Genomic DNA, 57,671 nt, shown 5'->3' on the forward strand with positions numbered 1-57,671 from the left:
TCACGATCAGCCAGAATCCATGTTCACGCCTGGCCAGAATTCGTGTTCACGCTTTGCCAGAATGAGCGTTCACGATTAGCCAGAATATGCAAGCCCTGCTATTACTCGTCATTCCGCCTTGCCCAGCTGTCCAAAATGACTTGCTCGATCTCATATTTAGAAGGCGGAATTGGTATAAATCCACAGGCCACCATAGATGTAGGCCGACATAGACTGTTTTTCACTCCAGGAGTCGAGAATGAGCACTCTTAACTGTTTTAAGGCCTACGATATCCGTGGCCGTATGCCTGATGAATTGAATGAAGATATTGCCTGGCGGATTGGCCGGGCAACAGCGGAATATCTCAAGCCCAAAACGATGGTTGTGGGTGGCGATATTCGCCTGTCTACCCCGGAGTTAAAAGTAGCCCTGAGCGACGGTTTACGGGCAGGCGGAGCCGAGGTGATTGATATCGGCTTGTGCGGTACTGAAGAGGTTTACTTTGCCACATCAAACTTGAAGGCTGATGGCGGCATTATGGTGACTGCAAGCCATAATCCGAAAGATTATAACGGCATGAAACTGGTGCGGGAAGAGAGTAAGCCGATTTCGGGGGATACCGGGTTGCGGGAGATTCAGCGGCTGGCTGAAGAAGCGTTTATGGAATCGAACAGACTCGGTTCCCCGGACATCCCATTTGCCTCTTATCGGAAGATCAGCAACCTTGTCCCTTATGTGAATCATATTCTGGGGTATATCAAACCTGGTGAATTAAAGCCACTGAAACTGGTGGTAAATGCCGGTAATGGGGCTGCCGGGCATGTGATTGATGCCATTGAGGAACGGTTTAAGGAAGCCGGTGTACTGGTGGAGTTTGTGAAGGTTCACCATGAACCGGATGGTAACTTTCCCCATGGAATTCCCAACCCACTATTACACGACTGTCGACAGTCAACGGTGGATGCGGTACTTGAGCATCATGCAGATATGGGCATTGCCTGGGATGGTGATTTTGACCGCTGCTTCCTGTTTGATGAGAAAGGTCAGTTCATTGAGGGTTATTATATTGTTGGGCTCTTGGGCGAGGCGTTCCTGGCTCACTATCCTGGTGCGAAAGTTATCCATGACCCTCGATTGACCTGGAATACTATTGACCAGGTTTCGACTGCCGGTGGTGTGCCGGTGCTCTGTAAAACCGGCCATGCTTTTATCAAGGAGCGCATGCGTAAAGAGGATGCGGTGTATGGTGGTGAGATGAGTGCCCATCACTATTTCCGTGACTTTGCCTATTGCGATTCAGGGATGATTCCGTGGCTACTGGTGGCGGAGTTAATGTCCCATAAGGGCAAGAAGCTTTCTGAGTTGGTGGCCGAACGGCTTGCCCTGTTTCCATCCTCTGGAGAGATCAACAGCAAATTGGCTAACCCACAGGTGGCTATTGATAGGATTCTTTCGATTTATCAACAGGATGCGTTAGCTGTGGATCATACCGATGGTATCTCACTGGATATGGGGCAATGGCGTTTTAACCTGCGACTTTCCAATACCGAGCCGGTGATTCGGTTGAATGTGGAAAGCCGGGGGGATGTGGCGTTGATGAAAGATAAAACGGCTGAGTTGTTGAGTTTGATTCGGCAATGATTTGGAACCACAAATGCCCATGGCACGTGAAAATATTTTGCGCCATCCTCAGGTATGAAAAATCGTTAAGCAGAATATTTTTTACGGCAAAGGACAAGAGCACTGAGGAAAAGGTGTTTCTTTCTCTGTGTTCTTTGTGCCCTCTGTGGTTCAAAAAGGACTCAAGATTTGGTACGGATTTTAGCGATTGGCTGGCTGGTCTTTCTGGTGATGCTTTCGGTCAGTAAAAGCCTCGGCTATGGCCACTGGGCCTGGGGCAGTATTGAGCATTTTCTGGGTGGCAATCTGCAAATGCATTTTGTCATGGCCTTTATTCTTTCTGTACTGGCTCATTTGGCTTGCCCAAGGTCCTGGCACTGGGGCAGGTTGTTATTGCTGTTGATTATTGGCTGCGCTCTTGATGAAAGTTTGCAGGTGGTGTTTCCACTTCGGAATTATAACCCGCTGGATTTTCTCGTAACCTGTACCGGTTTGTTGCTGGCTGCTTTGCCGTTTATGGTTTCTCACTGGCGGATGATTAAAAGTTCTTGAACCACACAGCTCCACAGGGGCGATGATTGCTCCTGAAGAATCGACACTCCCTCTCCTCCATACATGGCAGTCGTAAAAGGAAGGGAAAGAGAAAAAACTTAGCTTTGCCTTTGTTCTTCTTGTTTTTTGTGTCTCCAAAACAAAATGGATTTTATGTAGATGCCTACCTCATTGTTGTCGGGCCGATCACGGCTGCCTCTTATTGTTCTGGTTTTTATCGATGTAACCATCGCCTTTGCCTGTGCTGAGCTGTCGGAATGGGTGCGGTTTGGGGATCACGCCACTCATTATCACAATGTGATGTATATGCAGGCATTGCTGGTGGTAGTGCTCTCGTTCCTGTGCGAAGTGTATGCACCCTGGCGGGGTCGCCGAATCAGTGAGCGACTGACCAAGGTGTTTATTGCCTGGTCTCTGTCGTTTATGGTGATGATTGTCTTTATGGTGATGACTAAAACTACTGAGAAATACTCCCGCCTCTGGCTCGGAACCTGGATTGGCATGGCGATCCCCATGGCACTGGGTATCCGGTATGGCCTTTACCAGCTGTTAAGGTCCTTCCGCAGCCATGGACGCAATACCCGCCATGTACTGGTGATTGGTGATGGCCGTAATTTTGAGGCCATGCGGGCATACTTCTCCCAGGACAATGCCTATGGTTACCGCCTGCAGCATGTGATTGAGCACCATAACAATGAGCAGGCGCTGGCAGAACTGGAACAGTTCCTTGCCAGCAATCAGGCCTTTGATGAATGTTGGCTCTGCATTCCTTTTACCAAGAGCCCTATTCTTCAGCCCGTGATGTTTACCCTGCGCCATAGTACCACCAATATCCGCTATATGCCGGGGCTGCAGGATCTGCCACTCATGAACCACAACATTACCAAAATCGGGGATTTTCTTGTCCTGGATATCAGCTGTTCACCTATGGATAGCATCAACACTATTACTAAGCGAGTGTTTGATCTTGTGATTGGCAGCCTGATTCTGCTGTTGATTTCGCCGGTGATGATTGCTGTTGCCATTGCCGTGAAACTCTCGTCTCCGGGGCCGGTGTTTTTTAAGCAATACCGCCACGGCACCTCAGGCAAGCAGGTGAAGGTGTATAAGTTCAGGAGTATGAAGGTGCATCAGGAAGGTGAAGGTAAGGTGACCCAGGCCACTAAAGGTGACCAGCGGGTGACAAAGGTGGGTGCTTTTATTCGCCGTACCAGTCTGGATGAGCTACCCCAGTTTATTAATGTACTGCAGGGACGGATGTCCATTGTTGGCCCAAGGCCCCACGCGTTGGCTCATAACGAGTATTACAAGGATCTGGTAGAGTCTTATATGAAGCGCCATAAGGTAAAGCCGGGGATTACCGGGCTGGCTCAGGTACGGGGCTTTCGTGGTGAGACCGATACGCTGGATAAGATGCAGCGCCGGGTGGAGTGTGACTTGGAATACATTAATAACTGGTCTCTGTGGCTGGATATCAGGATCGTTATCAGTACGGTTTTTAAAGGTTTTATGAACCCTAATGCTTATTAAAAGATTTTTTTGAACCCCAAGAACATGCCTCTTGCTGGATACAAAGTTGTGGTCTGAAATAGCTGACCCGTCTGTTAAGCGAACCACAGCGTTTGTGGAGGCGTTGCCTGAAATAGAATCTGCGCTCCATTGGTTAACTACTTAGTTGATGGTTAGGAAGTTTAGTAGTGGTTGGCAAGGTGTGAGGTTTGAGAGAAGAGTTAACAGTAAGTAGAGCGAAAGAGCCAATAATACAAGAGTATTTATCATGGCTCTTACTTAGTGGTTCAACGCTTTTTCATGGTTTAAGCATAAAATAACAATGACGTATAGGCAGTGTTTGTTCTGGCCTTTGCTGGGCATCGTTTTCTGGTTGCCCCTGCCGATGGGCAGTAATCCACCATGGGCGCGGGCGATTCTGATATTGCTGATTGCTTTACTCAGTCTATTCTGGGTATTGGGCTATGCCCTTAACCGGCTGGAAACCACAGCGTCTTTCCGTCAGGTAAAATGGTTGCATGCCGGTTTTACTGGCGTTATTGGCTGGTTGTTTGTCCAACAGTTGCCCATGTCGGCTGCGTGGGTCCAGCTGCTTTCTCCTTTCTCATGGAACCTTCATTCCTCTGCTGCAGAGACGCTGGGGCTGGTAACACCCCAGTGGATGACGCTGTCGATCTCTCCTCACGATACGATGGTCAGTGCTCTGTTGACCATGGCCTACTACCTGTTTTTTTGTCTCTGTCTGCTGCTGGTGGACCGGCCTGATAAATTACGCTGGTTTGCCTGGGCCTTTGTGGTCTCCGGAATTTTTCAGGCTGTGTTTGGTTCGCTGAGTACGCTGTCAGGGGCAGAAGTGCTGCTGTTCGGTGAGAAGCCATCTTACTTTGGTGTTGCTACCGGCACTTATGTTAACAGGAACAGTTTTGCCGGGTGTATGGAGATGACGCTGGCCTTTGGTATGGGATTACTGATTGCCCAGTTGAACGATAGAAAAGCGGGCAGCTGGCAGGAGTGGCTTCGCGAGACTCTGCACATGCTGATGAGTAACAAGGTCATACTACGTACCGGGTTGGCCATTATGGTGATTGGCCTGGTGCTTTCCCGTTCCCGCATGGGAAATACTGCTTTTTTTTCCAGTTTGCTGGTGACCGGACTTCTGTTCGTTATCTGTCGTAAACAGCTCAGCCGTGGGATGATCGTTCTTTTTGTCAGCCTGCTGTTGATTGATACGGCTATTCTCAGCCAGTGGTTTGGCCTTGAAAAGGTGATGGAGCGTATTGAGCAAACCTCTCTGGAGCGGGAGACCCGTCCCAATGTGTCTGAGGTTACTTTGGGAGCAATCAGTGATTATTCACTGACAGGCTCTGGTGCAGGTAGCTTTTATACAGCACTGCCTGCTTATCACGATGGTAGCTGGAAAGGCTTTTATGATCTCGCCCATAATGATTTTCTGCAGTTTCCCCTGGAGTTTGGCGTTCCGGTATTTCTGATATTAGCGTTGATGGTGGTCTGGTCATCCTGGCAGGCGGTTCAGGCGATGAAGCTGCGTCGCAGCCGACTGATGATTGGTATGGGGTTCTCGTCGTTTATGGGGATGTTGGCGATTGTAATCCATTCATCCGTGGACTTTAATCTCCAGATTCCGGCCAATGCGGCATATTTTGTGGCCCTGATGGCGCTGGCTGTTCTTGCCAGAAACCTGCCCTCCGGCATTCGCAGGTCGGCTGGCATCAAGGGTAACGGCTGACCTGCTGGCAGTTGTTTTTCAGAAGAAATTCCCTCGATGTATCGATGATTGCCAGGTTCTTCAGGGTGTTGGTACCGAGCAGAATCTGATTTTTAAACCGTGAACGGGAGGTCAGGCTAAAGTCGGTTCGGGTGTCGACCGGGCCAAGACGTATGTTTGCTTCAATTACCGGACGTTTTTGTGGGGTGCCATGATGGGTCTGCACTCGGGCGAAACGCTTAAGTGGCTTGGCCATTTTTATCAGTTTACGTTTGTCCCTGGTGATAGGGACTTTAAAGTGAACCCAGAGGGAGCCGTTTGTGTGCCTCCTGATTTTGATGTCTCTGGCATCCATGGAAGAGAGGGTTGAGCCGGAGTCAATCAATGCATTGATCTGAGTGGGAAATTCATCGATCTGATCAACCCTTTCCTGCAGACCAAAGAGGTAACGGTCACCGGTTTGACACTCATGTTGATTTTTTGGGGGGGCAGCGGTTACCGGTGGTGTATCGGGTATGATTACAATTGCCAGAATTGTAAAAAAGGCCAAGCCTGAAAATCGGGCGGAAAACAACATTACTTCCTCCATGAAGGTACTGCACAACTGAATCCTTCTCTTTATATTTGTAGCTGTTGACGATAGATTGAGCCTTTTTAATGAGCACGGTTGACGGTTTAACGACAGGTTATCTTCTGGCCTCGGGGAGGCTCCTGTGGATTGCCAATATTCTGTTATTTGAGGATGTAGACTCTTGAAAAAGTGGGTGCCAGGGTGGGAAATTCCCCTGATTATGGTGATTCTGGCCGCTGAAGTTCTGCTGATTAATACCCTTTCCGGGCCAGATAATGTGCCATTGAGCCTGAGTATTGTGGATGCTGTGAGCAGTATTGCCTTTGTGTTTACCTATTTTCATGCTCCTGTGCCTGTTGCGTTGTTTCTGACCGGAGCTATGTTGCTTGTTCCAGCGTACTTGCTGACCTTGCTGATTCGTCGATTGATGTTTCGGCGCTGACTATTCGGTCTGCCTGTTACTTAATGATTGATCTAATTAAATGATTGATATCCATAACCATATAATTCCCGGTATTGATGATGGGGCTGAAAGTCTGGAGCAGGCACTGGCCATGCTGGCACTGGCCCAGGCGGATGGCATCCGGAAGCTGGTGTGCACACCCCATATGCACCCTGGCCGGTTTGATAATGATTTGGGTTCCATTGGTCCGATATTCGAAGGCCTTAAAAAGCACGCCAGGGCAGCGGGGTTTTCGATTCAGCTGGCGATGGCAGCAGAGGTGCGTTTCAGCGATGAAATGATGTTTCAGTTACGCAGGAATGAAATCCCGATGATTGGTCAATGGGATGGTTTCCAGTGTCTGTTACTGGAAATGCCCCATCAACGAATTCCCGTGGGGATGGAGCAGATGCTGGACTGGCTTTATAAAAGGGAGATAAGGGCAGTGATTGCCCACCCTGAGCGAAATAAAGAACTGATGTCGTACCCTGAGCGTGTATTGCCGTTTGTCGAGCGTGGAGCATTGTTGCAGTTGACAGCGGGTTCGGTCGCCTCTCTGTTTGGTGAGAGGGCAGAAGCTACTGCCCGCTGGTTTGTGGATCGTGGGCTGGTGCAGTTTGTGGCTTCGGATGCTCATCACCCGGTTCGGCGACCACCAGCCATGGCGCTTGCGGCTGAGACATTAAATCATTGGGTTGGCAGTGATCAGTGTTCATTGCTGACAATGGGTAATCCCAAGAAGTTAACGCATTGTCTTTTTGGTGGAGCCTCATGAAAAGTTCGTTATCCCGGCCTCGTGGTGTATTGATGCTGCCGATTGCACTGGGATTGTGTCTGGTGATTTATCAGGCCTTGACCTTGTTGCGCTCCGAGGTCGGGCGTTACCAGACGGAACTCTTTCTGGATCATTGGCAGCAGGAGACCGAAGCCAGTAACAGTTTTGTGGTGGAAGCTTCTGAATTGGACATTGCGATCAATGGTGTGGAAAGCGCCATACGGCAAATGCCGGATAATCCGGCACTGTATGTTTTGAAGGCACGAGTGCTTGAACGGGGCAGGCTTTCCGGTATCGATATAGAGAATAATTCGGAGCTGGAAATCTGGCAGAAAGCCATTGCTTTAAGACCTGCATGGCCATACAGCTGGAGTGACTATGCCCATGCCCGCTCACAATATTCACTGATTGATTCTGAATTTGAAGCGGCATTACTTCGAGCCAGCCAGCTTGGCCCATGGGAGTCACGTGTTCTGGAAAACGGCGCGTTATTCAGTTTTCACTACCGGGGCTGGTTGAGTGATCAGCTGCAGGCAGAGCTGGATAACAGTTATCAGAAACTGGTAAAAATTTATCCACACACTGCCCAGCGTATAGTCAGGCAATATCAATAAAACCTTTTTCAATACAAAGGCACAGAGACACAAAGTGATTAGAAGTTTTCTTTGTGTCTCTGTGCCTTTGTTGTTTTAACAGTTTCACGGAAACTTCGGACTCTGATAGATCGTGCCAGGCACCCTTCGACTCCGCTCAGGGTGAGCGGAGATTGTACACGTCAAACTCATTGAAACCATGTACTAATTCAACCGTACCGTTTTGTTTTCACTGAAGGTCAGCTGATAGCTCACTGCCTGTTCACCCGGGTCGACAATTTCCAGTCCCAAGCGGATAGGTTGTGCTTTAGGCATTTCGTCTGAGCCGGCCAGCTCGCCACCGAGGTATTCCGATGGGGTAAAGGTGCGGTTAGCCACCAGTCGGCCGTTGATATCGGTAAAGGTCAGCTTTAAGTCTGGAAACGGTTGTGGGTGCCTGGCTTCATTAATGATGACAGCATCTACCTGCAGGGCGTTGTCTTGATCAGGATGGCTGCGTACCACAAGATCAACGCTTTTAATGGCATTGAGGTTGACCATAGGGGGAAGTGTGCAGGAAAGCAGATTGCAGGTCATGGCATAAGCCGGTCGCAGGGCAGGGTTCAGTGACAGTGTACTGCGGTTGAACCAGGCAAATTGCAGTGTCAGCAACACCAGCAGGCTGCAGGCCGCAACACCCCAGTAGGTTCTTTTCCTGCGGAGCTGTTGTTCGTTAATGGTTTCTTCGGTTTCTCGCTGGTCCAGTTCGTGAATCAGGGTTTCGATGCTTTGCTGGTGGTAGCCATCATATTGGATGGGCGCAGTGGCAACCTTTGCCTTTATGGAAGGGTCAAGGTCTTTGCTTCTGGACGTTTCCGGTTGTGTTGAATCCGGTTTTTTAACCGGTTTTTGCTGTTGGACGACCAGTGTTTCCCGCAGCTTTTTTCTGGTTTGAGTGGGTGTCTGGGGTTCTTCCCGGTGGACAGAGGGGGATATTTCAACGTTTTCAGTGGGGGTGTTGAATGCCGCCTTTTCTTGTTCTTTCAGGCGCGGTAGCTGGTCTATGGCATTAAAAACCTGAAGGCATGAACCGCAACGCACCGAACCCCAGGCAGCCTTAAGCTGGGCATGGGTAATGCGGAATATGGTCTGGCAGTGGGGGCAAGTGACACTTGACGGCGTCATGTTGACTGTTTACCTGATCTTGAAGCAGCATTTTTTATTAGACCAGAGCCCCCGTACTGAATCCAGTCTAATTGATAATGCAGGTACTTTTGTTTCTATTGAAACCCGGGGAGTAACAAGTTCTGTCATACCTGCATCACATCAATGCCAGCTTATGAACGTCGCTTACCAGAAAGCATGGCCCAGCCATCAAAGGTGACTGCTGTATCCATGGCAAACCACTGTTCATAGGTTTGAATTATTTCATCCGCCTGCTCAGCCAGAATACCGGACAGAGCAATGGAACCGCCTTCCCTGGTCAGACTGGCCAGTTTGGGAGCCAGTTGAGTCAAAGGGCCAGCAAGAATGTTGGCCAGTACTATATCAGCCTGATCCGCTGGTTCATCATCGGGCAGAAAAACTTCCAGTTTATCCACCGGAATGTTATTCCGTTTAGCATTCTCGATAGTGGCTTCCAGTGCCTGCGGATCCAGGTCAACACCGACTGCGGATTGTGCACCCAGAAGGAGTGCTGCAATAGCAAGGATGCCAGAACCACAACCATAGTCGATAACTGTTTTGCCAGTCAGGTTATTCTGCTGATCCAGCCAACGCAGGCAGAGTGCTGTGGTGGGGTGCGTCCCGGTGCCGAAGGCCAGGCCCGGGTCCAGCATCAGGTTAACAGCCTCAGGATCGGGAACGTCTTTCCAGCTGGGGCAAACCCACAGGCGGTCACCAAACTGCATGGGGTGGAAGTGGGTCATCCACTCCCGTTCCCAGTCTTTATCTTCCACCAGTTCGACCTTGTGATCAGGGAAAGGGTTCAGTCCGGCATGTTCTTTGAGAAAGGGTATGACATCATCGGTGCGGGTCTGGGCATCAAACAAGCCAACAACAACGGTGTTATTCCACAGCGGTGTGGTACCCAGCTCTGGTTCATAGACCGGTTGATCTTTTGCATCCTGCAGGGTGACCGCACAGGCACCGGCTTCCAGAAGCAGGTCTTCCAGAATTTCAGCATGGTCAGAAGTTGTGTCCAGTCTGACTTGAATCCAAGACATTGTGTTACCCAGAATGAAAAGCAATAAGAATTCCCACCTGTTCTTCAGGAAAGAAATTCATGGAACATAGGCGACTTATTGTAGCTGAGCACTGGTATTTCATAAACATTTGCTGGCTGATCGCCCAATAAAAAGAAAGGCCATCTCCTTTGGGAGACGGCCTTGCCAAAGAGTAAAAAAACGGGAAATCACTCAGCCAGTTTCTTTTCCAGATAGTGAATACTGACACCACCTTCCTTGAAGTGAGTATCAGTCACCAACGCCTGATGAAGAGGAATATTGGTTTTAATCCCTTCAATAACGGTTTCATCGAGTGCGTTCTTCATCCGGATAAGGGCCGTTTCACGATCCGGACCATAACTGATGATCTTGGCGATCAGGGAATCATAGTAAGGAGGAACGCTGTAACCGTTGTACAGATGGCTGTCCACGCGAACACCATTGCCGCCCGGTGCATGGAACTGCAAAACCTTGCCTGGTGATGGCATAAAGGTTTTTGGGTCTTCGGCGTTGATTCGACATTCGAAGGCGTGGCCTTTGAGTTCGATATCGTCCTGACCAACGCTCAGAGGCAGGCCGCTGGCAATTCTCAGCTGCTCTTTGACAATATCAATGCCGCTGATTAGTTCGGTCACCGGGTGCTCAACCTGAACCCGGGTGTTCATTTCGATGAAATAGAACTCACCGTTTTCATACAGGAATTCAAAGGTTCCAGCACCTTTGTAGCCCAGCTCAATACAGGCACGGGTACAGGCGCTGGCCACTTCCTGGCGCTTCTCTTCCGGAATGCCGGGCGCAGGCGCTTCTTCAATAACCTTCTGATGACGACGTTGCAAAGAGCAGTCGCGGTCACCCAGATGGATGGCGTTACCCTGGCCATCGGCCAGCACCTGGAACTCCACATGACGTGGGTTTTGCAGGAATTTCTCCAGGTAAACCGTATCATTGTTGAATGCCGCACCGGCTTCTGATTTGGTCAGGGCGACGGAGCTGATCAGGTCTTCTTCGTTGTAGACCACGCGCATGCCGCGGCCACCGCCACCGCCGGCAGCCTTGATGATCACCGGATAACCAATATCCCGGGCAATAGCCATGGTGCGGCTGTGATCGTCAGTGAGAGAGCCATTAGAGCCAGGAACCGTGGGAACACCGGCTTTCTGCATGGCTTCGATTGCTGAGACTTTGTCCCCCATCAGGCGGATAACGTCGGCGGAAGGCCCGATAAAGGTAAAGCCACTGCGTTCTACCTGTTCAGCAAAATCTGCATTTTCGGACAGGAAGCCGTAACCCGGGTGAATTGCGGTGGCGTGAGTCACCTCGGCGGCACTGATGATGGCAGGAATATTGAGATAGCTGTCTGCCGGGTTGTTTGGACCGATACAGACGGACTCATCCGCCAGGTGCAGATGCATAAGGTCAGCATCGGCCTTGGAGTGAACCGCAACGGTCTTGATGCCCAGCTCTTTGCAGGCCCTTAATATTCTGAGAGCAATTTCGCCCCGGTTGGCTATTACGACTTTATCGAGCATAACGCGATTCTCAGGCGATTATCAGACAATAGTGAACAGGGGCTGGTCGAACTCAACAGGCTGACCATTCTCGACCAGAACGGCATCAATAGTGCCGGATTTGTCCGCCTTGATCTGGTTCATCATCTTCATGGCTTCAACAATGCAGAGTACATCACCTTCCTTAACCTGCTGGCCGACTTTGGCGAAGTCAGGCGCATCCGGTGACGGAGCACCGTAGAAAGTACCAACCATGGGAGACTTGACCTGATGGCCCGAAACGACAGGCTCAGCAATAACAGGTGCAGCTGCTTCAGTGGCAGCGGGGGCAGCAGCAGGAGCCGTGGCTGTTGCAGCAGCCGGGTAGGCAATGGGGGCGGCGGCTACAGGTGCATTTTTCGAGTAACGGCTGATACGAACGGACTCTTCACCCTCATGGATTTCGAGCTCATCAATACCTGATTCTTCCAGCAGCTCAATGAGCTTTTTTACTTTTCTGATATCCATTGTCAGTCTCAAATGCTTGTACTGGCAGCACTGGCTGGCCAGTCTGGTTGATTTTGCGAAAAATCGAACACTCTACTTGGCGAGTGCAGGATCCCCGGTGGTCAGTTTTTGCCTGACAGTGCCACTGTTTAAAAGGGGGTAAGGCAGTTGCACTGTGATTAACGTAAATCAGAACGTTGTCCTGTGTTGGTGCCGCGTTCTGAAAAAATGGTTCGCGTTCTTATGGCTCCGGCTGTCTGGCAAGTCTGTCAACTGCGGCAGACAGTGCCATTTCGTAGCCTTTAGGTCCCAGTCCGGCAATAACCCCTTCAGCAACGTCACTGAAATAGGAGTGATGACGGAAAGGCTCCCTGCAATGAATGTTCGAAAGGTGTACTTCAATAAATGGAATAGCAACCCCAAGCAGTGCGTCCCGCAGTGCCACACTGGTGTGAGTGAAAGCGGCCGGGTTGATGATGATAAAGCGGACGCCATCCTTGCCTGACTGATGAATACGATCTATCAGTAGATGTTCCGCATTGCTTTGAAAGCTTTCCAGCTTGAGGCCTGCATCAGTAGCCAGCTGGACAAGGTTCTGGCAGATCTGTTCAAGCGTGGTTGCACCGTAAACACCGGGCTCTCGAGTGCCAAGCAGATTCAGGTTTGGACCATTGAGCACAAGAATGTCGGCCATGTTTATCCTCTTAAGACCCCAATGGTCACCGTTGCGACCCTGACCAATGAGAAAGCTTCAGTAGTCAGCCTACTTTGGTTAACCTGGCTACGCAGTTGACCTTTGAAATACATCGCAATCGTTATTGATCTGGCATTTTGCCCCATTGTCAAGAGTGCGTCCAGTTTGTGCGTGTTACAGGAGGTTAACGACAGTTACGAAGCATTTCATGCCCGTTTCAGACAAGTTCAGACATCTGTAGTTGTTCCGGAGGCTATCAGCAGTTTTGTCAGCTTTTGATGCAGCTGCAAGGCGGTGATTTCACCCTGGGATTTTAGTGCAGGCAACTCACTCCCACTGGCATCAAAAAACAGCATGGCGGGAGGTCCGAACAGTTGATGCTGGTTGAGGAACTGCTGGTGTTCCAGCGTATTATCGGTGATATCCAGCTTGATCAGGGCTATTCTGGCCAACTGATCAGTGACCAGCGGGTCTGGGAACACGGTCCGCTCAATGATTTTGCAGGATATGCACCAGTCAGCATAGAAATCCACCAGGGCTGGCTGGTTGTTCAGGGCTGCGTCTGCCAGCAGGTTATTCAGTTCATTCACTGTTGTTACGGTCTTGAAGCGGGAACTCTCTGTCTGTTCAGTGGTGCTTTCTATTGCAGTGCTGCTTTTACCCAATAACGGATTCAATGGGTCACTATTGCCCATGGCGGCACCAATAATCAGGCAGGTTCCATAGATCAGACAGAGTATGCCGACGGTCTGTCGGAACATCTGGTGCGCTTCTTTCAGATTGGTGTGAAGAGCGCCCAGGAATACGGCGCTGCCAATTAGCAAAGCACCCCACAGGAAGAGCGTGACTGATGGAGCGATAACCCGTCCCAGCATCCAGATGGCGACGCCCAGAAGTAATACGCCAAAGAATGAGCGAACACCGTTCATCCAGGCCCCGGACCTTGGCAGCAAGTGCCTTCCGCCTAACGCCAGGACAAATAAGGGAATGCCCATGCCCAGACCCAGGGCAAACAGTGTCAGCCCACCAAACAGGGCATCACCGGTTGAGCTGATATAGATCAGTGCACCGGCCAGGGGTGCCGAGACACACGGGGAAACCACCAGCGCAGACAATAACCCCATCACGGCAGCCCCCGACAAGCTGCCTGAATTTTGCTGGCTGCCACTGAGTTTGTCCCGAACCCGGGCGGGCAGCTGTAACTCGTAAAGGCCAAACATACTCAGGGCCAGCAGCGCAAAGAGTATTGCCACAGGGATCAGCAGCCATGGGGATTGGAGTTTTGCCTGAAGGTTCAGACTGGCACCAAACAGCCCCATTAATGTACCGGCAATGGCAAAGATGGCTGACATGGTGAGTATATAGGTCATCGTCAGGGCAATGGTCCGGGTTTTGGTCTGTGCCCTGGTTCCCAGTATCAGGCTGGACAGTATCGGGAACATGGGCAGGACACAGGGCGTCAGGCTAAGGCCAATACCCGCGAGAACAAAAAGGAGTAGCGCAATCGGCAGACTGTTCTGTTCCAGCTGCTGCTGGAAGGCGTTCCCGGAGTCTGATACCGCCATAAGGGTAACACTGGCTGAAACGGGCGAATCATTGACTTGGGTAATCACCAATGGAATAACAACTTTATGGGGTGGATAACACAGTCCAGCCCTGGCACAGCCCTGGAAGCCGATTTCCAGTTCCGGCAGGTTGCCTGAATGGTTGGCAGGAACTTTGATAACCAGGTTTTCACTGAATACTTCCAGTTCTTTGTTGTAATAAGGGTCAAAAATCGCTTCACCGGCAGGATAGTCAGCTGCACCCAGTGTTGAGATATCGGTTACCGGCGTAAAGGTGAAACGGTGCTTATAAAGGTAGTGCTCTGGTTTTACAGCAACATTAATGATCGCCGAACCCTGCTCAATTTGCCCGGTGAATTGAAAGGCTTCTTCGACTGGAAGAAAACCCTGGTTTTTTCTGGGTTCTGCCCCGAATAACTGGCTCAGATTGGCCTGAGCAGATATTGAGATTACCAGACTCAGGAAAAGGGGCCAGAGCAGGCGGAGTTGGCATTTTGGCATATAAGCAGCTGTTTATAATGGTGAATACTATGTATTGTGCAGTGATATATCAGAGATGCAAGTAGAGAGGGGCTTACAGAGAAAAGAAAACAGCAGAAATGAGTGGAAAAGCTCAGGTCGAAACCTGAGCCATAAGGAAAGTCAGCCTTTATAGTTGGCGGCAGACTTTTTGATGACTTCCAGGGCCGCTTCGGAACCTTCCCAGCCATCAATCTTGACCCACTTGCCAGGCTCAAGATCTTTATAGTTTTCAAAGAAGTGTTCAATCTGCTGGAGCAGCAGGGCTGGCAGATCTGTGTATTCTTTTACGTCTTTGTAGAGCGTGGAGAGTTTGTCGTGAGGAACGGCAATCAGCTTCTCGTCACGGCCACTTTCGTCAGACATGTTCAGCATGCCGACAGGACGGCAGCGAATAACTGAGCCCGGGATAACCGGGTAGGGTGTCACCACCAGAACGTCCAGAGGGTCGCCATCGTCAGCCAGGGTCTGGTTGATGTAACCGTAGTTGGCTGGGTAGAACATTGGGGTTGCCATAAAGCGGTCAACCAGAATGGCATCCATATCCTTGTCAACTTCGTACTTAATTGGCGAAGCATTGGCAGGGATTTCGATAATGACGTAGATGTCTTCTGGCAGACTTTTGCCAGCAGGAACAGATGAATAGCTCATTGACAGTCAATCTCTGTGTGAGGTCAGTTTGAAATTGCCGCGTATTATATAGAGTTTGTTACGCTCTTTTCCACTTGTAAGGGGTATCCCGCCCGGGAACCCGGGAGTGCATCTGGGCCTGGCTTGCTGGCATTGCATATTTCCGGCTGCTTATGCTCAGCTATCTGCTTGATTGAGAGCTAAAATTAATTCATTGTCAGTCGCTGGCGTGAGCTGGATTCATAAGCCAAAGGAGGTGATTGTGAGATCGATCACTGTTGAAGATTGCATGACCCCCAAAGTTGTTACCGTTTCTCCGGATATTCAAGTTGCTGAAGCCATCCGTATTCTGCTGCAACACAATATTACGGCAGCACCGGTAGTCGACAATGAAGGTACGCTTATCGGGATTCTTTCAGAATCAGACTGCCTCGAAGGGACATTGAATGGCAGCTATTTTTCCCAGGATGCGGGATTGGTGCGTGATTATATGACCATTCAAGTGGTCACCGCTGCCCCACAAGAAGATATTATCACTGTGTATCAGCGATTTATGACCGATAAGGCTTACCGTGTTCCAGTTGTTGAAGATGGAAACCTGGTGGGCATACTCAGTCCCAAAGATTTGATGTCTGCAGTTCTCGAATTTTATGAACGCCCGGTCGATTCTGCATAATTGACTTGCCAACCCGGACGATTCATTGATTATCTTGATTCATTCCATGAAATACCTGCTTTCAGGGTTATTACTTTAATTTATATTTTTAATTAATAAATTTTTTTAATTCCCTTTGTTTATTAATTTTGCTTTTCATTCATCAGCTAGACTTTTTCTTTATAGATTGGATATTTTTGAAAAGGAATTTGCATGGGCAGCACAATTTCTCCTCCTACGGGCCGTCATCCGTCATCACCAATTGATGGTTCGTCCTCAGAGTCTGAGTCAGGAAAAGAGGGGACTATGGTTACTCCTTATGGCTCTCGTAAAGTGACGGCCTCCAAAGTGGGCAAAGGAGATCCTTCTGTTCGAGGTGAAAAAGCGCATGATTCTGTAGTTCACCCTCCGGGGGAGAGAACGGTTAAACCTCAACAGGACTCATTGCCATCTTTAAATCCAGTTCCTGATGATGCTGAAGATGGTCCGGGGCCAAACCTTGATTCTACTGAAGCGAGATTATCGGCACCTGATTTGCCTGAAAGAGCATCTGCTGATAATACACTGCCCAATAATGAAGGGTCACGTTCATTTCCATCGACTCATGATTCCCGTGTTGAAAAGGGTTTGTATTGTGATCCATTAGAACCTGAACACCATGAAACAATCTTATCACCGGTTGACGAAGATGAAATTATGTCGGTAACCACTGAGCTTGCAGAAGAGCCTCGTAATGTCAGGACACATGAAATGTTGCCCAGGCATGATTCCAGCAGGTTGTTTGGGCCTGAATTTGGCACAGCAGTGGGACAGATTGTCAGAGAAAACAGAAATCCTGAGCATTCTGAAAGTAAGCTTCCGGCTCGTATTAAACCGCTTGCGGCTCATAGTAAAACGTCATCGATGGATGATGAATCGGACGTTGCCAGCGTTTCGATCGAAGGCGGTGGTCTTGATGATGATCCAACCGTTAGGAGTGGTGGTTCAGTCACTATTGAAGGAGGGGGGGATAAAACCAGCAAAAAGCTATTTCAGCGAGTATTGGGTGCAATTAACAAATTGTTGAATGTGGTCAAAAATAACCCGCTATGGGCTGGATTTGTGATTTGCAGCGCCATTTTTCTTATCACTCTCATGGTAGGACAACCTTATGCAGCGATGTTTTTTGCAATTTGTGCCCTGGCTTTTCTGGGCGTGGCTTTGGGGGTAACAGCGTATAATCTTAGTAAACCGCAGAATCCATCACAGAGTAATAGTGGTCAGAACCAGAATCCACAAAATCCACAGAGTCCACAAAATCCACAGAGTCAACAGAGTCAACAGAGTTCACAGAATTCTCCGGAAGACAGAACACAGACTGACCCAGAGACATCAACCACCAGAACTGAATCTGGCTCAAGCCCACACCCAGGTCCCGGTGGCAGGGATGACAGGCAGACGATAACAGAATCACGGCGACCCCCTGTCAGTAATGGCAGAAGTGAGCCACCTGTCACAGGAGGCAGGGCCTCCAATGCGGCAACGCAAACGGTGGAGGGAGAAAATACCAACGATCTTGCAACAAATCTTGAAAAATTCACACAATTGATCAACGAAAACTTCAGTCCATTCTCAAGTAAGGTTCATGCTCCAGAACAATGGAAGAAGAACTCTCAGGAACCGGACAGAAAAGTTGATAGAGAAACCTTAGAAAAGGTATCGACTGCTGCAGTAGGCCTTATCGACCAGTTTCGCCATATTAAGGACCATAGAGACAGCAAAGGTTCTGATATTTTTCAATATGCCAGGCTGTCTGAGGTTGAAAAGCAAACGAATCAGCTGATGGATTTAATAGAGCCTACAGATGCGTTTATTGAACAATTGACGAATACAGTTTATATGCAATTCGCTGACCCAAAGCTTTCCCCTGATCCAAATGCTTCACCACTGAGCATTGGTGATACGCGCAGACGACTGGAAAATTTTGCTAATAAAGATATGAAGGGAGTTGAGTTTTTTGATCTGTTGGTTGAGTTTGTCCGGGCGGCAAAAGCTTATAGAAAAGGTAGAATGATGTTTGGAGATAAAGCCGGTCCTGATGCTGAATCAGTCCCTTTATCTGTAAAAACTCCGATGTCCGCTCCAAAAGATGATTTGGATGATGAGTTACCAGAATAAGCGGATAAACGGCATTATTAAGTAGTAAAAAACCGAGCTAAAAGTCATTGTCGTAATTTTATATATAAATGATTTTCTGAATTTCTTTTTATAAAAAGAAATCGACCAATGTGTAATTGGCAAGAACGTTGTTTCATAACCTAAAGTTAAAGAAGCGACTTAACGGATATTCAAAATGACAGGGAGTCACTCATGAGTACCTCCATTGGCGGTGTGGATTCTTCCAGTAGCGAATCTGGAGAAAACCCCAAAACCGTTACCTTGAATGATGGCAGGATTAATTCACTCCGGGCTGCCGGCTATACCGATGCCCAGATTGAAGCCTTGTTATCAATGGCTGACCCGGATGATCAGGGTAACTCGCTAACCCCCACCCACTTCTACTCGGTTAATAAGCAGACACTGAACTCGCTTAGATATACGGGACAGCTTGATGAAGCGTCACAGAAGCTGGTTTATTTACAGGCACCTGTCGCCATGGTTCAGGAGGTCAGTAATCCGGCGAACTGGAATGGTGATAATTATATAGGTCCCGGAGCGTCACAAATCAATGCATATCTGATGGGCGAACCAGTGGATTTCACCAAGCCCAGCCTGGACGCATTGATTATGGGCGTGCTGACGGCCCGGGCAGATATTCTCCAGACACAACTGGAAGACCAGATAGAGTCCATCAATCAGAAAAATGATTTGCTGGAAGAGGCCAATATGTATTTGGCCAAAGCCAAGGAGAAAAAGGCAGCGGCTGGCACGTCAGGCTCTTCCATGATGTCAAAGGATATGATTGATTTCTGGAAACAAATGGGCGCTCAGACTGACCGAAGCGGTAATGACGATAGTCATAATGCTGCTGAGTGGGATGCCAATATTGAGCATTTGAAATCAAAAATTGAGTCGCTGACCAGTCAATCACAATTGCAAACCACCAAGCTTCAACAGACTATCAATAAATACAACCAGACGTTTGAAATGCTTTCTAATTTTATCAACAAGTACTTTCAGTCCATAAGTACTATTATTCAAAATATGCGTTAACTCATGGAGGAGTCACACGTGAATAGTGAAGATCTGAATTATGAAGGTGCAGAACTTGAAGACAAGCTCATGAATTTCTTCGGTGAGGGGGGAACCTTCAAAGATTTGAAAAACTTGAGTGATGATGCCATGGAAGCAATATACTCAGTTGCCTACAATCTTTATCAGGGTGGAAAGTACGAAGAAGCAACGAAAGTTTTTCAATTCTTGTGTTTTTACGACCATTTCAATCGTAAATACTTTCTTGGATTAGGTGCCTGTCAACAAATGCAGAAACAATACGACAGCGCCATCGAGATCTTCTCATTTGCTACTCTTCTGGATTCTGATGATCCCCGACCAATGATGTATATCGGCGATTGTCATTTAGCGAAAGGCGACAGGGAAAAGGCTCAGATTTCTTATGAGACTTCCATTGATTGGGCCGGTGATAGCCCGGAATATGCCAAGGATCTGGAACGTGCCAAAAATATGCTGGAAAATCTAAAATAGCCAGGGAGTAAGCAGAATGGATGGTATCCAACAGGGGTATTCGGCGGGGCAGATACCACAACAGGCGGGTATAGACCCATCACTCCGGCAACAACAGACCGATCAGGTTGCGCAAAAAGAAACAGTCAGTCGTGGTTATTCGGAGCAAAACACGGTATCGACGAATCAGGTTCAGGAGAATATTTCTCCTCCCCTTAAGCCGCCGCACAGTCTGGATGTTCCAGCGAAAGGCTCAGATACTCCTTCTGGAAAAGTCCTCAAGGAGATCTCTGTTTTTTCCGAAATCCAGAAGCTGAGTAAAACGAACCCTGAAGCGGTAAAGCTTGGTCTGGCTTCTGAGGCAGTGATCGAACAAGGTGGTCAGGATTATTTGGCTCTGGTCACTGGTGATCTGAAAGCCTTCGCCGAGGGGCCTGGCGGGCGGCCGAATCCACTGGCGGGTCATATCAGTTCTATGCAGAGCAACAAGGACCACCTGTTGTCCATGGGTTACAGTAATGAGCTGGTTGATGGAATGTTGAAATTGGCTGACCCGAAAGATCCGGATAACTCCCTGAGGACCATGCATTCATTCTCTGCCCAGGTGGGTGGCAAACTTGCCGGTGATGACTCGCTTGGACAGCTGGGTGATCTTTTTGCCGATACTTTCAACAAAGTTGCCAACCTGAAAGGGGGACCCACAGACCTTCAAAAAGAATTGCAAGCTGAACTGAAGGCCTTTACTTCAACATTCCTGGATTCAAATAAAACGCTGGATGTGGATACTGCAACTCAAATGCTGATGCAAATTCAGACCAAGTTGCAGGACAGTCGTCTGGTATTCAACCAGGAAAATATCAAAATTAATGAGCAACAGCGACAGCAGGTTTCGGAAAAACGGTTGGCAAAGATTGCCGAATCGATTGAAAAAGCGGAAGAAGCCAAAGAATCAGGAAAGATCGCTAAAATATTCGGTTATATAGCCGTCGCTCTCATGGCTGTTGTTATGGTTGTTATGTTTGCTACGGGTGTTGGTTCGCCATTAGCCATGGGGCTCATGGCCGCATGTCTGGCTCTGACCGTGATGATGACTGTTTCTTCCGAGACCGGCGACTGGATGAACAAGGGAGTTGCCTCGATCTTCGAGGCATTTGGTGCGAATGAAGACCAGGCCATGATTGGCGCGATGGTGTTCTGGTCGTCCTTGATTCTGGTAATGAGTCTTGGTGGTGCGTTTGCCGGAGGGGGGGCCAGTGCTGCGGCTACAGCGGCGAACGCAACTTCTCAGGGTACTGCTGCGGCGGCGGGTGGTGCATCCAGTGCCGCGACAGTCACAGCCTCGGCAACAACGACGGCGGCAACAGCGACAGCCAAGACAGCCAAGATGGCAGCGATTACCACCCGCTGTACCCAGGCCGCCAGACTTACTGGTGGGGCTGCCATGATTGCTGATGGTTCGGTCAATGTTCACATTACCAACCTGAATTATGACGCAGATATGTTAAGAGCCGAGGCGAAAGAGCTGTATGCCTGGATGCTGGCCAATCAGCATGCCATCGATAATCTGACTGAGGATATCCAAAAGGTTATCGAAGATATGCAGCAGGTATGGCAAGTCATGACCAGCATGATGAAAGACAACCACGATACGATGACCAAGCTCAATAGCTCTCTCAAAGGATAATTAATAAAAGTTGCTTTACCCTTAACACTGATACATGGAGGTAACTCATGGCCGAGGGAATTTCTAGTGCAGACCGGGCGGCACACAGTGCAAATATGCAGATGCTCCTTGAAAAACCAGCAACAGCTGACGCAAAGAAAGCGGCAATCAAAAAAGGCGATATTGACTTTCAGCAAGAGAGCGTCCGTCTCGCCTCAACCAAACACGCTAAATCCGAGGTTTTGAACGACCTTAACAAAGCAGGTCAACAGGCCAAGCCGACACTGGCCTCGCCCGATGATCTGTCACCGAACCAAATGACCAATGCCAGTAAAACCCTGGCTACTTTGTCCAAGTCAACCGACGAGGCCATGGAGTCAACCAAACAGCTGTTCACTAATATCCAGAATGGTACGGTGACCAAAGGAGAAACCGCAAAGCTGAAATCACAGGCCGCGCTTCTTGATGATGCTTCTTCGCACATGCAGTTGCTCTCCGGCAAAGGAGTGGAAACCTCTGCAGGAAAGCGGCAGGTACTGGCCGGTATGGGCAGCTTTCAGAAGACTCAGCTGGATAACCTGGAAAAGCTGTCAACCTCTAAAGATATCCAGACGTTTCTTGCCGATCAGCATGGAGGAGCAAAAGGTCTGGACCAGAAAACGGCCATTCTGAGATCTCTGGGCTTTACTGACAGCCAGATCAAAACGATGATCTCTCTTGCGCCGCCGGATACTGACGGCAGTCGTCTGGATATGATGCGCTCAGCAGGCTCTGATACCAAGGCCGTTCTGCAGGCGCTGGGGTTTGGTGCCGATACGGCCAAAGGGCTGGCAGCACTATTGAACGGCAAACTTGGCCAGTTTGGCAGTGCAGAGCAAAAGCAGCTGCTGGCCAAAATGGGCTTTGGCCAGGAGGAAATACAGGTCATTCTGCAAGCCAGCAATCCTATTTCATTAAAGAACCAGTCCGCCCTTATGCGTAATGCTCCCCAGGGACTTTCACAATTTCTAATGAACAGCAGCAAGGGAATGAACCTGCTTGCTGCTGGTGAAGCCTTTGCGGATATGAAAGTGCTTGAGCAGTTGGTGGATATCTTTGCCGTGATGGAGCTTCTGTTCAAGATGAGTGCCAATCAGCGTGCTGCCTCAAGGGAGTCTCGTTCCATTGAGCAGCAGGCGGCAAAATCTGAGATTCTCAACCAGGCAGAAGAAATGAAGAATGCAGCCCTGATGACTGCCATTGGTGGCTGGGTCAGTGCTGGTACCAAGATCATTTCCGGTGGTATCCAGGTTGGTATGTCAGCTAAAGCCGGTGGACTGGACCAGGGGAATATGCAACGGCAGGTAGCAATTGGTAATGGTCTTTCCCAGATGACCGCTGCAAGCGGTGATATGATCAAGGCTGGTACAGACTACCAGGCAGGCATGCATCAGGCCCAGGGCAAATTACACGAGGCAAACCAGAGAATGCATGATTCTGCTGCACAGTCTGATAGCGAGTTTATGAACCTCCATCAGGATATGGTGAAAACGGTGATCAGCAAGATGGATGAGATCATCCGCTCATGGTTTGAAACACTCAAATCGACAACAAGAGCCTGATCACAGGTCAATCTGAGCTTGATGACATAATCAAAGGACGTGGTTTATAAGATGTAGCCAACCCTGCGGGTTGGCTTTTTCTTGCACAGAGGGAACGCATGGGTAATCCACTTGGAGGAATACAAGCCTCAGCAGCGGTGCAGCAGATGCAGGCTCCCGGTGCGGCTGGTGAGAGCGCAGCTGGCAAGGCTGGGAAACTGTCAACCGGGCAGGGGGTAGAAGCCTCCAATCAGAAACCATCGATGCTTTCCACTGCCGATGCTGCGGAAGAACTTACCAGTTTGTTGGCTAAGTTCAAGAATCCAAAAGACATTGAAGCCGATAAGGGTAAATCGGCAAGTGCACGGCAGCTTGAATTAATTGAAAAAATCAAGAATGTTGAAGAAGTTCCTGAAACACAGGATTTCAAAAGACGCTTTCCTAAAGAATCAAAAGAGGATTACCGACAAGAAGACTATCTGAAAGGGGCCAAAGAGGAGTTCAAGGACCCTTACCACCAGTATCTTGCGCTTTATGAGATCGCTGTTGATTTTAAAGCCGATCCTGACGCCCTGCCTAAAGATGAAATTTTTAAAGCCATTGAAGCGCTTGAAAATGAGCATCCTCAATATATTGAGATTGGCAGAGAGATCTCAAACGCTGCTGGTAAACTGGCCGAGGACTACCATCCCGGTAAAACCCCGGATGAAGTTCGTTCGCAGCTATACGGTCATGTCAAGGATCATAAATCCCTCGGCGCAGCATTTAAAGACCTGACTAATAACCAGGGCGGGGTGGATGCAGATCCGGACAATAATCAGGTGGCGGCTGGTTTTGAGAACTCAGTTGATAGAAGGCTCAGGTTTTTGAGTGGTGAGTTGAATTCCATGACCTCCAAAACGGAAGACACCCACCTGCGCTCAGTGATTAATGATATGACGACCTTGAAAAGGCTGGTGGGTATCCATGATTGCTGTATGGAAACACAAGGGGAGATGAGAAGGCCACCGGTTAGTATTGGGCAATTTGATGGTCAGAAATATATGACCAATGTTCTGGATTTATTGGATCAACAGTTTGTTTCAGGAAGTGACTTTACCAATTTAATTAAGCAAATGGGGTTGAGTGAGCAGCCCGTTGAAGTCAGAACGGCCTTCATGAATAAGACCGCGACCTTGATTCGTGAGATTCCGGAAGAAATTTTTGCCAATGAACAAATTAAAGAAAGCCTGAGTCAAGCAATCCTGGAAGTACAGGATAATCTGGTTTTGGAAGAAGAAGGTTCGGTGAAGACGGATGAAAATTACGGCAAGGGTGGAGAAACCGAAGTCTCGGAGGATGCGTTAAAAGGTTTTCTTGGTTCAAACAGTATTATTGATGATTTGGGTCGTGAATTCAAAGGGGCTCAGGAACCAGATAATCCGTTTATGGCATCCACTGGTGTTCCCACTCTTGGAGCTGGAACGACGCAGCCTGAGCCTGCGGCACAGGGTGAAATGTCAACGACAGCAACTAATGCCACCGTTGATCCGGCAACAGCCACCTCCCCTGAGGTGACTGCCAAAGGAGGTGCCAATGGGGCAACCGAGGTGACGGCAAAGGGCAGCTTTGATGGGCTTTCCGATCAAGAGCTCATACAGAAACAGGATGAGTTACTGGATAAGGCCCGGGATTTGCATCAACGCAAGGATACCAACTTTGTTTTTGACTGCTCATTAACTGCATTGCAACATGCAGAAGAGAATGGTGTTGATATTATTGATGCGCTGAAAGATGTCGCCAGCCAACGGGGTAAAGCCTTTGCCAAAGATCTTAAAGTAGCTATTACACCCGAAGGGGAGGGCAGAGAACTGCAGCTTATCCCGCCAGATACCAAAGCGCTGGGAGAGTGGGTGAAAACTCATCCTGGTCAAAGTGTGAATGATCTGGTTCGTACGGCAATGGAAGTATTGAAAGAGGATCGTGGTCCGGATTTAGATCTTGAGCAGTTAGAAAACAATCTTGCCAGCCTTAAATCAACCATTGCTGAAATAGATTCGAAAATAAAGAAAAGGCCATCTAAATCCTTTCGAGACAGTGTGTCTCCTCACCTCAAAGAAGGTCCCTTCAGTGCTCGTTTGAAGTCGTTCTTTAAGCATCCGTTTGACCCTGTTAGTGAGCCAAAAACACGTCCGCTGGGTACTGATATCTTTGACCGGATGGAATACTCCCACACGTTCAGCATCAGGGCTGAGGAGAAGAGCCTGTCTGTTGAGTCAACCTGGGATGAGTCTGATGGTCAGGATGCCGCGGAGGGTATGCAGGTCCAGGCAACCCTGGATGCAACGGGAAATCAGGAGGTAGATGATGGAATGACGGTTGAAGCAACATTTGAGACTGACAATGCTTCAGTTCCGTCAATTCCTGCCAGGGGAACCGCAGCGTTTATTGCCGCTAAGGTTCAAGGGCAAGTGGAAGGGGAGTTATATGGTGATATTGGTGATGTCCTTAAAGATATCCAGTCAATGGCAGGGGACAAGGCTCAGTTAGAACAGTTACTTGGTTATATGGATCAAGCAAAAGAATCACAAATTGAAATACCTCTACTGGGTGGTAATGAAACCAGGATCGAGACGTACATCCAGTCACTGGTTGATCTTCAGGGGGCTCCGCGGATGAATCCGGGAGGATATGAGCCACCAGCGGGTGAAGTGAAAAGTTAAGGAGGACGAATGGATTGGCGTAATAGCGTAGTCTCTGAATTTGCTGAGGCCATGGGTATCAAGGGGTTCGATTTCGGTGATACCGGCGTAGCATGCTTTGAAATTGAGGGTGCCGGATCCTTTTATATGGAACAAAAGGAAGAGGGTGTTTTGATGTATCTGGCCCGGGAGATTGACCCCTTTAACAGCCTGCCCGTTTTAGAAAGTGCACTGGCAGAGTGCCATTACAAAAAGAGCTTTCCTTATCCCTTACAGGTAGGCCTTCAAGAAAATCAACTGGTTATCTGTTTGTTTGTGGATGATTCTGATTTCAACCGCCCCAGTGTGGAGCGCGCTATGCAGTTTTTGATGAACAAGGCAGATGAGCTAAAATTGTAAGATAAAAATATTAAAAAGGTGTTTTAAAACAGATAAGAGGATTTGAAGTACCTCAACCAATCAATAATGAATAGAGGTTACTATCATGGCGGACAATATTATCAAGACGGGTAATCTGGCAGATAAAGCGCTGGAAAAAACGCAGGAAGGCTTTGCCAATCCGAATCAACCAGAAGATGGGGCGGCAGGCCGTTTCGCCCAGCTGGTTTCGCCAGATGGAGCCTCGCAGGCGGCGAACGTTAAACCTATTGACGTGGCAGCTAATCCGGATGCCCCGGCCCTGACGCTGGGAGATAAGGTGCTTCAGGGAATGCAGGGTCTCAGGAATCATGTGGAAGGCAGGGCTGACCTGGTCAAGCAGCACCTGGCACCCGGTGAGGCGATGGGGATGAAGGATATGTTCAAAACTCAAATGGCTATGACCAATCTGATGATTACTGAAGACTATATTGGGAAGATTGTCAGTAAAAGTACTCAGACATTCGATACGCTGTTACGTAACCAGTAATTTTTTCTTTTCTGTAAGCTGAAGGAAAATAAGGTGATTTTTCTTCAGCTATCGTCATTGCCCCTCTCTTTTAAAACTATACTCGGTAAATCATAATTTTTCTTCGCAACTGGCCGTTAAATGTATGAGTAATTATATTTTAACGTGCATAAGGTTGGCTCGTCATGAAACAGGGGTTTGTCCAGAGCTTTAAGGTTACATTACTGTGTCTCATCGGTGTTTTATTGCTGGGGTGTAAGGTCGAGCTTTATTCAGGGCTTGATGAAAAAGAAGGTAATGAAATGCTTGCCATCCTTCTTGATAATGACATTCCCACTGAGAAGCTGGTGGATAAAGACAAAATTGTCACCATCATGGTGGAAAGCGGTAATGTTGCAAGATCTATCAAGATTTTGAGCAGTCTTGGTTTTCCGAAAGAAAAATACTCGTCGATCGGTGATATTTTTCCTAAAGATGGTTTGATTTCTTCCCCGACAGAAGAGCGGGCCCGTTATACCTATTCCATGTCACAGGAGCTTTCGTCAACATTGTCGATGATTGATGGTGTCGTGACTGCTCGTGTTCATGTGGTATTGCCTCAGGAGCAGGATAGCCTGACGGATGTCAACTACCCCTCATCAGCTTCAGTGTTTATCAAGTATACCCCTGAGCTGGAACTGGCGGGTCTGGTGCCGAAAGTAAAAACTCTGGTGGCAAACAGTATTGAGGGGCTTTCCCTGGAGAAGATCGCTGTTTCCCTGTTCCCGGCAACCCGCCTGAACTCTGGCAATTTTGACAGCCCATCAACAGAGACTGTGCTGTTTGTCGATGTTACTCCCGGTTCTGCAGGGGTTATTCGCATTGTTGTCTATGCTTTGATTCTCTTGCTGTTATTGGCCCTGGGAGCCGGTGGCTATTTCTTCTGGATGATGGAACAGAAGAAAAAGTCGAAGAAAAAAAAGGGTGATCGCAAATAGCGGATGATTTGCTCAAGACCACAATTATTTGTGGGACAGTGCATGTGCCGTTAAATGGTGACTCATTGGAGTGTATGGGGTTGGAGTGAAATGACCAATGAACAGTAACAATGTTTTTCAGGAACATAATGGAACAAGCCTGTTCAATCATATGGTTGAGTTTAACTTCTTTCCTGTTCGTTATGTGCATGCTAGCTGGCTTAAATCGGATAAACATTTCAAGTTACTGAAATCGCTTCAGACCAGTGTGCCTGCACAATTTAGTCTGTCAAACTACCTGCTGAGCAAGTTTGGCATCGCCAAGCAGTTTGATTATGACTTTGATCGCCCGGATAAAAGGATAGTATTTGCCAGTGCCGAAGAAATTGAACAGTTGGCTTTGTACATCGGGCTGATTCTCAACGAAGCCACTGTCCGGTCAGTGATTCGTCGTGATGAGCGTAAGGCGCTGGAGAAATGCCTGGGCGAAGAGGCCTACCGCTTTACCGTGAAAAAAGCGCAGTTTATCAGCCGTGCTTCAGAAAAAAATGGTCCCGGTGTACTCATTGACTGGAAACACCTGGATCGATTTAAAGCATTTCTGGAACTCAATGGCCGACAGGTTATTGCCACAGCGTTTTCTGATTTGCCCGGAGCCTTTCGGCAACGGTTGATATTAAAAATGCCCAGCAGCTGGAAGAAGACCTTGAGTTCACCAGGTGCCGGGGGACTGGACAAAGCCCAGTGTGTGAAGTTACTGGTAAAAACTCATAAAGAGGTGAATCGACAGTGGCGGCACCTGTTATCCTGAATAATGTCCAGCTGGAGCTGGATCCAACCTGCAAAGTGCTCAAGGCAGACGACTATGTTGTTTATCTTGAAGCCCAGGAAATTATTAAGGCAGCCCGGGAGCAGGCTGCCGGTATTACTGAGGAAGCCCGCCAGGCCTATGAGCAGGAAAAAAAACGCGGGTATCAGGAAGGTTTGGCGGAAAGTAAGGCTGAACAGACAGATCACATGTTGAAAGTGGTCAGCAGGACGATCAATTATCTTTCAGATATTGAAAATACCCTTGCGAATATCCTGCTTTCCGGGGTGAAAAAAATCATCGGTGAATTCGATCAGGAAGAGTTGGCCATAAGCCTGGTTAAAAATGCCCTGCAACATGTCAGAAATGAGAAACATGTCACCATCCGTGTGCCATCTGCTCAGTACAGTGCTGTTCAGGCGCGCCTGAATACCATTCTGGCGGAGTATAAAGGTGTTGGTTTTATTGATCTTGTAGCTGATCCCCGGCTCTCATCCGGTGATTGTATTATGGAGAGTGAAATCGGCGTTGTTGATGCCAGTGTTGATGTTCAGTTACGGGCATTACAGAAGCGGTTTGACAGTCTCCAATCATTAGCTGCGCGCAGTCGTGAGGCCGACATGGCTGACAAGGCTGAATAGCGAGTGCTCTGCAGATTGTCAGAGTACCCTGGCAGCTGTTGTTGGAAGAAGCCGCTGAGATAAGCAGTATATACCTCCGTTTGAGGCTTACCTTGTCCGGCAGGACATAATCAGGCAGGTATCTCCATTAAATTCCCCTATCTTTATCACTGAAATTTATATTCAGTAAAGGTACTTGCTTATGTCTGAATCCAGTCGTTCCACCGTAATTGGCAGTGCGTTAATTTTGTCAGGAACGGCCATCGGTGCGGGCATGCTTGCTTTGCCGCTGGTATCAGCCAGTACCGGGTTGATGCCGGTTATGATTATTTTTGCAGTGACGGCATTCTTCGCGGTTATCTCTGCCCTTTATGCCTTTGAGGCCAATGTTGCCATCAAGCCTGGCTGTAATTTGTATACCATGGCCAGCAGAACATTAGGGCGGATGGGGAAGGTGCTCTCTGCCATTGCCCCTCTCGGGCTTTTTTACGCATTGATGTCCGCCTACTTTGCCGGGGGCGGATCGTTACTGGCGCAGTACGCTCAAGCAGTGGTTCCCGGAGCTTCCGCTCAACTGTGCGTGATATTCTTTGCCCTGATTGCCGGAGCCTTTGTTTATTACAGCACCCGGGCAGTGGATCTTGTTAACCGTATCTTTTTCACCCTGATGATCGTTACTTTTATTCTTGCCCTGATGTCACTGGCACCTTCGGTGCGTTATGAGAGCATGATACATACGGCGAGGGTAGAGTATCTATCGGTTCTGGCGGCACTGCCGGTGATATTTACTTCGTTCGGTTATCATGGTGGCATTCCCAGCATTATCATTTATCAAAAGAAGCAGCTGCAGCATATTCCCCTTATTTTTTTGTTAGCGACCCTGATCCCGCTGGTGGTTTATATCTTGTGGCTGGTGGCGGTGATGGGGGTATTGCCCGAGGGCTTATTGCTGCAAATCAGTCAGTCAACCGGGGCAACGGCTCATTTAATTTCAGCATTAAGCAGTGATAAAAATGTACACACTATTCTGTACCTGTTTTCTGATCTGGCGTTATTGACATCCGTGTTGGGCGTTGCCCTTGGGCTGTTTGATTATCTTGCCAACTTATTGCAAAGGGCGGATACCCGCATTCATCGGCTGCAGACCGCCCTGGTGACCTTTATCCCACCGGTTATTATTGCCATTATGTTTCCGGATGGTTTTGTCGCCGCCCTGGGTTATGCGGCGGTTGCTCTGGCCATTCTGGCTATCCTTCTGCCTACGGCAATGGTCTATGTACTAAGAAAGCAACCGGCCTATGAAAACCCGTTTCGGGCACCCGGGGGAACGGTTTTGATGTCAACCTGTTTTGTATTTGGCTGTATCATCATTGTGTCTCAATTTATTTCGAGGCTATAGGTTTTTTTGTGTAAGTTAATAATTAAAAGTGAACCTTTGTTAATTAAACAATAAATCTGCGTGCCTTGTAATTTAAGCGGTTGTTTATAGTGGTTGATCCTGTTGGGTCGTCTTGAAATTACGGGTTTTCCGAAATGTTGATTTATTTTTGTTTTATATCAATGGCTTTAATTTCAGGTTTATATAAACTTCAGTTCTAGATTTTTAACCCTTCTCTTATTATTCATTTTGGCCAGTTCGCTGGCTGTCTCTGTTTGGGACCTTCCCGGAGATGGTGGTGAACGGCGGTAGAGGTTTGCGTATGCAGGTCATAAAGGCTGATGTAGCCATTGTCGGTGCCGGAGGTGCCGGTCTTCGGGCTGCGATTGCCGTTGCCGAAAAAAATCCTGAGCTTAAAGTGGCATTGATTTCCAAAGTCTACCCTATGCGGAGTCATACGGTGGCTGCAGAAGGCGGTTCAGCCGGTGTCATTCAGGATCATGACTCTCTGGAAAACCACTTTGTTGACACGGTGGCCGGTGGTGACTGGCTCTGCGATCAGGATGTAGTGGATTACTTTGTGTCCCACGCCACTGAAGAGATGATCCGCCTGGAGCACTGGGGCTGCCCCTGGAACCGAAAGGACGACGGTGACGTAAACGTTCGTGCTTTTGGTGGTATGAAGATTGAGCGCACCTGGTTTGCTGCCGACAAATCTGGCTTCCACATGTTGCACACATTGTTCCAGACGTCCACCAAGTACCCATCCATTGAACGATACGATGAGTATTTTGCCACTGACCTGATCATGGAAGATGGCCGTGCCCAGGGCGTTGTTGCTATCGAAGTGAAAACCGGCGAACCAAAAGTATTCCTGGCGAAGTCAGTGGTGCTGGCAACAGGCGGCTCTGGTCGTATTTTCCGTTTCAATACCAATGGTGCCATTGTGACCGGTGACGGTCATGCCATGGCCCTGCGTGCTGGCGCACCGCTGCGTGATATGGAGTTTGTTCAGTACCACCCAACCGGCCTGCCAGGCTCCGGTGTATTGATGACAGAAGGTTGTCGTGGTGAAGGCGGTATCCTGTTGAACAAGGATGGTTACCGTTACCTGCAGGATTATGGCCTGGGGCCAGAGACTCCGGTTGGTCAACCAAAGAACAAATACATGGAACTGGGCCCGCGTGACAAGCTGTCCCAGGCCTTCTGGCAGGAGCAGCGCAAGGGCTGCACCATTGAAACGCCACTGGGTGATGCGGTACACCTCGACCTGCGCCACCTTGGCGAACAGAAGCTGATTGAGCGTCTGCCACTGATCTGTTCCCTGGCGAAAAACTACCTGGGAGTGGATCCGGTTCATCAGCCAATTCCGGTTCGTCCTGCGGTTCATTACACCATGGGTGGTGTCAGAGCGGACATCAACTGTGCCACCGATCTGGCCGGTCTGTTCGCTGCCGGTGAATGTGCCAGCGTCGGTATGCACGGTGCTAACCGTCTCGGTTCCAACTCTCTGGCAGAGACCGTGGTCTTCGGTAAGGTTGCCGGTGAAAGTGCGGCGGATTTTGCCAGCCAGAACGTCATGTCTGATGAACGCAAGTTGCTGGATCAGGCGAAAGCGCACCTGGCAGCCATCGAAAGCCTGCGTAATGCCAATGGTACTGAGAAAGCATCGCACCTGCGTCACGAAATGGTGAAAACCATGGAAGACAGCTTTGGTATTTATCGGGTGGGTGAAGAGATGCAGGCCGGTCTGGACAAGATCTCCGAACTGCGTGAGCGCTTCAAAAACGTCAAGGTGGAAGACAAGAGTAAGGTCTTCAATACCGAACTGCTGCAGGCCTTTGAACTGCAAAGCTCCCTGATGGTTGCTGAGTGTATGGCCATTGGTGGTGTTGAACGTAAGGAGTCCCGTGGTGCGCACCAGCGTATTGATGGCTTCGAAGCCCGTGATGATGTCAACTTCCTGAAACACTCCGTCACCTTCTATAACGGTGATGCCAAGCCTCGTCTGGAATATGAAGACGTGAATGTAACCCGCTTCCAGCCAGAAGAGCGCGTCTATGGCGCGGCGGCTGAGAAAAACGGTGAAGGGAAGTAAGGAGGCCCCATGAGTGATAAAACCATAACCATCGAGATTCTGCGTTATAACCCGGAAACCGATGACAAGCCGACATTTGGCACTTTCACTATTCCTTATGTGGAAGCCTGGTCCATGCTGGATGCCCTTGAGCATATCAAGGATGAACTGGATTCCAGCCTGGCTTACCGCTGGTCCTGCCGTATGGCGGTGTGTGGCAGCTGTGGCATGGTGATCAACGGTACACCAAAGCTCGGCTGCGAAACCTTTCTGCGGGATTACTATCCGAACCCCATTCGGGTTGAGCCACTGGCTAACTTCCCGATTGAAAAGGATCTGGTGATTGACTCAGAAGACTTCATCAAGAAACTGGAGTCAGTGAAACCGTACATCATCAATGCGATGGAGAAGCCGGTTGAGGAAGGAGTGAATAAACAGACGCCTCAGCAGCTGGGCCTTTATAAGCAGTTCTCCATGTGCATTAACTGCATGCTCTGCTACTCCGCGTGTCCACAGATGGGCTTGAACCCACTGTTTACCGGTCCTGCGGTGATCGCCCTGGGCCACCGCTATAACCTGGACAGCCGTGATGATGGCTATGAACAGCGTACCGAAGTGATTCAGGGCAAGAATGGTGTCTGGTCCTGTACCTTTGTGGGTTACTGTTCTGAGGTTTGTCCAAAGAATGTTGACCCGGCCGCTGCCATCAACCAGAACAAACTGCAGGGTTCTCAGGATTGGGCGCTCTCTTTCCTGATGCCACGTAAAGGAGACAAGTGATGAGTCGTCGCCCCTATGTGCGTCCCATGAAGCGCACCTGGTATATGGATCATCCCTTCTACCGCCAGTACATGATCCGGGAATCCTCCTGTGTATTTGATGGCCTCTATGCCATCAACCTGTTTGTCGGTCTGATGCAGCTGGTCAAGGGTGAAGCCGCCTGGAATAGCTGGCTTGCCTTCCAGGCCAACCCGTTAATGATTCTGTTTACCGTGGTTACCCTGGGTCTGACTATTTACCATGCCGTCACCTATTTCGATATGACGCCCCGCGTTCTGCCACAGCAGATTCGTAAAATGGTAAAAGACAGTGTGGTTAACAAATTGATGTACGTTGGCCTGGCAGTGGTTTCTGCCATCATTCTGGCTGCGGCCACCATGGGACTTTGACGGGGATAGGAGTGGGAACATGAGTAATAAACGCCATATCGAACCTCTGTTGTGGAGTCTGTTTGGGGCTGGTGGTACCACTATCGCCTTTTTCTTTCCGGCCATTATTTTTGTGGTTGGTCTGGGCGTGCCTCTGGAAATTATTCCGGCAGAAGCGCTCTCTTATGAGCGAATGTCTGCGTTCTTTCTGGAGAGCTGGATTGGCAAGCTGGCACTGATGGTGGCTTTGGTGCCTTCTTACTGGGCCTGTATTCACCGTATTTACCACGGTGCTCACGATCTGGGTTTCCACCCGGGGGTTGGGGTAAAAATGGCCTGTTATGGTGGTACGTTGATTCTCAGCCTGGCAACCATTGCTTTATTGCTGGTCTGATCAGGTTTTATGAGGGGGCTGAGTAAGCCCCTTTTTTTGGCATAAAAAACTAGGAAGCTTGTTCAGAGCGTTGGCTTTTTTCCTGAAGATAATTTTGCTCGATGCGCCGTTGATTGCGTGCCTGAGCGATTTTTTCCGCTAATGTCGGGTCTCTTGTCAGTAACTCTTCCTGCTCGAACATCACTTGATTGATCTGCTCGTGAATTTTCTGGGTGATGCTATTGACCATTTGATTACGATTCGCCGCGGTTAGCGAGTGTGTCTGGATAAAGCTGTCCACCGCCATTCTGATCATGGAACCCAGCGGGCTGTCATGTTCATCGGACTTTTGGAGAATAAGATCGAGACTGCCCAGGTTTTCGAGTGTCATGATGTGAGTCCTGCGGTTAGGTAAGTAGTGGTTCCCTTTGCATAGAGTCTCGCAAAGTGATTGCATATTTGCTGATGAATCTCTTTGGGCAGAGGACTGACTGTTTTTATTGCGGCCAGAACTTTTTCCAGTTGGTCCGTTGTTTTACAAGCAAGAATTGCGGGCAGAACACCGCCCCATTGGCCTTGTTCTGTCAGTGCTTTGATCATTTCCAGATGATCAGGTGATAAAGACTCAACCTGACGTTGGCCAACGGCCAGATTGCTGGTTGCATTAGCGGTTCTGTCCGATTGGGGAGTTGCCCTGGTTTCACTGACCTCCCGTCCTCTATGACTGGCTTTGTTATTAGCAGGGGAGGGAGCCTCTTGTGCAGGTATATAAGACGTCTGGTTGTCGCCAGTTATTTTTGGAGGCATCTTTTCCATCCCCGGTTTGCCATCATAGAATGTTTTGTAAGTTTTTTGCCTTGTTTACGAGTAAGATAATTTATCGGCGGCTTCAGCTTTATTTCTACCGGAAGCTGCCAGTTTATCCGGGAGAGTCTGCATGCAGAAAATAGTGGTGGTGACCGGCGTTAGCCGGGGGCTGGGTCTGGAACTGTGTCGTCAATATCTTGCGCAGGGTGCCAAGGTTTATGGTTGTTGCCGCTCTCCGGAACAGTCGCAGAAACTGCTGGAGCTGAAACGCAGTGCTGGTTATCAGTTTGAGCTGGTTCCCCTGGATATTACCCAGCCCGGAATGATCCATAACCTGCAGTATGTGATTGAAGAGCCCATTGATATCCTGATCAATAATGCCGGAATTTATGGCCCTTTCGGTCTGTCTTATGATGAGGTGACTGTTGATTCATGGATGGAGGTTTTGCGAGTTAATTCGGTGGCCCCGATGATGGTTACGCAGGCACTGGTGGAAAAAGTAGCCCAGAGTCATGAGAAAAAAATCATCATGATGTCCAGCAAAATGGGCAGTATGGGGGACAATCAGAAAGGCGGGAGTTATATCTATCGCTCTGCCAAAGCCGCATTGAATGCGGTGGCTAAAAGTCTGGCTATTGACCTTGCCGGGAAGGGTATCAGTGTTGGTGTATTGCATCCGGGCTGGGTTCAGACGGATATGGGGGGCGTAAATGCTCCGATTGATACGGAAACATCCATCAGGGGCGTGCGCAAGGTTATTGATCAACTTTCTTTGAAAAACAGTGGCCAGTTCATCAATTATGATGGATCAGTGATTCCCTGGTAAGTTGATTAACCGGTGAAATTTGCATGCAATCTATTGTTCAATCGCTACACTTTTTTGCCCGTTATGGCTTGAGCCTGACGGTTTTGTTTCTATTGTCTGCTATCCCCTCTGAAATTGCAGGCTTTTACCTCCAACAGTCTTTTGCTGGCAATAGCGAGATAAGTGGTGGGTTTGCAGATCTGTTTGCATCAGTGTTGATAGAACCGCTGGCAACGGGGGCAGCGATTTTCTTTATTGAGAGTCGTGATCAGGGCGAGAAGCTAAGCCTTTATGACAGTTTAATAAAGTCGGCGGGTATCTATTTTCCGTTGGCGACCAGTTACCTGATCGTGTTTGTATTAGTCATGCTTGGGTTTAGCCTCTACCTGATACCGGGATTTTATCTGCTGTACAAATTGATGTTTGTGGAGTTTCGGGTTGCCCTTAAGGGTGAGCCTCCAGTGGAGGCTATTCAGGCAAGCTTTAATCAGACGAAGCAGCAGTGGTCCCTGTTATTACTGCCTTTTACTGTATTGCTGTTCACTCTGCTGTTCTCACAATTCCTTATTAGCTATCTATTGATGAGCCCTGAGAATGTACTGTGGTTACAGGTTATGGGTGGTGTTCTGGAAGCGCCCTTTATGGCGTTTGCCGTTGTGGTTGGCTTTCGGCTGTTCAGCTTGACCAGTCAGCGGCCTTTATAGTTTGGGATACAGGGCTTCGATGCTGTTAAACGTATCCTGCAGTTCAAGAAAAAGAGGGTCATAACGTTCCGGTTCCACTTGTTGCCCTGACTGCTCAAGGTCTCCGGCAAGTATTGCCAGTTGCTCCGCCCCGACGATTGCAGCACCACCTTTAATCCGGTGGGCAAAGTTGACAATAAGGGGCGTTTGCTGATTGTTGACCGCTGCTTTCAAATTCAGGATGTCTTCCCGGGTGCTCTGAAAAAACGTTGATAACAACTCTTCCAGCAGGACTTCATCACCGTCGGTGATTTGATGTAAATTTTCCAGATTGATCATAAAAACTTCCTGTACAAATTAAAGATAAATTAGTTTTTCGCCATTAAACGGCAGTGCTTTAGTCAGCAGCCTGTTCCATAACGTATGTTTTTACCGGTGTTGCGATAAGCAGGCCTGAAAAGTTCTCACCTTTTTCACTGCTTGCTATAGTCATCCGTTGCAGAGTTACAAATGTCTTTTGAATCGCTCAAGAACAGCTTGGATAGCCCGGTCGAACACGGGATTCTCTTCCATAATACGGACAGAACCGTCTTTAATTTCCTTTTTGAGTTCACTTCCAGAGCGCTCCGCAACACGCATCCCCGAGCTGTTGACAAAAATATATCGATGACGGTCTTTACTGAGCCGGGCAAGTTTGCAGCTGAGGCGGTGTGAGTCACCTTCGCCAATAAACTCAACCCACTGGCCCGGGTAAAGTCCATCAATAATGACCGGGGTAAATGCGGGTAAATGCTCCTGAGCATCAGCCACTTCGGTCTGTTCATCCGGAAGCAGCTCAAGCTCCTGAGAGGGTTCGGTTGCCTCTGGGGCGGATTCAGACTGGAGCTCTTTCAGACTGAGCCCGGACTGTTCGCAGGAAAGAATTATCTCCTCTGAGTCTTCTTCCGTGAGACTTTCTGTCTTAAAGTCAATGGCATGGTCAACGTCGGAGTCTGTTGCCTGAACCTCTTCTGGTGGTTCGTTGAGTGCAGCAGGATGACTTTTTGAACTCTCAGGCTCTGGTTCCAGAATGACATCCAGATTGGTTTGAAATCCATCAAGACAATCCTGAAATACGTCCGGGTTTTCACTGTGGTCAGAGATGATGGTGCGTATAGTATGCTCAATCAGTAGCAGCACATGCTTGCTCAGTTGAGAATCCCGGCAATACAGCATGCCTGCAGACGTTAAGTCATTTAATAAGAGACGGGCCGGGTGCTTTTTATCGGTTAAAAAAGCATCGTTCAGAATCGCCTGTTTTAAAATCGGGATTTGCAATAGGGCTATGGTTTTTTTTACGTCATCAGGCAGGTTGTGATCATCCAGAATGAACTCAAACAACCAGCCGACCATATTGATAAGGTCTTCATGATGGCGTGAGAGTTTTGAATTAACGCCTTGTATTTCCAGGGCATCTATGACCGAGGTGTGCAGGTTTCTTATTGACACGTGCTGCTCAAGAACATCCAGTTGCAGTGAGCTGAGGACACTGGCCAGATCAATAGCCTTGACCCGGTTAGCTTTGGCCTCAGGGATGAGTTCATCTTCTGCCAGCATGTCTTCCAGCCGGGATACTAGCTTCTCAGCAAAACTATCCAGAAACTGAGGGTTTCCCATATCTGAATAGTAACTCTGCTGAGGCGCTGGTTGTGTTTGATCTGTGGGGCGGGATGAAGATAGTGGATGATGGGTTGGGTCGGAGGCTGGGTTTGCTTGCAATCGCTCAACCGGAGATGAATGTTTGGGTCCCAGCCCTTTATGGATTATTAACTGGTCGACTTTAAGCCAGAGCTCATCAGCCGCATTATTAAGATGACTGGCAAACCAGCAAAATAATTGTTGTTCAATATCACGGTCTGGATGGAGACTTTCCAGAGCCAAGGCAAAACTTTCGCAGATGCGCTCCGGGGTGGCAGGATAAGTACCGTCATGCCGGGGATAGGTGCTCTCAAGACTGCTTTTGATTCGGCAAATACGTTCAGAGTTGTTACTGCTCTCAAAATTGTTGGTTGCAGAAAGCCAGAGGAGTTGGTGATCAAGTTCAGAATTGTCGAGTAATTCAAGGGTTAAGACACCTTCTTGTGGTGCGGGCTGTTCACTGTCTGCACTGGTCAAATGATCGAGGAAGCTTTTCTTGATGAAAGATTCAGACTTTGTCAAACGGTTTTTGATATCGATCCAGCGCATCATATCCTGATCGTTTTTGATATCCTCCAGATTAGTATTTAATTTGGTAAGTAGAACAGGAAACAGCGTGTCGGACTCGGGGTAAATAATTTCTTGGACCAACTGATTTAATTCAGAAAAAAAAACACTTTGCAGTGGCTTGTTATCACCACCTGGGCTGAGCGGAAAAATGCTGGAAGGCTGAATTGACATGCTGGCCACATCCCTGTACTGCACAATGTCATCTGCAGGGTATGGAATACCCGCAGAGACCACCCATATCACTTTACTAAATATAATTATATTGAGAACTTTTGATTATATTAAGTAGCTATTAATGGGGCGTTTTAACTACCTTCGGCCAAAAAAATGACATCGGGTCAGAGTGCTATCCCTGTCTGAGTTCTTTGGCTATTTCCCTGGCTTTATCAAGGGCTTTGTTGAAGCCGTTTTTAAACAGGTTTTCACGAATCTGTCGCTGAAGTTCTTCCGGCGTAATCTCTCCATCTTCCACCGCTGTTTCAGCAAGCTTATTGTCCTCCTTGTTTTTTACCAGGTTTGAAAACTCCTGTGACTGCATCGGATCAATACGATCTACCGGTTTGACATTACCTACCTGGCCCGAGTTATCAGAGGGTAGGTTTTCGACATCCTTATTGGTAATAAGTGACATGGTCTGGCTCTCCGTTGCCCAGTGCAAGCTGGCTGCTGATAATTGATGAGAATATCGCCATATCTGGCGGCATTGTCAGCTAATGCTTTAATCCTTATAAAGCTCAGTTTAGATTATGAACAGAGATTATAAAAAGGTAGAAGGCCCGGTTTTTTGTTTGATAATGCCTACTGACTGAATGAGCTGACAGCTGGTCTGAAGATCGTAAAGCCACCTGTATCACCGCCGACAACTGAAACTAGTACAGCCGGGAGAATACTATGAGCGGTGAGCATTTTACGTTAACGATCAGTCAAAGCACGTCTGATGCCGGCGATTTTGCCATACATATGAAAGAACCTGATAAACCTGAGCAGTTGTTAGTTCATTTAAGGTTTATGCCATTGGCTATGTTCGATGAGGCGTATCTGGATGATCTTGTCGGTGTGATGGCAAGGAAGCTGGCAAAAAGAATAATTGAATGGCGTGTAGCTCCCGATGACCCTGATGCAATGGATGCCTGTCAAAATGAGGCTCGTGCCGTCGTTCAGGAAGCTTTGGAAAAAATGAAAAAAAATTCAGGCTAAGCATTGGCCATTAAGTCATGCGTTAAACTCCCTATAGGCTAAACAGGGGGCTGTCGGTATTTTGTAGCGTTTTTGATAACGAAATAACTCGCTATGGACATGACCCGCTTCGTGAATACTTTTGGCCGTTACCTTCGGCAGAAGTACGGAGAAAAAGTACACAAAGTTTCGGTGAATGCGTCGTTTACCTGCCCAAACCGTGATGGTACTAAAGGTATTGGTGGTTGTACGTTTTGTAATAACGCTTCCTTCAGTCCTGGCAGCACTAAAGCGGGAGAAATTTCTGAGCAGATTCGACAGGCTCAGGAAAAGGTGAGTGCCCGAACGGGTGCCAGAAAGTTTATCGCTTATTTTCAGTCCTACAGTAATACCTACGGTGCTCCGGAAGATCTCAGGCGCTATTATGATGAGGCCCTGGCTCAGCCCGGTGTGATAGGGCTTGCCGTGGGAACCCGGCCTGACTGTGTGCCGGATCCGGTGTTACAACTGTTGTCGGATTATCAGGCGCAGGGGTATGAGGTCTGGCTGGAACTGGGCCTTCAATCAAGCTTTGATCCTACGCTTGAAGCCATTAACCGAGGCCATAACTTCAGCGATTATGAAGATGCAGTGATCCGAGCCAAACGCTATGGTCTGAAGTTGTGTACTCATCTGATCGTTGGCCTTCCGGGGGAAGAACCTGAAGACAGTCTGGTAAGTTTTGACCGGGTTATTGCTTTAGGTGTTGATGCCATCAAGATTCACCCACTTCACATCGTTAAAGGCACTCAACTGGCCCGACAATGGCGTAAAGAGCAGGTCCGGGAGTTATCCATGGAATCCTACACGGATGTGCTGACAAAGATGATCGTTCGGGCTCCAGAGGGATTACTGTTCCATCGACTGACCGGTTCCGGGGAAAGGCAATACCTGCTTTCACCAGAATGGGCAATGTATAAGTGGGACGTACTTGCCATGCTGTATAAAAAGTTAGAAGCAAATTGTCAGACATCCAATTGAGTCAGTGAATCAGCGCAGTTAGTTGGTAAACGGCGGAAAATAATCAACTACGCCACCAGATAAGTGATTAGCAGGATTGTTCTGGTTGTGATAGCTGATTAAAACATTTGTCCAGCTCTGTTACTCTGTCAGCCTAAGCCTGGCTCATTTTATGGGTTGGTTCCCGCTAAGGAGGGAGCTGCCCCTTCATTCGTTCTCTGGCTCCCTGAAAACACTGTGATAGTTGACTGCATTGCTTGCCAGTTTTTTGCCACGAGTCAGTGGTTTCATAGCCAGCTCCTGACCACGCACCCTATCTACCTGCTTTGCTTTCTTTTAAGCCCAGACCATAAGCACAGCGAGATTGACGTGATGAGAGCAAAGTATGATTTTAGTCAGGGTGAAAAAAAACTTACGCCAAGCAGCTGAAAAAAGCAGATGACCATTCGCATCGATGAGGATGTGATTGATCATTTTAATGCTATGAGCGTTTATAGTGAAATAATTTTTCTAACAGTTGGGTAGTGAGCGGCTCATTTACCACTGTGCAGATTCCAAAATTATGTTTTCCCAAAGCATTAAAATCTACAGCGCTGACACGATCGCTTAGATTACTTGCTTTGGTGAAATCAATTATTCTTTGCATGAGTATTTGGGCTTGATTAAAATCTTGGACCTGAATGAGCAGCTTTTGATTATTTTGGTAGTAATAGGCTCCAAGAATGTTCAATTTATTATCGCCGTTCAGTATCATTTGTATTATTTTAGATATTAAAAAGTTCTGAACGAGATGTTTCGGATTGTCCTGAAATAATTTGTCAGAATTTTTTAAAGATTCATCTCCATTGTCATTTTTTGCAGGTCTGAAAAGTGAATCAGTATCCACAGTACTCCCCTGATGAGCTTGCACAGATCTGGCGCTCAGGGAGGGAGGCTGAACTTCTTTACTTCTTGCAGGGACAAGATAGCTTGCATCCTTGATTATCGATTCAAGCAACAGATGTTTACCATTATCGTCCTTAACAATAATCGCAATATAGCCGGGGCAGTCAAAATTGAATGGTTCTGGTGGCTCGAAATTACCCCCCCGGTATTTCCTGTTAACGGCTGTTGTTGAAACAACCTCGGCACCCTCTTCATCAATGATGGCATGAATTTTTTGACGCATGTCCAGATGATCATGCCTTGTTTTACCTAGTTTCGATAACATGTCTGCCGTTATTTTAATATCGCTGAGCTTGCCAATTTCGTTAAGTAATGAAGTGTCAGTACTGTCTATTTTCATTTTAGGCAGTTTCAAGGTGATTTTTTGCTCTCTCGCTTCCAGTGCTTGGTCAATCAGTTGGTGAAGTGTTTCAGTATCAAGATGATTAATACCAGCTGATGAACTATTGACAGGTGTTATTGCAACAAAATAAAGCTTTGCGGTGTCGTGTTGAAATGGTTTTGCGATCGCCGCATAATCTTTTGTAAAGGCATATTTTAATTTCATGGGTTCAGATTTCATCATTTCGACTTCGGCTATCTTGCCATCTGAACACTGAAATCTGGAGGGTACAGTTTTAAATTTATCAAAAGCATCAGCCCAAATCGCTTCTAAACAAAAAACATTACCCATAGAGACGTTGACATCATCACGTTCATCAGGGGTGAACAAGCTGGATATGCGACCTTTGGTTATAGATTTGATGAATGTATCAGTCACATCGGCTACTTTGTCATGTGCCGTAATTTCCAGTTTCATTGTGTTGTAATATTTGGACAAAATTTTAGTAAGGTTACTATCATGACAATGATCCTCTGAAGCAAAATAGTTCACAATAAAACACTGTGAGTTCTTATCGACAGTGTAATTCAGGCAGAATTGACCCAGTTGTTTGTGGATTTCTTTTTCCAGTGCGGTTGTTAATCGAAGGGGTTGGTTTGTCATGCCCAGAATTTTTTCCTTCACGCCAGCATCATCAATGGCAGCCAACAACATGCCCAGTGCTGAAGCCAGGCTTTCGGTGGATAACGCTGTGCTGCGATTGCCAGCAGGATCTATTAGTGCAAAGGATAATTGCCGAATGCGGTTCTGAACAATAGTTTTTGCACAATCACTGAGGTCGTCAGGTTGAGTTTCGTTGATGATAACTTCCTGGACTCCGTAAGGATTAACGGGGAAAGTACTGGCTGAATTGATCATTATAATATTTCCTTGTTTAAAATTTATTATCTTGGACAGCTTTCCGAGGTTTAAGGTTCCAAAAACTGACCACAGTTAATCATTTGCTTTCATGTAAGTCACTAACAGGTTTGTTGATGGTGCTAACCTTGATTTTTCTGTCAACGATTGTTGACGTTCTTTTGGTTTGGATGAATTGGTACTATTGTTCAGGTAATATTTCTTGCACCTGAGTGTGAGAAAAAGCAAGCAGTAAGTCTATGAATGAGTCTGAATCTCTTTTGATAGAAAGATATTCATACGATTGTTTTGATTTCTTGATAATTAGCGGGTTAAGCATTTAAAAATACAGTCACAATTGTATGCATGATGCAATTTAATAGGCAATGAATTTACTCTTGAATAGATAGGTTGCCTGAAAGAACAGTATATTCTCTGTTTCTTGCTGAATGATATCCTCTAAAAATTCAGGATTACAGGGCTATTAATTCCCTTGTTTCCATCATTGCTTTAGAATAGTTTGTGCTGGTTTAGTAAGAGTCATTGAGTTTTAAAGATGGTTTGGAGTTTTCTTGTTATGAAATCATATAAATGTCTTTAATAAGAAATAAGAATAATAAAATCTTCCGGGTTTTGAAGGAAAAGTTATATTTGATATTATAATTCATCTGCAAAGATGTTCGGGGCTTTCATCTTGAAGTCCCCTTTACAAAATCAAGCATGCTAAATGGATTAGATAAACTTAAACTTCAGCTTGGTTGGATAATCCTCGGCACATCAAGTCCTATCAATGGGTTACAGGTATATCAATAAAGCCCATGGTACTTTTGCCGATGTTTTACCTGATAGCTGACTATCAGGATAATGATATGCATATAGACTTGGGTAATGGTTACTGCCTCAGAAGGTTCCTTTATGGCGATGCGATCTCTCTGGCCAAACATGGTAACAACGCCAAGATAGCCAGAAACCTTCGGGATACTTTTCCACACCCTTATACCATAGAGCATGCGAGAGCCTGGGTTCAGCATGTCAAGGAGCATGAGACCAGAACCCGCTTTGCTATTGACTGTGGTGGTGAGGCTATTGGTGAGATCGGGTTTGTTGTTCAGCTGGATGTTCATCGCTTTGGCGCAGAGATTGGCTTTTGGGTGTCAGAGGATCATTGGGGTAAAGGCATTATGACCGAAGCACTCTCTTATGTGTGCCAGTATGCATTTGATGAGATGGGGCTGGTTCGTATTTTTGCTGATGTGCAGGCCGGGAATGATGGCTCTCGCCGTGTGCTGGAGAAGTGTGGCTTTGAGCTTGAAGGTGTGATGAAAAAGCATGTCTATAAAGAAGAGCAGTTTATTGACCAACTGGTTTTTGCGTTAGTTCGTTAATCGTTCTTTTTCTCTGCTTCTCCTTCTTTCGTACAGCATAACTTCTACCCCGTTCTGGGTTAGAAGCTATGCTGTACGAAAGTAAGAGAGAAAAAATAAGAGCTGATTTGATTGCTATCGGAGATTTTGCGCAGAAAGCATACCTGCCAATTCTTACTGAGCACTCCACTCATCATCCGTCCATAACGCCTGTTCTCTACCTCGAAGCAGTGATTTAATCAATGAAATTCAAAGTAAATATCGGCTAATTAACTTTTGCGGTGGTGATAAGCCGCTGATTCATTTTAATGGGGATGTTGATTAAAGGTGCGATTGTCAGAAACATCCGTCCTCATCTACTGGCTGATACCAACTGCCAGCAGATTGAGAAGCACCTCCGGTACGGTTATGACCTTGCTTACAGGGAGATACGGCCCAGTGGTTGAACGGTAATCTCTTCCGTTAACTCCTGGTGTGAAAGCACTGCCAGGTCATACACTTCCAGCTCCAGAAGTTTTCGGACATAGCGGCGTATATCCATCGAAGTAATCAGGACGGGCTTATGCTCAAGATGGCCGATTTTGCCAACAGAGTGTTTAACATTTTCCACAAACTGGGCAGAGGTCGATGGGTCAAGCGCCAGGTAGCTGCCTGCTGAAGTCTGGCGGATACCGGAGCGGATGGTATCTTCGACATCCTGGTCAAGCAGGTATACTGGCAGCATATTTTTGCCGTTAGAGTATTTGTAGCTGATGTAGCGCTTTAATGATGAGCGGACATACTCGGTTAACTGAACCACCTCTTTCTCCTTGTGTCCCCAGACAACCAGGGATTGCAGGATGGAGCGGAGGTTCCTGATGGAAATATCTTCGGATACCAGGCGCTGGAATATCTCGGTGATCTTGTTAACAGGTAACAGCCTTTGGACTTCCTTAATCAGTTCGCCAAAACTGCTTTCCATTTTTTCCAGCAGGTAGCGTGTTTCCTGAATGCCCACAAAATCTTCAGCATATTTTTTCAGGACATGTGCCAGGTGGTACGTCAGGATTTTTGAGGAATCCATAAAGTTGACATTGTTGCGCTCAAGTTTGTCCTGCTGGCCTTCAATGACCCAGAGAGAGTCCAGGCTGGGCAGAAACGGATCGCCAACTTCATAAGGGATCTTCAGCATGTCCAGATGTTCATTACTCTCTCTCACGAACAGCGAGCCTGGTTTGAAATAGCCCGATGCGACGGGAACTTCCTGCAGCAGTATGCTGTAGGTGTTCTCATCCATGGCGTCATTAAACCGCAGATGTATACCGGGAAAGGGAACCCCGAGATCCATGTACAGTGATTTCCGGACTTTAAGCAGCTCTTCATTCAGGGAGGTTGTGTTCAGGCTTTTCTGAACAGAGGTAGGGACATCAATAATCAAGGGCAGAGTCTGGGTGAACTCTTCCTGCTGATCCAATCTGGATTTGGCCTCACTGGGTGATTCTGTTGCTGCGGCCATGGCCGGAATGCCGCCATCTTCCTCAGCTGTCCGGGCTTTTTCCACTTTCCTCATCAGAAAGTAGCCACCGCCACCAATGGCAGCAGCAAGAGCCATGAAAGTCAGTGTCGGGAAGCCGGGGATCAGGGCAAAGCCGAGTAACAGTGCTCCGCCAACCATTAGGGCCTTTGGTTTATCGGTAAGCTGAGTGCCTATCTCATTACCAAGGTCCTTGGCATCTTCGTTGGATACACGGGTGACTATAATACCGGCGGTAATGGATATCAGCAGGGCTGGTATCTGGGAGATAAGTCCATCCCCTACGGTTAAGATGGCGTAGAGCTGGAGAGCTTCACCGCCACTCATACCATTACCGGTACCGATAGCGACACCAGCAGTAATGTTGACAAAGATGATGATCAAACCGGCAATGGCATCACCTTTTACGAACTTCATGGCTCCATCCATCGAACCAAACAGCTGGCTTTCTTTGGTCACCAGCTCACGACGGCGCTGGGCTTCTTCCATTTCGATGGCCCCGGCCCGAAGGTCAGCATCGATACTCATCTGCTTGCCAGGCATACCGTCCAGAGAGAAACGGGCGCTGACTTCTGCTACACGTTCCGAACCCTTGGTGATGACCAGGAATTGGACAATGGTGATGATAAGGAAGATAACGACACCAACGACCAGGTTACCCCCTACCACAAAGTTACCGAAGGTATAGACAATCTCACCGGCATCTGCCTGAAGAAGGATCAGACGGGTAGTGGTAATGGACAGAGCCAGACGGAAGAGGGTCGTTATCAGCAACACCCCCGGAAAGGATGAGAATTCCAGGGGCGACTTCAGGTAGATGGAGGTCATCAGAAGTATGGTGGAAATCCCCATGTTCAATGCAATAAGGAAGTCCACCAGGGGGGTTGGCATGGGCAGAATAATAAGCCCGATGATGGATACCAGCAGGCCTGCCAGTACCAGATCATTTCTGCCGCCAAAATTCAGCCCGGGTAACAGTTGTGCCATGAGAGGTGCGCCGCTGCTATGGGGCTGGCTATGGTCTTGAAGATCAGCGGCTCAGTGCAGCTTTTCTCTTCTTGAGCAGGGCTCGCCCCTTGATCCATTTAATAGCCCGAATATCACCACCGGGCTTTGCGTATTTTAGAAAATTATCGGCTGCGCGAATGGATTCTTCAGGCCGTTCTGCCTGTAAGTAGGCGTAGCTGAGCATGCGATAAATATCGGGGTTTTTCTTGTCTATTGACATCAGTGCTTCTAACAGAGCGATGGATTTTCTGGGCTGCTGGTATTCAAGATAATAGGACGCCTGTGACAGCATCCAGGTTTTTAATGACTTATCCATTTCACTCATCCTTTAGCTGGCAATCAATACATTACGGCACATCATTAAATATTCACTGTCGGCTTTGGCTTTTTCGATGACTGACAAAGCTTCTTTCATTCTTTTGGCGTGACCGCTATTCTCAGGCAGTTGCTTTAAAAAGTCGGAAAAAGAGTCCATGGCATCCTGTGTGAAGCGGTAATGCTCCTCCGGGCTTGAAGGGATATTCTGACCGGAAACCTTAGTCGCAAACTCAAATTCAAGGCGCTCATAATTTCGGTTCATTTCCAGAGTCTTCCAAGTGTGACAAACAACATTTTTACCGGAGGTTCTGAAATTTGATTTTGATTTAGGATAGTCTGAGTGCACTAAAGCACTGTCGATCCGTGAAATGCCTGAAATACCGTTACCGAAAGAAACTGGTGCTGCCATGATAAAGTCCGCCTGATAATTTAATCCTTTCGTTCTATCGGCGTGTGTACAAAGTGATAAATGGATTTTTCTCATGTTAATTATTTTTTTGACGAAATACTGGTGAATCCGGTTTGTTTTCCGATAAACTGGTTTGTAACGAACGTTTATTGACACTCTCGACTTTACAAGGCATCTATTCATTAAGGGCTGTTGAATAAGCTGGAGCAGACATGAGCATGGAGGCACGCGTCTGATGGGCTTTATAAGAAATACCCTGATAATCCTGTCCCTTTTACTGGCGATTACCTTTCAGGCGCTGGCGAACTGGTCATCTGAAGAGCCACAAACCAGAAAACATTTAGTGCGTCCCAACGAGACTCTGGAAGTGATTGCCGGAAGCTACGGGTTTGAGGTGAATGAGCTTGCCCGCTATAACAAACTGGATACTACCCAGGCCTTACGGGTAGGACAGATTATCTATTTTCCATCCGACATCGTGTCGGAACAGCCTGACCGTCCTTCAGCTGAGCCGGGGAGAGCCCTGGACGCCAGAGTTTTTCCCGATTCCGCCGGGGACCCTGTTTCCTGGGGGAGACCATTGGATGCCAGGGCGTTTCCCAGGCCAGATGGCTCATCTGTTGATGCCGAAAGAGCACGACTAATGCCATATATAAATGATGGGCAACTGTCCGGGAAAGGGACGAGTTTTTCCCAGTATGGTAGTCAAACTCATTATGCAGCCACATCTGACTTTGATTATAACTTTGCCCAGAAAGACGACCGTCAACAGGCAAATCAAGCTTCAACCAACCCCTACATGATGCGACAACATACACCATCCGGAAATGGTATGGTTCTTTCTGCAGAGGATGCCATTCAGGATGCGATTGATGATTTTGAAGGTACCATTGGTGATGACGAATCACCTGCCCTGGCAGCGTTTGGTGCGCGCCCGTATGCGTATTTTGGCAATGGCGACAGTTTGAAGGAAGTATTGCAGAATTTTGCAGGTAGTTATTATATGCCATCCATCATAGCGGATACGGTGGTTGGAGAGGTTAATGGCAAGATTGGTCCTATGACCCCTGTTGATTTCCTGGATCACCTGGCCAATATCTATGGTTTTATCTGGTATTTTGATGGGCATACCCTGTTTGTTTATGATGGCAGCTCCTCCAGCCAGCAGATTATCAGCTTAAACTATTTACCAATAAAGCAGCTGAAGAAAACCCTGAAAAAGATTGGTATCTGGGACGGTCGCTTTTTCTGGAAGGAACAGCCGAAAGAGGGGCTTGTCTTTATTTCCGGGCCTCCCCGTTATATCGAGCTGGTGTCTCAGACAGCGCTGCTGCTTGATGCGAAAGAGGGGGAGCGTCAGAAGAGTAAGCTGACGGTTCGCACTTTTCCGCTCAAATATGCCTGGGCAACTGATAAGTCATTCAGCTTCAGAGGTCAGCAACTGACAGTCCCCGGCGTCGCCACGATTCTGACCAGAATTATTAAAGGTGGCGGTGTCGCCCAGGTGACCAAACAGGGATTGCCTAACCCATCGGTGACTCCGGCAGAGAGTGTCAGCAGATCCGGTGAACCCGGCATGAAAGATGGCTCTGAATCATCCGCAGGAGACCCGCTGAATGCCGGTGCAGAAGCCGATGAAGTCTATATCAATGCTGATCCGCGACTGAATGCGATCATTGTGCATGATCTTGAATCCAAGATGCCAATGTATGAAGAACTGGTGGCTTCTCTTGATAAACCGACATCGCAGATAGAGATCAGTGTTTCAATTATTGATATCAATACACAGGATCTGAAAGCTCTGGGAGTTGACTGGACTAATTCCGGTAGCTCAAGTGACACCGAGTTTACTTTTAAACCCTTTCCAAATGGTGCCCCGACGCCAAACTATACAACCATTGTCTCCAGCGCTCTTGGATCTTTTAATGCAAATTTACAGCTACTGGCTGATGAAGGGAGAGTCAAAATTGTTTCCAGGCCGTCTATCCTGACACTCGATAACATAGAAGCCATTCTCGATAACAGCAGTACTTTCTATGTTTCAGTGGCCAGCAATGAAGACTCTGAACTATTCCCGGTAACATCAGGTACAGTTGTTCAGGTTACCCCAAGAATTGTTCGTGAAGAGCAGGGCCGACGTATTCATATGAGCGTTAATATTCAGGATGGTACAGGAAGTCAGGGTACAGAAGACGTCGGCAATAAACTACCGGCAGTGACTAACAGCTCAATTAATACTCAGGCTATCATCAGTGAGCAGGAGAGCCTGTTAATTGGTGGCTTCTATAAAGAACAGGATGAAGCAAAGCTTACCAAAGTTCCGTTGCTGGGCGATATTCCGGTTCTTGGCCATTTGTTCCGTGCAGAGTCAAAGTCAAAGATTAAACAGGTACGTTTATTCCTGATAACACCACGCATCATAGGTTCAACACAAACCTGATATCGGTTAAAGGAGATCATTTTCGTAATGGCTGAGCAGTTAGCAGACAATGATCTTCTAGACCGTATTTTATACGTCTAAAAGAACTTGCCATGTATTCTGTCAAAACGCTTTATCAGTGTCGCCGGATTGTTGCCATCGGTGGTGGGCATGGCCTTGGTCGGGTCATGGCAAGCCTGGGATTTCTCGGTGGGCACCTGTCAGGCGTTGTTGCAACTACGGATGATGGCGGGTCAACGGGACGACTCAGGGATGGCAGTGGCTGTATTGCCTGGGGAGATCTCAGGAATTGCCTTAACCAGCTGTGTTCGGATACCCCAAACCTTGCTCGGATTCTCTTTGAGTACCGCTTTAAAAATAGCGGTGATATCAGTGGGCACAACCTCGGTAACCTGATTTTACTGGCAATGGATCAGATGTGTGTTCGCCCACTGGATGCCATAAACCTGATTCGCCAGATGTTACAGGTCGGTGCAGAGTTGATACCCATGTCAGAAGAGCCTGCCCGCCTTGGTGCTATTGTGGATGGTCAGGAAGTGGTCGGTGAAACGACCATTGATGCTTTGGAGAAGTGCCCGGAGAAGTTGATGATTCTGCCTGCGATTCAGCCGACGGATGAAGCAGTCGCCAGAATAAAAGAGTCAGATATGATTATTTTAGGGCCGGGTAGTTTCATGACCAGCATCTTACCGGCGATCTTGATGCCAGAGGTTGCCGAAAGTATTGGTAACAGCAAGGCCCTGAAAGTCTTTGTGGGTAACATTAATCAGGAAGTGTCGGCTGTCGGAAAAATGTCCATCAGCGATAAACTGTCATGGATGAGTGACATGACGGGCGTATATCCAGACGTGCTGCTGTGGCCTGCGGAGAATGAACCACCGGAAAACCTCCGATGCGATATACACACCATGCCATTGGCTGATACCCACCAGCCGGGCGTGCATAGCCGGGAGGCCTTAAGGCAAGGCCTGGATGAGATTGCCGGTGTTTTGTTTCAGCAGAGCTGATTAAGTAGTTAACCAAATGAAATCATATATTTCTGACTAAGTTGTCAGTCACTCTGCGGCGTTGCAACTCCGGTCACATAGCTACGGCTATGCTCCCTACGTTGCGCCTTGCATAGCAACTGCCCACTTAGCCAGAAATATACGATTCCATTTGGCCAACTACTTACCGCTCTACTGCCCCCTGCCGGTTACCATGACAAAAATGGTTTTGAACATGACGTAAATATCCATTTTCAGCCATTCCCATGGGCTGCTCAAAGCCAAGGCGTAGGCGTGGTCATAGGCAACTTTATTTCTCACATCATTCAATGTTTCATCATAACCCATGTTGACCTGGGCTAGACCGGTAATACCGGGAACAACATCAAACGTTCGTTCGCTATAAAATGGAATGTTCGTTTCCAGCTTATTGTACATCCCTGGTCGTTCAGGTCTTGGGCCAACAATGGCCATATCACCGACCAGCACATTCCAGAGTTGTGGCAATTCATCAAGACGGGTTTTTCTCAGGAAGTTACCCACTTTGGTAATTCTCGGGTCATTTTTTTGAGCCCAGACAGGGCCTGTTCCTGACTCGGCATCATTGCGCATGGTCCTGAATTTTTTCATCATAAATAAGCGAATATAGTTTTCCTTCTGATAGCCAATACGCATCTGCTGATAAATAATCGGTCCTGGGCTATCAAGGCGAATGGCCAGCGCGATAAAGGGAAACAGTGGCAGGGTGATTGCCAGCCCGGCCAGGGCGATAAGAATATCCATTAATCGTTTGCACATTGAGGCGAGAGGATGGACGTAGGTTGACTCTTTCATGGGTACACTCCTTAAGTACGTGTTTAAATCCTTATGTTTCAGTCGTTACTCTTTTCCATTGGCCTTTGGTTTGGCCTGAAAGATAGTTAATCAAACCGATAGCCATGGCCAGGTGCCCGGATACCAGGTAAAAAAGCACTCTCAATTTCTTATGATCTGGTTGTGATCGACGGAAAATATAAAAGACAGTGATACTGTAAATGCCCAGCTGAATGGCCAGAATAATCTGAAAAACAGGGTAGGATAGAGCTAGTAATGCTGAAGATGCCAGTACCATAAACAGGAACAGCGGCATGAATGGGCGCAGAAACTTACCGGAAAAAAAGTTGAAGGCGATCTTTCCAAACTTGGGATGTAATAAGCCAGCGTGACGAATGGCTTGTTGAATATTGCCGGCAGCAATTCGCTTTCTTCGCTGGAAATCCATCTCATTGCACGCCTGCTCCAGCTCCATGGCGATGATTCTCGGGTCATAAAGACATTGGTAGCCCTTCATGGTTATTTGTACCGGAAGGGTGAAATCATCATTGATCGTGTCTGCGGGGATCAGGTCAAACAGCTCACGGCGAAAGGCATAAAATGCACCATGCACCCCCAGGGTTGCACCCAGAGAGCTTTCTCTTGTTTTAATGCTTCGCTGGTACTGCCAGTAAGCCTGCTCACCAACACTGAGTGATTTTAAAAAGTGGTAGCTACCGCAAATGACCCCGGTGTTTTCATTGCTTAAGTGAGCCGCAACGATTAAAAGACTATCGTTTGATAACAGTGATGATACATCGGAGAGGGCAACCACGCTGCAACGGGAGAGGCTGATGGCTTCATTCAAAACAGCGACTTTTCCACTGTTTTCAGGCTTCTCTACTACGGATAAGTTCAGATGGTTGCATTCAGGCTCGGCCAGTGTCTCCTTTGCCAGCTGGGCTGTACCATCCGTACAGCCATCGCATACCAGAATCACTTTCAGTTTATAGTCCGGGTAATCAAGGGCAGCGAGGTTTCTGAGTTTTTCCTGAATAGTGCCTGCTTCATTATAGGCGGGCATGATCAGACTGATGCTTGGCAGCATGTGATCAAGAGGCGTGATGTGGTGGTGTCGTTGATAAAAGTTGGGCCGTGTGTTTTCCAGTCCCTGTGTCATCAATTTCAGAGCGATGGGATAACCAACATGGTGATATACAACGACCACGCCTGCCATGAAGAAGGTAATCAAGGCCAGCCACTCTATCATAGTGGCCTCCCGCAATACAGGTCATCGTATTGACTGATCATTCTCTCCAGGTTGCAATGGTTAACCACAAAGCTGCGTGCCGACGCCTGTTTTTCTTTATTGATGCCTGAACTGAGCTGTATTTTGAGGGCGTTTTCCAATGCCTGTGCACTTTCAGCCTTGATCAGGATACCGCTCTGTGGATCAACCGCTTCACGACAGCCACCCACATCGGTCAAGACAACCACTCTCTGGCAAGCCTGGGCTTCCAGCGGCGAGAGTGGCAGGCCTTCTTTTTTTGAGGCAAGACAGAAAATATCAATAGCGTGGTAAAAGCCGGGCATATCATCAATGACCCCCAGAAAGTGTACCCGTTGCTCCAGGTTAAGCCGCCTGGTTAGCTCTCTGAGTTCATGTTCAAGTTCGCCTCCCCCGGCAAGGGCGAGGTGTGCACTGTCGGGTAGTCTGGAAAAGGCATGAATCAAAAGGTCATGGCTTTTAACCTCGGTAAAGCGTGCCGCACAACCAATAATGGCGGCATCCTGGGGGAGATTCAGTCTATTTCTGGCTGCGGTTTGGTCTGCTGGCTGGAATTTATCGGTATCAATTCCATTAAGAACCACGGCTGGTGTAAAGAGCGGAATATGCTGTCGAATGCTGGCGGCAACCAGTTCTGCATCTGCGGCAACGGTCGGTTTAAGCAGGTGGAAGCAGGCCGCTACCAGCCAGCGTCGTTTTTGCTGGTTAAGATGCCAGGCATCGTGCTCAGTATGCACATGGCCACATCCGGCCAGTTTAGCGGCGATGCCACCATAGATAAGCGGGCCTACATGGTGGGTATGAACCACATCAATATTAAGTTGTCGTAAAAGTTGTGCGAGCCTGGTCACCGTCGTGAGACTCAATCCGGGAGGCTTGGCCAGAAAGTGAACCCTTTCCATGCCCTGAAGTCTTGGCCAATGTTCAACGGCTTCAGATTGCGTTCCTTCAAGACTGATAATATGAACATGTTCCGGGTTTCTGGCTTTTCGCTGTATGTCTAAAGCCATTGTCTCGATACCGCCCGGGGCAAGGTGCTGGACTATCTGTGCTATAACGAGAGGCGCTGTCATGATGATACCTCCCCCTCGTCGAACCAGTCTTTTTCCGGATCGTAAACCAGCGTTGGTGCTGTGGGCATTGATGGTATCCTGGCCAGAACAGGAACACCTGCAATGCGTTCAATACTGTCCTGAAGTCGTAAGGTGGTATCCGATATTTCTGAAATCGCCGCCAGACCAGTACCGATACCCAGACCGGCAAAGATACCTGCAACAATAAATAACGACGCCGGCAGCGCATTAGGACTGCTGGGAGTGAAGGGCTCGTCGATGATTTTAACCTGTTCTGATTCCTGATAAGAGCTCAGGTCTTCCGTCACTTTTGCCATGACATAACGGTTCAGAAAATCATCATAAAGTCTCTGTTTAATACCAAAATCACGTTGCAGTTCAACGAGAGTCCGCTCTACATCAGCAAACTGCTGCACTTTACTCTGGAGCTGGTCGGTTTGATCTTTAATATTTTTCACTTCGTTCTGCAGGCTGTTCACTTTGGCCTTGGCTTCCTGAACCGCCTGCAGCTGAGAGGCCAGTATGGTGGTTTGTCCTCCCTGGGTGTTATCCATTGAAACGGAGGGGGTTGATGACGCCAGGTTCCAGAGACGTTGAACATCTTCCGTTTTTAACTGACTGCTTTCTGCAATCATTCTCTGGCGTTCAGCCTGCAATCTATCGAGTTCTCTGACCAGGGTCTGAACTTTGCTGTGCCTCTCTGTATAACGTGAGCGAAGCATACTCAGAGTGGTGCGGGTGTTAATAATTCGTTCTTCAAGTTTACCGATAACGGGGTTGGTTTGAGCCAGGTTACCATTGAACTCTTCCATTGCCGCTTTGGCACCGACCAGTTCAGTCTCTTTTTCCATTAACAGCTGGCGGAGTTCGGCCAGTCTGGTTACGTTTGCTTTATGGAGTTCCGGAAGCTCCAATGCGAACCTTGCCTTGTAATCAGATAGTTCCAGCTCTGCCTCAGAAAGCTCCTTGTGTCGACGATCTACCTGATCCTTTAGAAACTGGGTTGAGGCAACTTGCCAGGATTTTTGTGGTGCCTGAACCAGAGTAAGGAAGTGTTCAGTCACTTTGGTCAGCAGTTCTTTAATATCGGTTTTGTTTTGACTTCGATAATAGATTTTGACCAGGTCACCGCCGAAGACGATGGACAGTGAACGTGATAGTTCATCAATGGCCTCATCTATTTGCTCTTCAGAAGATTTATAGTCGATAAACCCAACAGCTCTGGCAACACCCTTTAATACCTTGCGACTCTTAAGGAGTATTTTCAGTGCTAATTGCCGTTCTTCCAGGTTTGTGGATATGGTGAAGTCTTCCAGAATGGGATTTAACTCAGTGGTATTCTGAAGCAGTATGGTGGTGTGTGCTTCATAAAATTTGGGGGCCATGAAGCTGGCAAAAAAACCAATCACCGGCATGATCAAAATAGGCACACAAATAGTGTAACGGCGCCGCCAGGCTGCGCTGAGAAGTCGGAAGAGGTTTCTCAGGATTTCACTGGACACCCTTACCTCCGGAAATATCATTGCCCACCGCATGAATAGTGGCTGAATCAAGATCCAGTTCAGGTTGGTAAACCAGCTCTATTTTTTCGCTGTATTGCTCCAGTATATCTTTCAGACTCTGTAGCCTTGCCCAGGAGTCATTCAGTGTTTGGAAGGGTTGCCCGGCAGAAGAGGGAGCTACGGAAATAATGATGTTGAGATGCTGGCTTTCGGGTAATGAGTTAAAAAAGAGATCAATAACCTGTTTATGTTGATTATTAACCTCTAATTCCTTTTGAGTGAAATTAATAGACAACTGACGACGATACCTGTTTTTGGAAAAAGGTAATGCGTTTTCTTTTTCATTCATTCGCGCGATAACATCGGCAATCTGCTGTGTTGATCTTGTTTGCTCATTTTCCATCAGGGCCTGAACATTCAGTTGTGATTTGCATCCGTAAAGGAGTGACATGCTGAAAAACATCAGTACCGCAAGGATGCGGGATTCATATCGCTTAATCACGGTGACTTCCCTGTTATCAGCCTCATATTACTCTTCAGTCAACTGGCTCAGTGGCAAATTGTCATTGATTGACAGTTTTTTGTCCTTCAGTGAGTAGTTGATTTTCCTGATTGGTAATAGTGTTAGCTTTCATGACACTTTCTAATAATAAATACAAGCATTTATGCTTCATTATTATTAATTGTAGCTGCTGTTTTAACAGGGAATTAATTTAATGAGCAGTGTGTTTTTAACGTGATAAGTGGTTGATCAGTGCTTCCAACTGCGTGGCTCTGTGCTGCCATGATTCGGTTGAGACCCTGTTCTGCCTGCTGGCTTTCTCCTCCCGCAGATCATTGGCCCTCAAAATGACTCTGGAAAAGGGTTCTTTAGGTGACTGAATGGCCAGAAGATTCTCATACTCTCGAACCGCAGGAAAAGAAGTGGCAGCGATGGGAGTACCCGAGGCAAGATATTCTCTCAACTTCAGGGGATTACAGGCCGCTATCTGTTTGTTGTTGCGAAAGGGCAGCATGGCGACATTCCAGTGCTGAATATAGGAGGGCAGCTGATGATGGGGCCTGGCTCCCAGAAAGTGTACATTTGGCAGAGCCTGAAGAGATGAAACATCAGTTTTGATATCGCCAATAAAAACAAATTGCCAGCTGGGCAGGGCAATGGCGGATTGGGCCAGTATATCTGTCTCCAGCCAGGCAGAAATACTGCCATAGAAACCGGCAATAGGCCCGTTTTCCGGAAGATCATGGGGCCTGGCAGCCGGTGATGAAAATAGCGGGTAATCAACACCGTGCGGCAGAATAATGGTGTTGGGATGAGTAAACTTCCTGGCCAGTGTTTTGCTGACCACAAGAATCAGGTCAACCTTTTCAGCCAGCTCCTGTTCTAATGGTTTGACCATGGTATGATCAACGCCATCAAGGCCTTCAAAATCATCACCACAGTAGTAGATAGAAGCCCGTTCATTCAGGCTACCCACCATATCAACGGCAGTGGGCAGTGAGAGCCAGAGAATAACCTGATCAAATCCTTCCTGCTCTATTGCCCTGTTAATGTCTTTCAGTAAAAGTCGTTTGTTCAGTAGACGCACCCGTTTGAACCGGTGAAAAGGAAGAACTTTGGGATTGATAATAATGGGGGGTATTTGCTCTGAGGGTGTTTGTGCAGGTTCACCAGTACGCTTGAGCATGGCCAGCATCTTTTGCCAGACTCTTTTTATATCCCTTAACGAAAACTGCGGCGACCTCATGCCAATGGAGTTTACCCAGATGACCCGATGCCTTTTCATTAGATGGCTGATCAGGTGCTGGGTGCTGGAAGGCAAGCCTCCCCAGTCTTCGCCAAATACAATGAGATCAGCCATTGTCACGCTCCGATGGCAAGTTCAGTGATTTGATGACCCTGGCTGGGATCCCCCCGGCAAGAACACCGGGAGGCAAATCCCTGGTGACAACGCTGCCAGTGGCAACAATGGTTCCCGCTCCGATGGTTACGCCCCCCATAACTGTAACGCCAGCCGCCAGCCATACATCATCCTGAATAATAATACTGCCTACCTGATCATCCGTATCCGGTTTTCCCTGTGCCCTGGCGGCCGGGTCAACAGGATGCCCGGGATACCCAACCAGCCTGACTTTAACGGCCAACCGAACGTTATCGCCAATTTCAATCCGGTCACCGACAAAAATTTCATTTTGCCAACTGATACCGACATTGTTACCTATTTTCAGTTCCGG

General features: G+C 47.9%; 55 protein-coding genes (1 of these 55 running past the window's edge). 31 read left to right on the forward strand and 24 right to left on the reverse strand.

All coding sequences use genetic code 11. The features are described 5' to 3' along the window. Positions 1-238: 238 nt before the first annotated feature. The 4 genes from ACO6VE_RS08715 to ACO6VE_RS08730 all read left to right on the forward strand — a co-directional run bounded on the left by ACO6VE_RS08715 (position 239) and on the right by ACO6VE_RS08730 (position 5,408). A complete protein-coding gene (locus tag ACO6VE_RS08715; protein ID WP_422446280.1) occupies positions 239-1,621 on the forward strand; it encodes a phosphomannomutase CpsG in 1,383 nt (460 codons plus the stop codon). 168 nt (positions 1,622-1,789) lie between these two features. Further along, entirely contained in the window at positions 1,790-2,152 is a 363-nt protein-coding gene (locus ACO6VE_RS08720) for a hypothetical protein (RefSeq protein ID WP_422446278.1), read from the forward strand. A gap of 159 nt (positions 2,153-2,311) precedes the next feature. After that, complete coding sequence (locus tag ACO6VE_RS08725) at positions 2,312-3,682, forward strand: undecaprenyl-phosphate glucose phosphotransferase (protein ID WP_422460848.1); 1,371 nt, start codon at positions 2,312-2,314, stop codon at positions 3,680-3,682. Between the two features lie 301 nt (positions 3,683-3,983). Then, positions 3,984-5,408: an O-antigen ligase family protein gene (locus ACO6VE_RS08730; protein ID WP_422460850.1), complete on the forward strand. Its 1,425-nt coding sequence runs from the start codon at positions 3,984-3,986 to the stop codon at positions 5,406-5,408. On the opposite strand, the gene ACO6VE_RS08735 is transcribed toward ACO6VE_RS08730, so the two are convergent. Further along, positions 5,392-5,964, reverse strand: a complete 573-nt coding sequence (locus ACO6VE_RS08735; RefSeq protein WP_422460852.1) for a RimK/LysX family protein — start codon at positions 5,962-5,964, stop codon at positions 5,392-5,394. The two genes, ACO6VE_RS08730 and ACO6VE_RS08735, sit on opposite strands and share 17 nt — an antisense overlap. A gap of 175 nt (positions 5,965-6,139) precedes the next feature. Between ACO6VE_RS08735 and ACO6VE_RS08740 the strand changes: the two genes are divergently transcribed. The 3 genes from ACO6VE_RS08740 to ACO6VE_RS08750 are packed head-to-tail and all read left to right on the forward strand — an operon-like array spanning position 6,140 to position 7,789. After that, a complete protein-coding gene (locus ACO6VE_RS08740; RefSeq protein ID WP_422460854.1) occupies positions 6,140-6,400 on the forward strand; it encodes a hypothetical protein in 261 nt (86 codons plus the stop codon). Positions 6,401-6,440: 40 nt separating this feature from the next. Continuing rightward, positions 6,441-7,175 (forward strand): tyrosine-protein phosphatase, encoded by a 735-nt coding sequence (locus ACO6VE_RS08745; protein ID WP_422460856.1) that lies wholly within the window; start codon positions 6,441-6,443, stop codon positions 7,173-7,175. Beyond that, on the forward strand, positions 7,172-7,789 hold the full coding sequence (locus ACO6VE_RS08750) for a hypothetical protein (protein WP_422460858.1): 618 nt from the start codon (positions 7,172-7,174) through the stop codon (positions 7,787-7,789). The genes ACO6VE_RS08745 and ACO6VE_RS08750 overlap by 4 nt, the downstream gene beginning before the upstream one ends. Before the next feature lie 183 nt (positions 7,790-7,972). On the opposite strand, the gene ACO6VE_RS08755 is transcribed toward ACO6VE_RS08750, so the two are convergent. The 7 genes from ACO6VE_RS08755 to ppa form a co-directional block, all read right to left on the reverse strand. Further along, complete coding sequence (locus tag ACO6VE_RS08755; protein ID WP_422460860.1) at positions 7,973-8,932, reverse strand: DUF3426 domain-containing protein; 960 nt, start codon at positions 8,930-8,932, stop codon at positions 7,973-7,975. Positions 8,933-9,084: 152 nt separating this feature from the next. Continuing rightward, on the reverse strand, positions 9,085-9,972 hold the full coding sequence (gene prmA, locus ACO6VE_RS08760; RefSeq protein WP_422460862.1) for a 50S ribosomal protein L11 methyltransferase: 888 nt from the start codon (positions 9,970-9,972) through the stop codon (positions 9,085-9,087). Positions 9,973-10,160: 188 nt separating this feature from the next. Beyond that, positions 10,161-11,501, reverse strand: a complete 1,341-nt coding sequence (gene accC, locus ACO6VE_RS08765) for an acetyl-CoA carboxylase biotin carboxylase subunit (protein WP_422460864.1) — start codon at positions 11,499-11,501, stop codon at positions 10,161-10,163. 21 nt (positions 11,502-11,522) lie between these two features. Next, positions 11,523-11,987 carry an acetyl-CoA carboxylase biotin carboxyl carrier protein gene (accB, locus tag ACO6VE_RS08770; protein ID WP_422446258.1) on the reverse strand — a complete coding sequence of 155 codons (465 nt, stop codon included), beginning with the start codon at positions 11,985-11,987 and terminating at the stop codon, positions 11,523-11,525. 220 nt (positions 11,988-12,207) lie between these two features. Continuing rightward, positions 12,208-12,660, reverse strand: coding sequence for a type II 3-dehydroquinate dehydratase (gene aroQ, locus ACO6VE_RS08775; protein ID WP_422446256.1), 453 nt, complete (start codon positions 12,658-12,660; stop codon positions 12,208-12,210). Between the two features lie 227 nt (positions 12,661-12,887). After that, a complete protein-coding gene (gene dsbD / locus ACO6VE_RS08780; protein WP_422446254.1) occupies positions 12,888-14,726 on the reverse strand; it encodes a protein-disulfide reductase DsbD in 1,839 nt (612 codons plus the stop codon). Between the two features lie 141 nt (positions 14,727-14,867). Next, positions 14,868-15,395 (reverse strand): inorganic diphosphatase, encoded by a 528-nt coding sequence (gene ppa / locus ACO6VE_RS08785; protein ID WP_101745973.1) that lies wholly within the window; start codon positions 15,393-15,395, stop codon positions 14,868-14,870. A gap of 241 nt (positions 15,396-15,636) precedes the next feature. On the opposite strand from ppa, the gene ACO6VE_RS08790 reads away from it, so the two are divergent. The 17 genes from ACO6VE_RS08790 (at position 15,637) to frdD (ending at position 33,883) form a co-directional block, all read left to right on the forward strand. Then, complete coding sequence (locus tag ACO6VE_RS08790; RefSeq protein ID WP_422460866.1) at positions 15,637-16,050, forward strand: CBS domain-containing protein; 414 nt, start codon at positions 15,637-15,639, stop codon at positions 16,048-16,050. Between the two features lie 285 nt (positions 16,051-16,335). Beyond that, the gene (locus ACO6VE_RS08795; protein ID WP_422446250.1) at positions 16,336-18,186 is read left to right on the forward strand and encodes a hypothetical protein; all 1,851 of its coding nucleotides are present in this window, start codon (positions 16,336-16,338) and stop codon (positions 18,184-18,186) included. 192 nt (positions 18,187-18,378) lie between these two features. Then, on the forward strand, positions 18,379-19,221 hold the full coding sequence (locus tag ACO6VE_RS08800) for a hypothetical protein (RefSeq protein ID WP_422446248.1): 843 nt from the start codon (positions 18,379-18,381) through the stop codon (positions 19,219-19,221). Between the two features lie 18 nt (positions 19,222-19,239). Beyond that, a complete protein-coding gene (locus ACO6VE_RS08805; protein ID WP_422446246.1) occupies positions 19,240-19,713 on the forward strand; it encodes a SycD/LcrH family type III secretion system chaperone in 474 nt (157 codons plus the stop codon). 16 nt (positions 19,714-19,729) lie between these two features. Then, positions 19,730-21,376: a type III secretion system translocon subunit SctE gene (gene sctE / locus ACO6VE_RS08810; protein ID WP_422446244.1), complete on the forward strand. Its 1,647-nt coding sequence runs from the start codon at positions 19,730-19,732 to the stop codon at positions 21,374-21,376. A gap of 47 nt (positions 21,377-21,423) precedes the next feature. Next, entirely contained in the window at positions 21,424-22,956 is a 1,533-nt protein-coding gene (locus ACO6VE_RS08815; RefSeq protein ID WP_422460868.1) for a hypothetical protein, read from the forward strand. 98 nt (positions 22,957-23,054) lie between these two features. Continuing rightward, a complete protein-coding gene (locus ACO6VE_RS08820; RefSeq protein WP_422460870.1) occupies positions 23,055-25,637 on the forward strand; it encodes a TyeA family type III secretion system gatekeeper subunit in 2,583 nt (860 codons plus the stop codon). A 9-nt stretch (positions 25,638-25,646) separates the two neighbouring features. Next, a complete protein-coding gene (locus tag ACO6VE_RS08825) occupies positions 25,647-26,015 on the forward strand; it encodes a hypothetical protein (protein WP_101745965.1) in 369 nt (122 codons plus the stop codon). A gap of 85 nt (positions 26,016-26,100) precedes the next feature. Continuing rightward, complete coding sequence (locus ACO6VE_RS08830; RefSeq protein ID WP_101745964.1) at positions 26,101-26,523, forward strand: EscI/YscI/HrpB family type III secretion system inner rod protein; 423 nt, start codon at positions 26,101-26,103, stop codon at positions 26,521-26,523. 164 nt (positions 26,524-26,687) lie between these two features. Then, on the forward strand, positions 26,688-27,479 hold the full coding sequence (gene sctJ / locus ACO6VE_RS08835; protein ID WP_101745963.1) for a type III secretion system inner membrane ring lipoprotein SctJ: 792 nt from the start codon (positions 26,688-26,690) through the stop codon (positions 27,477-27,479). A 97-nt stretch (positions 27,480-27,576) separates the two neighbouring features. Beyond that, positions 27,577-28,269, forward strand: coding sequence for a SctK family type III secretion system sorting platform protein (locus ACO6VE_RS08840; protein WP_422449519.1), 693 nt, complete (start codon positions 27,577-27,579; stop codon positions 28,267-28,269). Next, complete coding sequence (locus tag ACO6VE_RS08845) at positions 28,248-28,907, forward strand: HrpE/YscL family type III secretion apparatus protein (RefSeq protein WP_209199951.1); 660 nt, start codon at positions 28,248-28,250, stop codon at positions 28,905-28,907. The genes ACO6VE_RS08840 and ACO6VE_RS08845 overlap by 22 nt, the downstream gene beginning before the upstream one ends. A 181-nt stretch (positions 28,908-29,088) precedes the next feature. Continuing rightward, complete coding sequence (locus ACO6VE_RS08850; protein WP_422449517.1) at positions 29,089-30,285, forward strand: amino acid permease; 1,197 nt, start codon at positions 29,089-29,091, stop codon at positions 30,283-30,285. A 277-nt stretch (positions 30,286-30,562) separates the two neighbouring features. Further along, the gene (frdA, locus tag ACO6VE_RS08855) at positions 30,563-32,362 is read left to right on the forward strand and encodes a fumarate reductase (quinol) flavoprotein subunit (RefSeq protein ID WP_422460872.1); all 1,800 of its coding nucleotides are present in this window, start codon (positions 30,563-30,565) and stop codon (positions 32,360-32,362) included. Positions 32,363-32,371: 9 nt separating this feature from the next. Continuing rightward, the gene (locus ACO6VE_RS08860; RefSeq protein WP_163369413.1) at positions 32,372-33,121 is read left to right on the forward strand and encodes a succinate dehydrogenase/fumarate reductase iron-sulfur subunit; all 750 of its coding nucleotides are present in this window, start codon (positions 32,372-32,374) and stop codon (positions 33,119-33,121) included. Further along, positions 33,121-33,510, forward strand: coding sequence for a fumarate reductase subunit C (locus ACO6VE_RS08865; protein WP_101745957.1), 390 nt, complete (start codon positions 33,121-33,123; stop codon positions 33,508-33,510). The genes ACO6VE_RS08860 and ACO6VE_RS08865 overlap by 1 nt, the downstream gene beginning before the upstream one ends. Before the next feature lie 19 nt (positions 33,511-33,529). Continuing rightward, entirely contained in the window at positions 33,530-33,883 is a 354-nt protein-coding gene (gene frdD / locus ACO6VE_RS08870) for a fumarate reductase subunit FrdD (protein WP_422449511.1), read from the forward strand. A gap of 49 nt (positions 33,884-33,932) precedes the next feature. On the opposite strand, the gene ACO6VE_RS08875 is transcribed toward frdD, so the two are convergent. Both ACO6VE_RS08875 and ACO6VE_RS08880 read right to left on the reverse strand, forming a co-directional pair. After that, complete coding sequence (locus ACO6VE_RS08875; RefSeq protein ID WP_422460874.1) at positions 33,933-34,253, reverse strand: hypothetical protein; 321 nt, start codon at positions 34,251-34,253, stop codon at positions 33,933-33,935. After that, a complete protein-coding gene (locus ACO6VE_RS08880) occupies positions 34,250-34,669 on the reverse strand; it encodes a hypothetical protein (RefSeq protein WP_422449507.1) in 420 nt (139 codons plus the stop codon). Before ACO6VE_RS08880 ends, ACO6VE_RS08875 begins: the two co-directional genes overlap by 4 nt. A gap of 130 nt (positions 34,670-34,799) precedes the next feature. On the opposite strand from ACO6VE_RS08880, the gene ACO6VE_RS08885 reads away from it, so the two are divergent. Then, positions 34,800-35,495: an SDR family oxidoreductase gene (locus tag ACO6VE_RS08885; protein ID WP_422449505.1), complete on the forward strand. Its 696-nt coding sequence runs from the start codon at positions 34,800-34,802 to the stop codon at positions 35,493-35,495. A gap of 23 nt (positions 35,496-35,518) precedes the next feature. Next, positions 35,519-36,178, forward strand: coding sequence for a hypothetical protein (locus ACO6VE_RS08890; RefSeq protein ID WP_422460876.1), 660 nt, complete (start codon positions 35,519-35,521; stop codon positions 36,176-36,178). On the opposite strand, the gene ACO6VE_RS08895 is transcribed toward ACO6VE_RS08890, so the two are convergent. From ACO6VE_RS08895 to ACO6VE_RS08905, 3 genes are all read right to left on the reverse strand, one after another. Continuing rightward, a complete protein-coding gene (locus ACO6VE_RS08895; protein ID WP_209199942.1) occupies positions 36,173-36,496 on the reverse strand; it encodes an Hpt domain-containing protein in 324 nt (107 codons plus the stop codon). The genes ACO6VE_RS08890 and ACO6VE_RS08895 overlap by 6 nt on opposite strands. 165 nt (positions 36,497-36,661) lie before the next feature. Further along, a complete protein-coding gene (locus ACO6VE_RS08900; RefSeq protein WP_422460878.1) occupies positions 36,662-38,575 on the reverse strand; it encodes a DUF1631 family protein in 1,914 nt (637 codons plus the stop codon). Between the two features lie 175 nt (positions 38,576-38,750). Beyond that, complete coding sequence (locus tag ACO6VE_RS08905) at positions 38,751-39,035, reverse strand: hypothetical protein (RefSeq protein WP_101744768.1); 285 nt, start codon at positions 39,033-39,035, stop codon at positions 38,751-38,753. Between the two features lie 260 nt (positions 39,036-39,295). Here ACO6VE_RS08905 and ACO6VE_RS08910 point away from each other — a divergent pair, with 260 nt between their 5' ends. After that, positions 39,296-39,601 carry a hypothetical protein gene (locus ACO6VE_RS08910; RefSeq protein WP_163369420.1) on the forward strand — a complete coding sequence of 102 codons (306 nt, stop codon included), beginning with the start codon at positions 39,296-39,298 and terminating at the stop codon, positions 39,599-39,601. A 93-nt stretch (positions 39,602-39,694) separates the two neighbouring features. Continuing rightward, entirely contained in the window at positions 39,695-40,600 is a 906-nt protein-coding gene (locus ACO6VE_RS08915) for a TIGR01212 family radical SAM protein (protein ID WP_422449498.1), read from the forward strand. Between the two features lie 460 nt (positions 40,601-41,060). On the opposite strand, the gene ACO6VE_RS08920 is transcribed toward ACO6VE_RS08915, so the two are convergent. Further along, entirely contained in the window at positions 41,061-42,764 is a 1,704-nt protein-coding gene (locus ACO6VE_RS08920) for a serpin family protein (RefSeq protein WP_422460880.1), read from the reverse strand. A gap of 848 nt (positions 42,765-43,612) precedes the next feature. Between ACO6VE_RS08920 and ACO6VE_RS08925 the strand changes: the two genes are divergently transcribed. After that, positions 43,613-44,128, forward strand: a complete 516-nt coding sequence (locus tag ACO6VE_RS08925; protein ID WP_163369423.1) for a GNAT family N-acetyltransferase — start codon at positions 43,613-43,615, stop codon at positions 44,126-44,128. A 397-nt stretch (positions 44,129-44,525) separates the two neighbouring features. On the opposite strand, the gene sctV is transcribed toward ACO6VE_RS08925, so the two are convergent. From sctV to ACO6VE_RS08940, 3 genes are read right to left on the reverse strand one after another with little or no spacing between them, the layout of a single operon-like run. Further along, a complete protein-coding gene (gene sctV / locus ACO6VE_RS08930; RefSeq protein WP_101744773.1) occupies positions 44,526-46,607 on the reverse strand; it encodes a type III secretion system export apparatus subunit SctV in 2,082 nt (693 codons plus the stop codon). 43 nt (positions 46,608-46,650) lie between these two features. After that, entirely contained in the window at positions 46,651-46,944 is a 294-nt protein-coding gene (locus ACO6VE_RS08935) for a hypothetical protein (protein ID WP_269673303.1), read from the reverse strand. Between the two features lie 12 nt (positions 46,945-46,956). Then, positions 46,957-47,430, reverse strand: a complete 474-nt coding sequence (locus ACO6VE_RS08940) for a hypothetical protein (protein ID WP_422449493.1) — start codon at positions 47,428-47,430, stop codon at positions 46,957-46,959. 160 nt (positions 47,431-47,590) lie between these two features. Here ACO6VE_RS08940 and sctC point away from each other — a divergent pair, with 160 nt between their 5' ends. Both sctC and yvcK read left to right on the forward strand, forming a co-directional pair. Beyond that, a complete protein-coding gene (sctC, locus tag ACO6VE_RS08945) occupies positions 47,591-49,795 on the forward strand; it encodes a type III secretion system outer membrane ring subunit SctC (protein WP_422460882.1) in 2,205 nt (734 codons plus the stop codon). Between the two features lie 92 nt (positions 49,796-49,887). Further along, positions 49,888-50,802, forward strand: a complete 915-nt coding sequence (yvcK, locus tag ACO6VE_RS08950) for a uridine diphosphate-N-acetylglucosamine-binding protein YvcK (RefSeq protein WP_422460884.1) — start codon at positions 49,888-49,890, stop codon at positions 50,800-50,802. A 171-nt stretch (positions 50,803-50,973) separates the two neighbouring features. Here yvcK and ACO6VE_RS08955 read toward each other — a convergent pair whose 3' ends face one another. The 7 genes from ACO6VE_RS08955 to ACO6VE_RS08985 form a co-directional block, all read right to left on the reverse strand. Then, positions 50,974-51,615, reverse strand: coding sequence for a sugar transferase (locus tag ACO6VE_RS08955; RefSeq protein WP_269673307.1), 642 nt, complete (start codon positions 51,613-51,615; stop codon positions 50,974-50,976). Positions 51,616-51,646: 31 nt separating this feature from the next. Then, positions 51,647-52,843: a glycosyltransferase family 2 protein gene (locus ACO6VE_RS08960; RefSeq protein ID WP_422449487.1), complete on the reverse strand. Its 1,197-nt coding sequence runs from the start codon at positions 52,841-52,843 to the stop codon at positions 51,647-51,649. Then, positions 52,840-53,934 (reverse strand): glycosyltransferase, encoded by a 1,095-nt coding sequence (locus tag ACO6VE_RS08965; protein WP_422460886.1) that lies wholly within the window; start codon positions 53,932-53,934, stop codon positions 52,840-52,842. The genes ACO6VE_RS08960 and ACO6VE_RS08965 overlap by 4 nt, the downstream gene beginning before the upstream one ends. After that, the gene (locus tag ACO6VE_RS08970) at positions 53,931-55,436 is read right to left on the reverse strand and encodes a GumC family protein (RefSeq protein ID WP_422449483.1); all 1,506 of its coding nucleotides are present in this window, start codon (positions 55,434-55,436) and stop codon (positions 53,931-53,933) included. Before ACO6VE_RS08970 ends, ACO6VE_RS08965 begins: the two co-directional genes overlap by 4 nt. Continuing rightward, positions 55,426-55,938: a hypothetical protein gene (locus ACO6VE_RS08975; RefSeq protein ID WP_422460887.1), complete on the reverse strand. Its 513-nt coding sequence runs from the start codon at positions 55,936-55,938 to the stop codon at positions 55,426-55,428. The genes ACO6VE_RS08970 and ACO6VE_RS08975 overlap by 11 nt, the downstream gene beginning before the upstream one ends. A gap of 229 nt (positions 55,939-56,167) precedes the next feature. Then, the gene (locus ACO6VE_RS08980) at positions 56,168-57,298 is read right to left on the reverse strand and encodes a glycosyltransferase (RefSeq protein ID WP_422460889.1); all 1,131 of its coding nucleotides are present in this window, start codon (positions 57,296-57,298) and stop codon (positions 56,168-56,170) included. Beyond that, positions 57,291-57,671: the 3' portion of an acyltransferase gene (locus tag ACO6VE_RS08985; RefSeq protein ID WP_422460891.1), read on the reverse strand. Its footprint extends 345 nt past the window's final position; 381 of the gene's 726 nt are visible here — the last part of the coding sequence; its start codon lies off the right edge, out of view; the stop codon is at positions 57,291-57,293. Before ACO6VE_RS08985 ends, ACO6VE_RS08980 begins: the two co-directional genes overlap by 8 nt.

Source organism: Endozoicomonas sp. ALB115, assembly GCF_049310245.1.
Classification (GTDB): Bacteria; Pseudomonadota; Gammaproteobacteria; order Pseudomonadales; family Endozoicomonadaceae; genus Endozoicomonas.

Bases quoted from the DNA above. Each gene is read 5' to 3' on its own strand.
- ACO6VE_RS08730 (WP_422460850.1), top strand. From the start codon at position 3,984: ATGACGTATAGGCAGTGTTTGTTCTGGCCTTTGCTGGGCATCGTTTTC.
- ACO6VE_RS08865 (WP_101745957.1), top strand. From the start codon at position 33,121: ATGAGTCGTCGCCCCTATGTGCGTCCCATGAAGCGCACCTGGTATATG.
- ACO6VE_RS08980 (WP_422460889.1), bottom strand. From the start codon at position 57,298: ATGGCTGATCTCATTGTATTTGGCGAAGACTGGGGAGGCTTGCCTTCC.
- ACO6VE_RS08725 (WP_422460848.1), top strand. From the start codon at position 2,312: ATGCCTACCTCATTGTTGTCGGGCCGATCACGGCTGCCTCTTATTGTT.
- aroQ (WP_422446256.1), bottom strand. From the start codon at position 12,660: ATGGCCGACATTCTTGTGCTCAATGGTCCAAACCTGAATCTGCTTGGC.
- ACO6VE_RS08745 (WP_422460856.1), top strand. From the start codon at position 6,441: ATGATTGATATCCATAACCATATAATTCCCGGTATTGATGATGGGGCT.
- ACO6VE_RS08965 (WP_422460886.1), bottom strand. From the start codon at position 53,934: ATGACAGCGCCTCTCGTTATAGCACAGATAGTCCAGCACCTTGCCCCG.
- ACO6VE_RS08885 (WP_422449505.1), top strand. From the start codon at position 34,800: ATGCAGAAAATAGTGGTGGTGACCGGCGTTAGCCGGGGGCTGGGTCTG.
- ACO6VE_RS08955 (WP_269673307.1), bottom strand. From the start codon at position 51,615: ATGAAAGAGTCAACCTACGTCCATCCTCTCGCCTCAATGTGCAAACGA.
- ACO6VE_RS08940 (WP_422449493.1), bottom strand. From the start codon at position 47,430: ATGAGAAAAATCCATTTATCACTTTGTACACACGCCGATAGAACGAAA.
- ACO6VE_RS08920 (WP_422460880.1), bottom strand. From the start codon at position 42,764: ATGATCAATTCAGCCAGTACTTTCCCCGTTAATCCTTACGGAGTCCAG.
- dsbD (WP_422446254.1), bottom strand. From the start codon at position 14,726: ATGCCAAAATGCCAACTCCGCCTGCTCTGGCCCCTTTTCCTGAGTCTG.
- accC (WP_422460864.1), bottom strand. From the start codon at position 11,501: ATGCTCGATAAAGTCGTAATAGCCAACCGGGGCGAAATTGCTCTCAGA.
- ACO6VE_RS08825 (WP_101745965.1), top strand. From the start codon at position 25,647: ATGGATTGGCGTAATAGCGTAGTCTCTGAATTTGCTGAGGCCATGGGT.
- ACO6VE_RS08830 (WP_101745964.1), top strand. From the start codon at position 26,101: ATGGCGGACAATATTATCAAGACGGGTAATCTGGCAGATAAAGCGCTG.
- ACO6VE_RS08755 (WP_422460860.1), bottom strand. From the start codon at position 8,932: ATGACGCCGTCAAGTGTCACTTGCCCCCACTGCCAGACCATATTCCGC.
- ACO6VE_RS08860 (WP_163369413.1), top strand. From the start codon at position 32,372: ATGAGTGATAAAACCATAACCATCGAGATTCTGCGTTATAACCCGGAA.
- ACO6VE_RS08905 (WP_101744768.1), bottom strand. From the start codon at position 39,035: ATGTCACTTATTACCAATAAGGATGTCGAAAACCTACCCTCTGATAAC.
- ACO6VE_RS08800 (WP_422446248.1), top strand. From the start codon at position 18,379: ATGAGTACCTCCATTGGCGGTGTGGATTCTTCCAGTAGCGAATCTGGA.
- ACO6VE_RS08925 (WP_163369423.1), top strand. From the start codon at position 43,613: ATGCATATAGACTTGGGTAATGGTTACTGCCTCAGAAGGTTCCTTTAT.
- ACO6VE_RS08795 (WP_422446250.1), top strand. From the start codon at position 16,336: ATGGTTACTCCTTATGGCTCTCGTAAAGTGACGGCCTCCAAAGTGGGC.
- sctE (WP_422446244.1), top strand. From the start codon at position 19,730: ATGGATGGTATCCAACAGGGGTATTCGGCGGGGCAGATACCACAACAG.
- ACO6VE_RS08735 (WP_422460852.1), bottom strand. From the start codon at position 5,964: ATGTTGTTTTCCGCCCGATTTTCAGGCTTGGCCTTTTTTACAATTCTG.
- ACO6VE_RS08935 (WP_269673303.1), bottom strand. From the start codon at position 46,944: ATGGATAAGTCATTAAAAACCTGGATGCTGTCACAGGCGTCCTATTAT.
- ACO6VE_RS08960 (WP_422449487.1), bottom strand. From the start codon at position 52,843: ATGATAGAGTGGCTGGCCTTGATTACCTTCTTCATGGCAGGCGTGGTC.
- ACO6VE_RS08715 (WP_422446280.1), top strand. From the start codon at position 239: ATGAGCACTCTTAACTGTTTTAAGGCCTACGATATCCGTGGCCGTATG.
- prmA (WP_422460862.1), bottom strand. From the start codon at position 9,972: ATGTCTTGGATTCAAGTCAGACTGGACACAACTTCTGACCATGCTGAA.
- ACO6VE_RS08815 (WP_422460868.1), top strand. From the start codon at position 21,424: ATGGCCGAGGGAATTTCTAGTGCAGACCGGGCGGCACACAGTGCAAAT.
- frdD (WP_422449511.1), top strand. From the start codon at position 33,530: ATGAGTAATAAACGCCATATCGAACCTCTGTTGTGGAGTCTGTTTGGG.
- sctJ (WP_101745963.1), top strand. From the start codon at position 26,688: ATGAAACAGGGGTTTGTCCAGAGCTTTAAGGTTACATTACTGTGTCTC.
- yvcK (WP_422460884.1), top strand. From the start codon at position 49,888: ATGTATTCTGTCAAAACGCTTTATCAGTGTCGCCGGATTGTTGCCATC.
- ACO6VE_RS08890 (WP_422460876.1), top strand. From the start codon at position 35,519: ATGCAATCTATTGTTCAATCGCTACACTTTTTTGCCCGTTATGGCTTG.
- ACO6VE_RS08750 (WP_422460858.1), top strand. From the start codon at position 7,172: ATGAAAAGTTCGTTATCCCGGCCTCGTGGTGTATTGATGCTGCCGATT.
- ACO6VE_RS08915 (WP_422449498.1), top strand. From the start codon at position 39,695: ATGGACATGACCCGCTTCGTGAATACTTTTGGCCGTTACCTTCGGCAG.
- ACO6VE_RS08880 (WP_422449507.1), bottom strand. From the start codon at position 34,669: ATGCCTCCAAAAATAACTGGCGACAACCAGACGTCTTATATACCTGCA.
- ppa (WP_101745973.1), bottom strand. From the start codon at position 15,395: ATGAGCTATTCATCTGTTCCTGCTGGCAAAAGTCTGCCAGAAGACATC.
- ACO6VE_RS08840 (WP_422449519.1), top strand. From the start codon at position 27,577: ATGAACAGTAACAATGTTTTTCAGGAACATAATGGAACAAGCCTGTTC.
- ACO6VE_RS08850 (WP_422449517.1), top strand. From the start codon at position 29,089: ATGTCTGAATCCAGTCGTTCCACCGTAATTGGCAGTGCGTTAATTTTG.
- ACO6VE_RS08820 (WP_422460870.1), top strand. From the start codon at position 23,055: ATGGGTAATCCACTTGGAGGAATACAAGCCTCAGCAGCGGTGCAGCAG.
- sctC (WP_422460882.1), top strand. From the start codon at position 47,591: ATGGGCTTTATAAGAAATACCCTGATAATCCTGTCCCTTTTACTGGCG.
- ACO6VE_RS08900 (WP_422460878.1), bottom strand. From the start codon at position 38,575: ATGTCAATTCAGCCTTCCAGCATTTTTCCGCTCAGCCCAGGTGGTGAT.
- ACO6VE_RS08910 (WP_163369420.1), top strand. From the start codon at position 39,296: ATGAGCGGTGAGCATTTTACGTTAACGATCAGTCAAAGCACGTCTGAT.
- accB (WP_422446258.1), bottom strand. From the start codon at position 11,987: ATGGATATCAGAAAAGTAAAAAAGCTCATTGAGCTGCTGGAAGAATCA.
- ACO6VE_RS08875 (WP_422460874.1), bottom strand. From the start codon at position 34,253: ATGACACTCGAAAACCTGGGCAGTCTCGATCTTATTCTCCAAAAGTCC.
- ACO6VE_RS08895 (WP_209199942.1), bottom strand. From the start codon at position 36,496: ATGATCAATCTGGAAAATTTACATCAAATCACCGACGGTGATGAAGTC.
- sctV (WP_101744773.1), bottom strand. From the start codon at position 46,607: ATGGCACAACTGTTACCCGGGCTGAATTTTGGCGGCAGAAATGATCTG.